This window comes from Deltaproteobacteria bacterium, assembly GCA_020845895.1.
Classification (GTDB): Bacteria; Lernaellota; Lernaellaia; order JACKCT01; family JACKCT01; genus JADLEX01.
In genome coordinates this window covers 1-57671 of sequence record JADLEX010000098.1, presented here as the reverse complement: position 1 = coordinate 57671, position 57671 = coordinate 1, and the positions used below count along the sequence as shown (strand labels likewise).

Sequence of the window (57671 nt, the reverse complement as noted above, 5' to 3'; positions counted from 1 at the left end):
GCGCTACAGCGAGCCGCAGGCCCGGGAGATGCCGACGACGAGCGTGCCCGTGTTGATGTTGCAGGGCGATCTGGACGGGGCGACGCCCAACGAGGTCGCGTTGCCGCTCGCCGACTCGCTAAATGCCGAAGACCACTATTGGTATCAGTTCCCCTACTCGGCGCACGGCGTGATGAGCGATTCGTGGATCGGCGAATACGGCGTCGAGCCCACGTGCGGCATGAATATCTTCGTCGATTTCGTCCGCGATCCGCTCACCGCGCCCGATGGGTTGTGCGTCGCGGATACAGCGCCCACGGATTTCGCGGGCGTGTCGGGGCTCGCTGAGTACATGTTCGACACCGCCGACCTGTGGGAGAACGACGCGAACAAATCACGCCGGGAGACGGTCCGCCCCGTTCGCCTGGAACCGATGTGGCGGCCTTGGCCGTGAACGGGGCTTTAATTGAACGAGAATAACTCTCGAAGATGACGATGAGCGGAGGCCAAGACCGTGTCTGAGACGCGCCCCAACACGCCGGCGAAGATCGATTCGTTAAGCGTTGCGAGGCGACCCAGGCGGACCAACGAGGCGACCTTTAATCCCGTTTCGGCAAATCCAGCGTCCTCGGGTCGAACAACGAGGTCGAATTTGTCGATCGCCTGATGGATTCGCGAAGAGATCATACAGGCGACGTAGTCGTGAAACGGGCTTGGGACGCACGCGAGAATCAGGACCGGGCGATGTTTCCCCTCTTTGGCTTCCGCCGTCGGAAAGGGCACCAGAACGATATCCCCCGCATTCATTTGGGGAAAATTTCCTTCGCGTCCGACAGGGCGTAGTCGATTTCGTCAGGGTGGTCGGTATCGCGAAGGAGTGCTTGAAGCGCGGTTAGATTCCAAAGGTCGTCTTCGTGTCCGTCGGGGCTGCCGGTCGAAGAATGACGCTCCGCGAGCAGTCGAGCGATCTGCCCGAGAAGTCGCTTGTCGTCCTCTGTCAGGCCGTCCGCGAGCGATTCGATCTGGAAATCCGTGCCCATCCGGGATGCCCTCAGCGACCTCGCAAAAAAGTGTAAGTGCGGCCGTCGGCGTTTGCAAGCCGATCGGAAGCGCCGTCGCCGCACCCGTGTCGATCGCTCACTTCGCCAGCGCGGCCAGCAGCGCCGAGCGATCGAAATAGACCTCGTTGCGCGTGATGCGTCCGTTGGCGATCTCGACGATGTCGAGTCCCTGCTCGACCACCTCGCCGGCCGGAGTGGGAATGCGCGCCTCCCACTTGAGCGTGAACCCTCCGGTGGTCGGCATGATCTTCACGGATCGCCAGACCCAGGCGGGGTTCGCCTCGAGCAGCTTGCGAAAATAAGGTTCGAGTGCGGACCAGCCCCGCAGGCCGCGCGGCCGGGAGGGATCGCGATACACCGCGTCATCCGCATAAAACGCGAGCAGGGCCTCGGGCCGGTTTCCGGACCACGCCGGCAGCCATTCGTCACAGAATTTTTTCGCTTCTTCGATGGTCAATCTCGGCTCCATCCAACGGGGCGGTGAACATCCAGACGATCGAGTACGCCCCCGTACACGATGCCCCGCACTTCGTTCGTTTCCAGAAAATCGTAGGGAAAGCCCGACCCAATCGCCGACGCTTCGCATAGGCGCGCGTCGACGTCGTCGGGAATCATCACATCCAAAGCGTCGATCGCCTCGGCGGTCTGCTCGGCGTTACGCACCCCGACGATCGGGACGATGCGCGGGTCGCGGCGTCGCACCCACGCGAGCGCAAGCTGCGTCGGCGTGCAGCCGATCTCTTTCGCGGCGTCCACCGCGGCGCGGGCAATGGCGCGATTGCTCTCGTCCTTGATGCGCGGATGATCGACGCGCGATGCGTATCGACCCGCGACCGGGCCGTCCAGATATTTGCCCGAGAGCACGCCTCCGCCGATCGCGCCCCACACGGTGACGGCCATGTCGGTCGCACGGGCCAGCGGCAGGTGCTCGCGCTCGATGCCGCGCTCGATCAGGCTGTATTGCAGCTGCATGCCGCAAAATGCGCTCCATCCCCGCAGTTCGGCGATGGCGTTCGACCGCGCGATCGCCCAGGCGGGTGCGTCGGACACGCCGACGTAGAGCACCTTGCCCGCGCGCACCAGATCGTCGAGGGCGCGCAGGATCTCTTCCGCCGGCGTGATGTAGTCCCACGCGTGGACCCAGTACAAATCGATGAAGTCCGTGCCCAACCGGCGCAGGCTGGCTTCGACCGCGCGCACCACGCTCTTGCGATGGTTGCCCGAGGCGTTGGGGTCGCCGGCCGGCGTCGCGAGCGTGTATTTGGTGGAGATCACGTAGCGGTGGCGATCCTCGCGGGCGAATTCCCCCACCCACGTCTCGCTCGTCCCCGCCGTGTAGTGGTTCGCCGTGTCGATGAAGTTGCCACCGGCCTCGACGTACGTGTCCCAAATCCGCCGGCACTCGTCCTTGTCCGAGCCGAATCCCCACTCCGTGCCGAAGGTCATGGCCCCGAGCGCCATCTCGGACACGCGCAGACCGGAATTTCCCAGCAACTTGAACCGCATGGTCCCCTCTTGGATCGGAAACGCCAACCGTAGACCTTTCACGCGTTGAAGGAAATGGGCCCCGTCAGGATCGCGCGTCTTCGACGGCGAGATGCCGAACGTTTCGTCGAAATGAAGAAATTTCTGGCTAATTCACGCCATTTTCGCTAATAGAAACCGTAACGGGCACAACATGATGAATTTCTGCCCGAGGGTCGTGAGTCTCAAGTCGGTCTTTTCAGGAGGATGTCGATGAAATGCGCGGCGGGGCCGTATGCGTGGACGTGTCTTCTTTTCGGAATTCTTTGGGCCGCTTCGATCTGCGGGTGCTCGTGCGGCGATGACGACGACGATTCGGGCGGAGGCGACGACGATGCGTCGGACGACGACGACGATGACGACGCCGCCGACGACGACGCCGTGGACGACGACAGCGACGACGATGCCACCGGAGGACCCACGGTCGTCGACATTTCGCCGCCCGACGGCGCGAAGGACCAGCGCCTCCTGACGGTCGTCACGGTCACGTTCAGCGAGGCCATGGACGCGGCGTCGGTCGAGGACCTGTTCGACACGGGCAGCGTGGCGGGCTCGTTCTCGTGGGACGCGTCCGGCGAAATCCTGACCTTCACCCCGGATGAGGCGCTGGACGAGGAAACCACATACAACTTCGCGCTGGGCGCCGGGGCGCTCGCGCAGGACGGCGACGCGATGGCGGCGGACGAAACCTTCGCCTTCACCACGGTCGATCTTTGGACGCGCACCTGGAACAGCGATGCCGGCGACATCGATCGCGGTCTGGGCTTGGCGGTTGATGCGGCCAACGGCGCCCTCGTCGCCGGGATTACGATGAGCGACACCGAGTCCCAGAACATGTTGTACCAGCTCTGGAATGCGTCGGGGAACAACGTCTGGTCGTACGGCCATGACGGCGGCTACGAGGGCTATGACGCAGGGTGGGCGATCGCGCCGACGGATGACGGCGGTTTTGTCGTTGCGGGGGATATCACGGATTCGTCGGGCGATAATTTCGCGTCGCTCAGGCGATACGACGCGCTCGAGGACTTCGTCTGGGAAATCTCCTTCGACGGCGGGAACGGCGGCGACAATGCCGCAAAGGACGTAACGGTCGACGCCGACGGCTACATCTACGCAACCGGATTCATCGACGTTGAATTCGAGAGCAGCAATATCTGGGTCGGGAAATACGATTCCGATGGGGACGAGGAGTGGTTCGAGACCGTCAACGGGTCCGCGGACTCGTACGACAATGGCCTGAGCATCGCGGTGGATGGGGACGGCAACGTCTACGCCGCCGGGCTGATCACCGAGACCGGCGAGGAAGCCAACGCCTGGGTTCGCAAGTACGACCCGGACGGGACCAAAGTCTGGACCCACATCTACAACAACGATGATCAAAATCTGGAGGATGAGGCGCACGGCATCGCGGTGGACGCGGAAAACAACGTCTACGTGACCGGAATGACCATGAACGGCGTCTCGAACGCGGACATCTGGACGCGGAAACTCGATGTGGATGGTGACGAACAATGGACGGTCACCGAAGCCGGTTCGGCGGACTCGGCGGATCGTGGAAAAGCCATCGCCGTTGGACTGGACGGCGCTCTGTACGGCGTGGGCTGGCTGGTCACCACCGCCGGCGGTTATGACATTTTGGTCAGGCGCTATGACGCCCAGACCGGCGACGAGATTTGGACGGATCTCGAGGACATCGACAGCGAGGAACTCGCCTACGACGTGGCTCTGGACAGTGCCGGGAATATTTACGTGGTCGGCGAGGTTGACGCGAGCGGAGAAGGAACGAACGTTTGGCTGCGGAAATACGATCCGGATGGATACTGGGCCGAGTGACGGTGCGCGCGGTTCGCCGTGCGCCCAGTGGGTGTGCGTTTATTCGAATTGCGGAGGTCATGACCATGCGAGGATTTTCCTGGGTATGGATCCTGTTTGCGATTACGGTCATGTCGTTCACAGTCGCCTGCGACTGCGGCGACGACGATGATGACGACGACACGGCGGACGACGACGCTACGGACGACGATGCCGACGATGACACGGATGATGATACCGACGACGACACGGCGGACGACGATGTCGATGACGACGCGACCGACGACGACACGGCGGACGACGACACGGGCGACGACGACACCGCCGCGCTGTTCGACCTGGACTTCGAGGACTATTCGACCGGCGCGTTGCCGAGCCCGTGGGACGTCAGCGTCATCGGGGCGACCACTTTCGCGGTGTCCACGATCAGCAAGGACGGCTCGGGCAACGTGATCTCCGCCGACGGAAGCGGCGTGAACGGCGACAGCGGCCGCGCCTACTACCCGTTCGGGACGCAGACCGAGGACATTGAGATCACATTCGAGGTCTGGCGCGAAGTGGGAGCGGTGTTCAAGGTCGAACTCTGGGGCGGGACCGTGGCGTCGACGATCGCCCAGATCGACAACGCGCGCGGCGACGACACGTACCTGGTCGCGTGGAACATGGACACCGACGCGTACGTGGAGTGCCTGACGACCTACGATCACGACCAGTGGTACGAGGTGACGTTCCTGCTCAATCAGTCGGCGTGGACGTACTCCATCGAGATCGACGGCGACACGAACGACTGCTCCGATCTGCCGATGGACGACCTCGCCACGCATGACGTGGGATACATCGTGTTCAGCGACTGGCAATTCGCCGATCTCGGCGGGCTCGTCCAGTACGACAATCTGACGGGACCGCTGGTGCCGGTGAAATTCTGATCGACGCGGCACGCCGCGTCCGGTGCGTGATGCGATGGAGATGAACCGTTCCAAATTTCCAGATGGGGGTTGTGCGAATGCGTAACGTTTCCTGGCTATTGGTGATGATCTGGGTGGTCGCGAGCGCTTGGACGCTTGCGTGCGGCGATGACGACGACGATACCGCCGATGACGATGTGGCCGGCGACGACGACACCGAGGATGACGACGCGGCCGATGACGACGCGACCGATGACGATGCCGCGGATGACGACACGGGCGACGAATGGTCGTTCGGCGACATCACGGGTTGGGTCGACGTCGACTACGGCGAGGACCTCGTCTGCGACGGCAGCTATTGCTTCGTGGCGTGCAAGGACAGCGGCATGGGGGTGGTGGATGTGTCCGACGTAGCGTCGCCGACGGTGGTCGCCGAGTTCGAGCCGCCCGCGGGGCAGGTCTACAACCTCGCTCTCGACGGCACGGCGCTCTATCTCGCGAACCGCGACGATCTCATCAAACTCGACGTCTCCGATCCATTGAATCCGACCGAGGAGTGGACCTTCGTGCCGACCACCATCGGCATTCTCAACGCGGTGACGTTGGGCGAAGGCGTGGTCTATATCGGCGGCAGCGCGGGCAGCAACGGCTACATCGAGGTCGTCGGCGAAGCCAAGGGCACGCCGGAATCGCTCGGCGAGGCGCAGGTTGCCACCGGCGAGACCTGCTACAACCTGGGCTATGCGAACGACGTGGCGTATTGCGGCGGCGGCGAGGGCACGCTGATCTCGGTCGACGTGGCCGACCCCGAGGCAATCGCCGTGCTCGACACGTACTTCAATCCCGGCACCGCGGGTTTCGAGCCCTGGGGCCAGGACGTGAAGATCGACGGCAACGTGCTGTACTACAGCGACTGGGGCGCGGGCCTCATCACCGTGGACATCGCCGATCCGGCGAACATGGTCGAGTCGTCGGTGCTCCAGACGAGCGACGGATTCTACGGCAGCTTCCTCGCGGGGCCGCTGACGATCGACGGCACGGCGTACGCACAGGTCGTGGCGACAGCGAACTCGTGGGGCGGTCTCGCACTCGTCGATGCGACCGACCCGGCGGCGCTCGCGCTCATCGGCGACGCGATCGACACGACAGTCGACATGGGTTCCGCGCCGCACGGCGTCTGGGTCATGGGCGAATTCGCCTACCTCGCCGACAACGGCGAGCAGATGCTCATCATCGTGAAGATCGCCGACTGATCTCGAAATCTCCGCCGGGCGGTTCGCCGCCCGGCGGGGTGGAACACGGCCGATCGCGTCTTGACGGCGAATCGGCAACCCGCATGATGGCCCGAGCCGACGTTTCAGCGGCTTTGTGACTTCCTTTCAGAGACAAACGACCAGGAGCCCGCCGTGCCCGCCATTCGAGACGAAGTCGTCATCACCTGTGCCATGAGCGGCGTGATCGCCAACCGCGCCCAGTGCCCGGCCATTCCGTACACCGTGTCCGAATACGCGGCCGAGGCCCGGCGCGCCTTTGACGCCGGCGCGGCCGTGCTGCACATCCACGCCCGCGAGGACGACGGCAGCCCGAGCTATCGCCCCGAGCGCTATCAGGAGATCGCGACCGCGATCCGCGCCGAGGTCCCCGAGATCATTCTGAACTTCTCGACCGGCGCGATCACGATCACGAAGGAAGAGAAAATCGCCCCGGTCACGCTGTGCAAGCCCGACATCGCCGCGCTCAACATGGGCACGATGAACTACGCCAAGTACAGTGAAAAACGCCGCGAATTCGTATTCGAATTCCAGTTCATCAATCCGATCGCCGAGATCACATACCTGCTCACGAGCATGCTCGAAAACGGCGTGCAGCCCGAGATGGAGTGCTTCGACACGGGGCACGTCAACACCGTGTGGCCGCTCATCGACCAGGGCGTGCTGCGTCCGCCGTATCAGTTCTCGTTCATCATGGGCGTCGTCGGCGGCATCGACACGTCGATCGAGTCGCTGTCGAACATGGCGCGCATCGCCCCGCCGGGATCGGTGTGGGAGGTCATCGGCATCAGCCACGAGCAGTGGCGGCTCATCGCTGGCGCGTTATCGATCGGCGGCAACATCCGCTGCGGGCTCGAAGACCACTTGTACACGGAGCCGGGCGTGATGGCGACGTCGAACGGCGATCTCGTCGGCAAGGCCGCGCGCATGGTGCGCGACGTGGGCCGAAAAGTCGTGCAGGGCGCCGAGGCGCGCAAGGTTCTGGGCTTGACGAAGTGACGGCTTGTTTCCAGTGTGAACGCGCCCGCCGCACCAACACGCCGGGCGACATCACGATCAGACGACGAAGGGGCGGGGCATGGCGGAAGTGAAGAGCGAGGTCACCGGCAGTGTGTGGAAGATCGTCGTCACCGAAGGGCAGACGGTGAGCGAGGAAGACGAGCTGATGATCCTCGAGTCGATGAAGATGGAGATCCCCGTCGAAGCACCGTGCGACGGCGTGGTGAAGAAGATCCACGTCGCCGAGGGCCGGCAGATCGGCACCGACGAGCTGCTCGTCACGATCGAGGAATGCTGAGACCGGGCGCGCGACGCCCGAACGACAAAAGGCCCGGAAACGGGCCTTTTGATTTGGACTTCCGATGCGGGGGCGAGGCTAGTAGCGTTTCTTCTCGCGGATGCGGGCGGCCTTGCCGGTGAGTTCGCGCAGGTAGTACAGCTTGGCGCGACGCACGCGGCCCTCGCGAACGACCTCGACCTTTTCCACCGCGGGAGAATTGAAGGGGAACACGCGCTCGACGCCGGTGCCGTAACTGATCTTGCGCACGACGAAGGAGCCGCGGACGCCGTTGTTGCGGATGCCGATGCACACGCCCTCGTAGACCTGAACGCGCGTCTTGTCGCCTTCGGTGATCTTCACGTGAACGCGGACGGTGTCGCCCGGGCCGAATTTGGGATGCGCGGTGCGGGGCTGCGACCGCTCGAAATGCTCGATGACGTTCATGGCGAATTCCTCCCCCTCCCGAAGGGCAGGTGTCTATATCCGAAAGGTTTTCGGGTGTCAATCGCGGGTTGCCGAATCGCATCGGCGCGTGGAGGCCGTTTGCGCCGACCCCGGATCGCGAGCGATTTGAACGGCCCTTCATTTTTTCTTGACCGCCGGTCAGTCGGGGCGTACAATCGATTTTGCTTGGCAGGCGATTTGAGCCAGACGCGGGATTTGTGGATTTGCGCGGTTTGTCGGGTGACGGCTTGACGACCATGACGCCGCGCGTTAAAATCCCTGCGCTTTTTCGCAGCGACGTGTCGGTCGCCGGCGATTCAAAAAACGTGGCGAATCCAACGACGGAGTCCGGTATTCGGCCGAGAGGCCGATTTTCATATCTCCTCCGATTGAGGGCAAATCCATGGACAAGAAGCTGCACAAGGAACTCAAGAAGCTGCTCGATCTCAACGAAAGCGAGCGCGTCAGCCGCAATCGTTGCTTCGACCGCTTCGACACGCCCTTCGGACGCAAGCTCTTTGCGTACTACCGCACCTGCATGTCGCTCAAGAAGGAGATCACCGACGAGCGCCGGCAGCACAAGGTGATCCTCGCCGAGGGACCGAACCCGAGCGAGTTCGAACTGCGCATCCTGAACGAGCCGATTCGCTACCAGCGCACCACGATCCTGCCGATCACGGTGAAATCCTATTTCGAGGGGCTGCTGAAGCAGCAGGCCAAGGCCGTCTGACCCCTCGCAAGAGCGAAGCCGACCAAACACGAGGGCCCCGCGTTCGCGCGGGGCTTTGCTATTTTGCGCGGATTACGAATCCACCGACCGTGTTACCTCTCGACATCGAACGTCCGTTTTTCCGTGGGCGGATGAACGCGACAACCTATTGATTTCATGGGATAAATTCACCGTTCGCAACGGCGGCACGCGCGTTGCTCTACACCGCTTGGACGCATTTTCGTCCACTGCGGTTCACGGAGGAACGCGCTGTGAAATACTCCCATCTCGCCGTTTCCCTGGCCCTCGCCGCCCTGATCGCCTCACCGACGTTCGCATCCGCGCAGGACGACGATCGCATGGCGATTGCGACGGCGACAGGGCAGACCATCGTGCGTCCGGTGGGCGATTACCTGTGGAAGCCCGCTCGCAACGGCCTCGTGCTCGGCGCCGGCGACCGGGTGCGGGTGCGTTCGGGCGATGCGCAGATCGAAATGCCGCAGGCCGACCTGGCCGTGATGGGCGACGGCGAATTCGAGATCCTGTGCACGCTCGTCGGCGGCGTTTTGCAGCCGTGGACCAACGACATTCAGCTCTACATCGGGCGGTACGAGCTGACGTTTCACGAAAACAGTTCGCGACCGGGGCTGACCGCCTATACGCTGTTCGCGGAAATGGCCTCCACGGAAGCGCGCGTGGAGATCGAGGAATTTGCCCAGGGCACACGCGTGACCGTGCGCGAAGGCGCGGTTCGCATTCGGCATCGAAACGAGTCCGGAACGAGCCCGAAGGTTCTGCGTGCCGGTGAAACCGCCTGGTTCGGCTCGCGGAATCTTCGGGTCGCTCCGACAGCGGAGGTTGTCTCGATCACGGAGATCGCCAACCGCTGAAACGGCGACTGACGGGACCGGGAACGCAGCGTACGGTCACCCTCCAGCCGGGTCGAGGCCAGACGGCCCTCCACTTTTTTTGTATTGAAATCGCAACGGGAATGAAAAACGGCCATGGAAAAGCGGAGAGCGCTCGCGCGGGCGCAATCGCATGTCGCATTCGCGTTGACAGGACGCGCGGGCGATTGCTACGGTGACGCGCGCCGCCGGGCGAAGGAGCCGCGACGGGCCGGGGAGACGGGTTATTTTGCATAAGGTCCTGATCGTCGATCACCACAAGGTCAAGCGATCGTGGCTGGCCCAGATTCTGGGCGAAGCGGGTTACGAAACGATCGCCGTCGAGGACGCCGAAACGGGCCGCCGGGCGGTCGAACGCGGGCGTCCCGACGCGATCGTGGTGACGATGACGCTCCCGCGCGTGGCGGGATCGGAATTCGCGCTTCAGATCAAGGACACGCCCGTCGGGCGGCGCGTTCCCATCATCTTGACCAGTTCGCTTTTCAAGAACATGAGTCTCGACCGCATCGCGATGAAGCGGTGGAAGGTCGACGCGTTTCTCGAAGAGCCGTTTACGCCGGAGCAACTCACCGAGGCCCTCGCGGAACAGATCGAGGCGTATTCGCGCCTCGAGGCGGAGCCGGAGGAATCGGATCGGCCCGCCGGGAAGACCAGGCCGGCGGTCAACCCCTTCGCGGCGTCCGCCGCCGAGGACGACTTCGACCCGATCGACGCCGCGCTCGCCGCGGCCGACCTCGCCGCCGAGGAGATCGAGGTTTTCGAGACGGAGCGCATCGAGCGCGAGCGCGGGTCGTTGCACGCCGCGACACCTGCGCGCGCCGCGACTCCCACCCTGCGGACTCCGACACCGGTCGGCCCACGCCGGATCGACGATCTGATGATCGAGCCGCGCGGCTCGCTCGACGACGCCAGCGTGCCGGAAATTCTCGCGGCGTGCTTTTTTGCCAAGATCACCGGCTTGCTAATCGTCTCCAACCGCCGCGTGGCGAAGACCGTGTACCTGCGCGACGGCTGCCCGATCTCGGTGACCGGCGAGGTACGCTCCGAGACGCTCGGACAACTCCTGCTCGCGCGCGGCGTCATCGACGAGTCCATGCTCGTGCGTACCCTGCGCGCCATGGACGAGAGCGGGGTGCGTCAGGGCGATGCGCTCGTCGCGGCGGGGGCGCTCACGCCGACGCAGCTCTATCAATCGCTGCGCATGCAGGCGTGGGAGAAGATGCTGGGCCTGTTCGGCTGGCATTCGGGCCAGTACCTCGTCGTCGAGCGTCCGATCAACGACGCCCGGATCACGACGTTCGATATGTGGCCGCCGCTGCTCATCCTTCAGGGCGTGCTTCGTCATTATGACCCCGCCGACATCCGCGAAATCTTCAACGAACTCAAGGATTTCGTGTTGCGCCGACGCGCCGCGCCGCCCGTGGATTACGATGACCTTCGTTTTCCGGCGGAGGTGCGCGCCCTGTACGATCTGGTGGACGGCACGCGCACCGTTTCCGAAGCGGTCCGCGAGAGCCGATTCGGGCCCGACAAGACCTTTCAGGTCTTCTACGTGCTGCTCATCCTCGAACTTTTCGACAAATTCGACCCCGCGCAGACGGGCGACGAGGCCGCACCGCAACTTCCCGAGACCGAGGTCAGCTTCGAACGGCTGGTCGAACAGGCGATCGCCGCGGATCTCGGACCCGTTTTCGCGGGGCCCGACACGGCCGAGGCGACGCTGGATCTGGCCGACATGCTGGAACCGCCCCCCGCGCCGAGCTTCGAGTTCGAGCCCGAGGGCGAAATCTCGAAATTGCTCTCCGAAGAAACGCCGTTCGCGGATGACGAAGAGCTCGACCTCGACATTCTGGACGACGAGGACGAGGAACCGGCAGCGAAACCCGCGCCCGCGACGGTCGGCGCGAAAGGCGACGTCTTTTCGCTCGACGAGGACGAGGACGAGCTGGACATCGAGATCGAGGAGCGCAAGCCGGCGCGCCCGATTTCGATCGACGAGTTGTCGAGGAGGACGCCGAGGCCGGGTACGGACGACGCGCACGCGGCCGCGGACGAAGAGCCGCTGCCGATCTCGGACGCGCTGTCGAAGGCGCTCGACGGATTTCTGGACGACACGCCGTCTCGGTCCGAACTGTCGCTCGGGGACGAGACCGAGTTCATTCGCCGCGAGGACGAATCCGGCGAGGAGCCGATCGAGATCGAATCGGCGGCCATTGACGAGGCGTCAGCCGAAGCCGCGATGCCGGAGGCCGACCGGGCGCTCCTCGACGAGATCCTCAGACTCTACGTGTCGGTCGACAAGGCGACGCACTACGAGATCCTGGGGATCGAAAACAACGCGGCCGACCCGCAGATCCGCGAGGCGTATACGCGGATGGTGAAGTCGTTTCATCCCGACAAGCTGCAGGACCGTTTCAACGCCGAGGTGCTCGAAAAGGCGAACGCCGTCATCAAGCGCGCGACCGACGCCTATCGCACCGTGTACGACGCGAAGCGACGACGCGAATACGACAAGCAGCTCTCCGAAGGGACGTCGCCGAAGAAGGAACGCAGCGTGGCGATGATTCTCGCCGCGGAGAACGAATTTTCGATGGGCCTCGCCGCGATGAAGCAGGCTGCCTGGGATGCGGCGAAGAGGCACTTCACGAAGGCCGTCGAGCTTTTCCCCGAAGAGGCCGAGTACCACGCGTGTCTGGGTTGGTCGATCTACAACTTCGGCGATCTGGGCCGCGCGGACCGAATTGCGCAGGCCAAAACGCTGCTTGAAAAAGCCATCGCGCTGAACGCCCGGTCGGACAAGGCATATTTTTTCATGGGCATGCTGCTCAAGGACAACGACCAGTTCGACAAGGCCGCGATCATGTTCGCGCAGGCGTATCGCTACAACAAGAACAACAACGACGCCAAGATCCAGCTCAAGGCGTTGCAGGCCCTGCGCGCGCGGCGTCCCGGCGGCGCCATGCCCCCGAAATCCTCCACGAGCACCAAGGACATCCTCTCGACCGACATCAAACTCGACACGGTCAAGAAGGCGATTCTCAAGATCTTTTGGTAGCGCGCGTCATTTCTCGCGGTGCGCCGCGAGCGGCGCGAAGGCCTGGCACACGGGCATCAGCTCGATGCGGTTGACGTTGACGTGCGCGGGCTGCGTCGCCGCCCACCACGCGGCCTCGGCGATGTCGTCCGCCGTGAGCGGCGCCGTGCCCTCGTACACGCGCTTCGCCATCGCCGCATCACCGTGGAAACGCACCAGCGAAAACTCCGTCTCGGCGAGCCCGGGCTCGATATCCGTCACGCGCACCGGTGTGCCCAGCAGGTCGGCTTTGAGGTTCAGCGAAAACTGTTTCACGAACGCCTTGGTTGCGCCGTAGGCGTTGCCGCCGGGATACGGGTATGAGCCGGCGATCGAGCCGATGTTGATGACATGCCCGCGCCCGCGCGCCACCATGCCCGGCAACACCGCGCGCGTCACGTACATCAGGCCCTTGATGTTCGTGTCGACCATTTGGTCCCAGTCGTCGAGGTCGGCTTCGTGCGCGGGAGAGATCCCCAGCGCGAGCCCCGCGTTATTCACGAGCACGTCGATCGCGGCGAAATCCGGCGGAAGATCCGCGAGGGCCGCGCTCACCGCGTCGCGGTCGCGCACGTCGAGCACAAACGCGTACGCGCGCGGGCCGAGGTCCTCCTGAAGACGGATCAGGCGGTCGACGCGCCGCCCGCAGGCGACGACCCGTGCCCCGGCCCGCGCGAACCGCCGCGCGCACGCCTCGCCGAATCCCGAGGTCGCCCCCGTGACGAAGACCGTTCCCGAAAACGCCGAATCCGCCGTCATGATCCCTCTCCCGCGTTGCCCTTCGTTTCGCGCGATGCCGCGCAAATGGCAACCGGGCGCGATTGACACGCCACGATCAAGGCCCCAAAACGGTGGTCCATTTGCCGGGTGCGCCCATGACCGCGAGCTACAGCGAGATGAAACGCAAGGTCGAGCACATCGCGCCGCTCGGCTTCGCCTTCACGCTCACGATCTTCCCCAAATGGCTGGTCTTCACGCTCTCCATCACCGCCATCGTGTACGGCATTTTCGTCAGCAAGCGCGTCGTGAAAGGCACGCTGCGCGAGGCGGAACTGGCGCGCGGGTTTTCGATCGGCAAGGCCGCCTACGGCATCATGATCCTCATCCTGCTCCTGCTTTTCCACGAGCGCATGCACGTGGTGGCGGGGGCGTGGGCGATCCTGGCGCTGGGCGACGGATCGGCGTCGATCTTCGGCACGCGCTTCGGTGGTGAGAAGTTGCCATGGAACCGCGATAAAAGCTGGGCAGGTCTCGCCGGATTCCTTTGCGTCGGCACGCTCGCGTGCTTTGGTCTTCTCGCCTACACGCAGGCCACCGGAGACGTGGGCGCGACCATCGACGGCGCGTTCGCCGCGTACTCGGTCGGGCAGCTTTTCATGATCGCCGCCATCGCCAACGGCGTGTGCGCGGTCTTCGAGACCCTGCGCCTGCCGATCGACGACAACATCCTCGTGCCGGGTCTCGCCGGCGCGCTGCTGCACCTGCTCACGCGCGTCGTTTAGGAGCGTCCGTTGGTTCACTTTCAGGACTTGCCGGGAAATATCTGGATCGCCCTGATCCTCAACACGATCATCGCGGCGGCCTCGCAACGAGGCAAACTCGTCGACATGTCGGGTGTGATCGCGGGCTGGATCGTCGGCGTGCTCATTTACGTCGGCCTCGGCCACGAAGGATTTATCATCCTCTTCACGTTCTTCATCGCCGGCTCGTTCGCCAGCAAATTCAAGATCGCGACGAAAGAGAAGATGGGCGTCGCGCAAAAAAAAGGCGGGCAGCGCGGGGCGAAGCACGTGTTCGCCAACTGCTTCGTCGGCGCGGCGTGCGCCACGGTCGCCATCGTCACCGATCCCGGCGAACGCATGGTGTGGTTCGTCGCGTTCGTCGCGTCGCTCGCCACCGCGCTCGGCGACACCATCAGCACCGAGCTCGGCCAGCTTTACGGCAAGCGCGCGTACTTGCTCATCACGCTCGAACGCGTCAAACCCGGCACCGAGGGCGCGATCAGCATGGAGGGCACGCTGCTGGGCTTCGGCGCATCGATCCTGCTCGCGCTGGTCGCGTGGCCGCTGCATCCCTTCGATTATCAATATGGGTTGAAAGCCGTGGTGGTAGTTTCGCTCGCGGCAATGATGGCGAACTTCATCGAGTCGATTCTGGGCGGGCTCTATCATCAGTTCGGCAAGGAGAGCCCCGAGACGCTCATGAATTTCGGAAATACCGTGATCGGGGCGGTGCTCGCGGCGGTCTGGTTCGCGTAGGATGGCTGGCACCCCATGTCACCCTGAGCGAAGCGAAGGGCCTGGTTGGAACGATTGTCACTCTGAGCGAAGCGAAGGACCTGGTTGACGTGGGAGAAAATCCTTCGCTGGGCTCAGGATGACAGCGACAAGAGCGCTCGGGACGAAATTGACAGAGGACGCGCAAGATGAATGACAACCCTTACTGCCGCGTGCGCGAAACGATGGACGTGACCGAGGAATCGCTCACGCAGATCATCAACGAGATGGCGGCCGAGGGGTTCGATTTCGACACGATGCACTTCGCCATGCGCGAGGCATCCAAACGCCCGAGCATGGCGTTCCTGATTTTCTACCGCCGAGCGGCGGGCGCCCCGATCGACGCCGCCGAGCGGTTCCGGAGGGAATGATGCGCGCTTTGTGGATGCTGACGATCATCGCGTTGCTGGGAGCGTTCGCGATCGCCGTTGCGTGCGGCGGCGGGGACGATGATGACGATGAAGCGATGGATGACGACGCGGGCGACGACGATGATGATGACGACGACGATGACGATGCGCCGCCGCCGACCTGCGCCGCGGAACAGGACTGCGTCGACTCGCTGATCGCGTGTTTCGGTGCGGCGACCACACCATCCGAAATCATCGACTGCGAAACCGCGCTCGCGGCCTGCACCGGAGCGGCGGGCGGTTGCTTCGGCGACTACTTCGCGTGCGAATCGGGCTGCGCGGGCGATGCGGCGTGCGTCGAAGGCTGCGCGGCGACGGCGGACCCGTGCTTCGACGAATGTCACGTGAGTTTTTCGTGCTGGCAGAGCTGCCGGTCAGACCTCGAAGGGTGCGTCGTCGGGTGCGGTCCGGGCAACCACCCCTGCACGCAGGCCTGCTACATCGAAGCGTGGGACACGTGTTACGGCGGCTGCGGGACGGTGTAGGGCGCGCACCTGATTCAGTGGGAGGCCGACTCCCAGTCGGCGAGCCACACGATGTCACGGAATCGGGGTGCAACCGCCCTGATCAGTTTCGCATCGGCGCTGATCAGCGGCAGACGAAGTGATCGGGCGAGGCTGACGTACAAGGCATCATACACACTGATTCCTGTTTCGATGGCAAGCCTCAACGCCTCGATCCTGTTGTCGATGGACGTCACAACGGAAAAACTCAGCTCAGACAGCCCTTCCAGTTTCTGAATGGCGAGCTCCGGCGACAGGCGGTAACGGACGGTCGATTTCCAGAAGACATTGGCGCATTCTGCAAAAAAATGTTCTGGAATAAAAACCGTCCTAATCAAACCGCTTTCGAACGCGTCGAGAAACTCAGACGCTTCGTCGGCCAGTTCTTCATCCGGCAGAAACGCCTTGACCGCGACGCTGGCATCGAGAACCCACGAACGGGCGATCATCGATCGCGGTCTTCCCGAAGCAGGTCGACCGCGTTCGGCATGCCCACCGGTCGGATCTCTTTCAAGACGTTGGCGCGAATTCTCGCAAGAGCCTTACGGATTCGTTCGCGTTCGGCGGACTGCTCGCGGGCCTCTTGAACGATTCGTACGACCTCCGCGGCGATCGAACGATCATTCGATTTCGCGGACTTCTTCAGCCAGTCATAGAGATGGTCCGGAACATTTCGCGCGTGAATGGTCGCCATGGGCTTTCTCCGTCTGCAACCATTATCCGCGAAAGTGGTTGCAGAACGCAACCGCCGAAGGAAGGCGAAACCGCTGGAATCCCGCTTCAGTTCGCCTCGTCCGGCGGCAACTGGCCGTAGTAGCGGCGCAGCCATTTCTCCAGGCGCAGGTTGATCAGCTCGGGCGCCTCGATCGGCGCGGTGTGCGTTCCGTGCTGGATGATGAACAGCTCGGAGCCCGCGATGCGCTCGTGCATTTTCTCGGACAGCCAGCCCGGCGTGAACGTGTCGTGTTCGCCGCCGATGATGAGCGTGGGCACCTTGATATCGCCGAGCATGTCCTCGGCGGTGTGGCGCGATGCGTGATCGAGCATCTTGGCGAAGATCTTGATCGGCACCGAGGAGAGGTCGTGGAAATACGACATCATGTCCTCGTATTTGAGCAGGTGGCCGTTGACCTCGCCGCGGATCGCGACCTCCCACGAGAAGCGCGTCGGCAGCAGCACCTTCCAGATCGGCGTGAACAGCCACGGCGCGAGCACGGCGGGCGTGTAGATGAACGGAAACACCATGTCGAGCAGGCGATTGTCGTGGAAGGTGCGCAGCGGGTAGCCGTAGCTGCCGCACACGGGCACGAGGCCCTTCACGCGCTCGGGGTACATGCGCGCGAATTCGAGAATCACCTGCACGCCCATCGAGTGACCGACGAGGATACCGCCATCCACGCCGTCGTCATCGAGCACGGCGGCGATGTCGCGGCAAATGTCCTGGATCGACAGGTTGTTTTCGTCGGCGGGGATGCGGCTCTTGCCGTGGCCGCGATAATGCAGATGCACGAAGCGGTTGGTCGAGGCGAAGTGCGTCGTCAGGTATTTCCACGCGTAGCCGAAGCAACCGATGCCGTCGAGCAGGATGAAGGGCAGGCCCTCGCCGACGCTCTCGTACCAGATCTCGGTGCCGTCAAACGAATTGACGTACGCCTGCTTGACGCGCTTCATGAAAATCCCCCGAACCCCGCGTGCCCCACAAGACCGACGCCGCGAACGCGTCGCGACGCACGGGGCAAGACCGGCGCACCATAGCGGCGCACACCTTCGGTGTCAACGAAAACACGACAAAAAGGTCCATGAAATCGGCTTGTTATCGCGCGAACGCGGCGGTGCCGACGAGGCTCTACTCTTCGTCGGTGGGAGCGGGCGGCTTGCCCGGGACAGGGCCTCCCGCGGCGGGCTTGGCGTCGGGCGCGCCCTTCATCTTGCGGTAGGTGCTCACCAACACGCGAGCGTTGAAGAGATCCTTGCTGTCGAAACGCGTTTCGAGGTGCATCTCGCGCACGCGCAGGACCTTGTTTGCGTACTCGAGTTCGTAGAGGAAGGTGATGAGCTGAATGATGTTGATCTTCTGCATCTTCACCTCGACCGCTTCCTCCTCGTAGTACGGATTTTTTGCCTGGCTCTTTTTGTCCATCGACTCGATGTGGTCCTTCACGCTCGCCTTGACCGCGAGGTTTTCGAGCTCGGTCAGCAGTTCGAAATCCCCCGCCTTCTGGATCTCGCGCTCGGCGGTCTGGAAGTCGGCCTGCGTCTTCTGGAACGTGCGATAGACCTGGATGATGTCGCGCAGTTCCTGTTCCTTGTTCGATACCGATCCGCCGACCGTGCCGCCGCCCATCGCCCAGTCGGCGAGCAGATAGACCGCCACCACGGCGAAAAACGCGCCGAGGATGACGAGCAGTTTTTTGTCGCGGTCGGAGAGCGTCATCGACTGTGTCCCGCTCCGGTCATGGCTCGGACCCCGGAATGACCGGCGTCGAGGCCGGCTGTCCGCTGCCGAACAGCGTGGTCACGCCCGAGGCCGACTTGGACTTTTGCACGAGCTGCATCGTCAACTTGAACTTGATCTTGTCGCCGGCGGTCTTCTTGGCCTCGTCGCGGTTCACCGCTTTGAACACGTCCGTCTTCTTGCCCAGTTCCGTCTCGATCTTGTTGACCGTTTCGAACTTGTCCGTGACCGCCTCGATCTTCACGAACTCGGGCTTGAGATCGAGCTTCACCACCTCGATCTCGACCTCTTTCGGGAGTGCCTCGGACATCGCGCGGATCACGTCGAGCGCCCGCAGGTTTCCCTCGCCGAGCAGCCCGATGATCTTGTATTTCTGGATTACCTGATCGGCCTGCGTGCGGAACGCCTGCACGATGCTGCCCGGCGGCGGTTGCTGCGTGAAGGTGTCGAGGTAGATCTTGCGCGCCTGCTGATCGAGCGCGTCGATGCGTTTCGCCTGCACCGAACGCGACTGGAGAACCAGCACGATGAACAGGGCGATGACGATGCCCGCCATCACCGCCGCGCCCCGGAGGCTGCCCTGCACGGCCTGCGCGACCTTGCGATACGCAAACGCACCCTGACGGAAGTTGATCGCGCGCGCGCGGTTCGACGGCGCGGTCCACACCGCGGCGCCGATCGCGACGCCGAAGGCGCGGTTCTTTTCGTCGTCGGCCTCGACAAGGCTCGGCAGCTTGGGCGACAGGCTCGGGAAAGGCTCGACCGGCACGCCGAGCTCGCGCGACAGGTGCTCGGCGAAACCCGGCAACCGGCTCGCGCCGCCCGTCAGGTAGAGCGTTCGGATCTTGAACTGCCCCGCCATTTCGCTGGAGCGAATCGTTTGACGCAGACGACCGAGGAGAAGCTGATGCGCGTCGACGAGTGCGTGCGAGAGTTTCACCACGCGCGCATCCCCGGATTCGTCGTCGGTCGCGAGAACGCGACCCGCCTCGACCTTGAGCCGTTCGGCCGCCGCGGCCTCGATGCCAAGCGTCCTGGCGAGGTTGGCCGTGACCTCCTCGCCGCCTTCGGGGATCGAACGCACCAGCGCGATGCGCCCTTCGTTCATGATGACGGCGTCGGTGCTCTGTTCGCCGATGTCCACCACCGCCGAGGCTCCCTCGACGCCGGCGAGCACGTGGGCCGCCGTCACCGAGAGCGCCGATCCGGTCATCGTGAGCGCCTTGGGCTCGATGCCGGCCATCTCCAGCCATTCCAGCAGACGGGCGACGTCGTCGCGCTTCGCCATGGCGGCAAGCACCGTCGCGCCGTCCTTGGCCGTGTGCAGGATTTCGTGGCTGAGCACCATCTCGTCCATGTCGAAGGGGACCTCGTCCTCGATCGTCATGGGAAGGACCTGATTGATCTTCGAGCGGCCCGAGAACGGCAGCTTCAGGATTCGTGTCGCGACGAATCCGCCGGCGACGGCGCAGACGATTTCGTCGTACGCGAGGCCGGGGCGGCGCAGCAAATCGATGAGCGCCCAAACGATGGGCGGGATCGGCTCTTCAACGGCGGACGACGGCTCCGCACCCTCGACCGTGGGCGGTGGGGGATTTTCCGCAGCTCGCTTGGCGCGAAACGTCGCCACGGATTCGGGCACGGGTCGTCCCGCGACCTCTTCCGGCGTCGGCACGCGCTGCGTCACGCATTGCTGGATCTCGAACTTGCGAAAATGCGCCTCGACCAGCGCGGCTTTGACGCCGGCCGCTCCGATGTCGAGTCCGAGAATTCTGGTCGGCATTTCGGCGCGATCCCTCGATCAACAAAAAAAGGAGGCGTTCTGTCGGTTTTCGGGGACCGACCGAACCGCCTCGGAAAGGAGGGATGAAGTCTGAGCTGTGTTCAAGCAATCCTCGTGCCGCCACGCCGAAGGCGCGAAAGCCCGGTTTTTTCGCGGTGATTCACGCAAGGCACGCCCGCGCGATCGAAAAACGTCGCCCGATCGCGAACGAGCGTCCTCGCGATCGGGTAAGCCCGTTCGCACCTTCCTTTAACAGATGGACCGTGCAGGGGCAAGGCGGCGAAGGGGACACCAAGGACGGCTCCGGCAACGGCGCTCAAGGTTTCACGAGGTCGAATTCACCTTCGAAGTACTCCATCGAGCCCCCTTCGGATCCTTCCGCAATCCACCACCCCGACATCCAGAAAGAAACGAGAGCATCACTGATGAACGTCGAATCGCCAGCGCCGATCCCGGCAAACGGGTACCCGCCGACGACGCCAAATGAAAAAATTTCGGCACGAAGTTCCGGGTGCGGGAGACGCCGAATGGCCCCGTTCAGTTGCCAGTAACGAAATTGGTGGAACGGATCGTCCGAGATGAGGCAGCGGAAGTTGAATGCGCCGACTGTTTCCGTGGCCGGATCTCCGTCCACAGGATGCCAATAAGCCCCCGAGTCGAAGATATCCAAGTGTTGCTCGGTCCAGCCGTTGTTCGACAGACACGATACAAATTCGCAGAACGTTCCTTCCCCCGGTTCGGGAGCGGCACGCGTCGCGCAGTCGATGATGGCCTGCCAACGGGGATCCCGCGCGAGGCGGCATTGCCTCACCGCTTCCCCCTGCGAGAACAGGACGTCGTCCAGGATAACCGGGTACTCGAACTCGCAATACAGCTCGTACATCCATTCGGCGCAGTCGTCCGAACCGTAGATGTCTCCCTCGCAGCCTGCGTACGCATCGTCGTCACCGTCGTCATCCGAGCTGTCATCGTCACCCGTATCGTCGTCGGTGTCGTCGTCCGTCGCGTCGTCATCGCTGCTATCGTCGTCACTGGCATCGTCGTCGACATCGTCGTCCACCTCATCATCGTCCGTGGCGTCGTCGTCGATCGTGTCGTCGTCGATCGTGTCGTCGTCCGTCGCACTGGCGTCGTCATCCGGGGTCGATGAACTCCCCGCGGGCTCGGCGGAGTCGTCATCGCCACCGTCGGTCCAGCACGCGGCGTTTGCGGGTGCTGCGTACAGAACAACCATCGACGCGATCAACACGATGGTAAGTCGGCGGGTCATGATGATTTTCTCCCTCTGGCCGATCCGACACGATTACACGCCGATCGTTTTCTTGAGTCAACACAAATTTGCGTTCGAAGCGCGGTGGCATCCGCCGCACATCGTCGCGCTCCGGCGATGTCCGGCACGGTAACCGCCGGTCTTGTGCGATACCCGCCGTTGCGGTTGAGTCGACATCGGAACGCGCGGCCGCCGCGTTCGTCTGATTGGGCGTCATTTGGCCATCAGCGCATCGGCGACGGCGTTTAGCGGGCGGTTGAGCAGGATTCGCCGGTAGGCCCACAGCGGCGAGTGCACCCCCGCGTCCATTCCGCGATCGATGAAGTCTCCCGCGGCATCGGCGGTGAGGGCGACGAGGTGTTCGAAAATCCGCCGCCCTTCCTCCTCGCTCGCGAAGGCGGGGTAGCCGTAATACGAGTTTGCGCGGAAGAACTTCACCGCGCGCACCAGCAGCGTCGCCGTACCGCGAACGCGACGCAGCCGCGCCGCGATTCCCCCGCCCACCTCGCCCGAAAACAGAAACGAGTCGTTTTCGCCCTCGCCGGGTTCCTCGCGCGGCGTCGCGCCGGGGAGCGTCTGCCATCCGTTTTCGACGAGCGATCCGTACAGGTGCAGCGCCATCGAGGTCTCGACGTAGCCCGCGTGTTGGTCGCGCACCATGTGGCGCAGCTCGGCCTGTCTGCCGGGGACGTCCGCGACGGCGTCGAGAAACACCTGCCCCTCTTTCACGCGCGCGAGCAGCATCGAAAACATCGAGACGACCGCGACGCCGTATTTGCGCGCGAGCCGCTCGCCCGCGAGCTCGAGCGCGAGAAAATGCCGGGGCCCGCCGTGAAACGAGCTGTAGCCCATCCGCGCGAAACCCGCCTTGGCGAAGGGTTCGAGCAACGCGAACGCGACGCGCTCGACCAGATGCGGCGAAAACTCGACCGAGCCGAGCATGGGCAGCGTGTCGGCGGCGACATGAAGCGGCGGCACGAGCAGCACGGTCCAGTCGGGCCGCTTTTCGAGCACGGCGAGCGCGGCGTGCTCGGCCATGGCCCGCGCCTCGAACACGTCCTGCCCCAGCGGCAGGTGCGGGCCGTGGACCTCGAGCGGGCTCATCGTCGCCAGCACGAACGTGCGTTTCGGATCGAGCGCCTTCATCCGCGTGTGCGTGATGCGCTCCAGACGCAGCAGGCGTTCGTGCGTGGGTTCGGGGTTCATCTCGGTCATGTCGCCCTTTCGTCAGGCCACGTCGAAGGTGGAATGGGTCGGCCGCGCGTCGGATGCAATCCAATCGACCATTTCGCGTAGTTGCCGGTCGATGTCCTTCCACGGGCGGCTGAGATTCAAGCTCATGATGAATATCTCGTGCTGAAGCCAAGTCATGCGGGTTTTTGGAACGAAATCGTTCTCGTCATCGACGGCGTAAAGAAGCATGCCCGACACGCGTTCGCCGCTTGCCGGGAAATTGGCCAAGTACGCGGCCAGTTGGTAGAGGTGATCGGATTGAAAAACGGGCTTGGAATCTCGCCGGCTGTTTGCCAGAGGATCGCCCACACACTTCGTCTCAATGACGACGCTCTGGCCGGGCCGTCGCATCGTGATGTCCGTCCGCATCTCCGGGAGCATTCCGCTCGTGTCGCCCGTGGCGATCCAGACGAGATTGCGGCTTCGAACGTCGTCGAAGACTGTTTGTTCCAGTCTCAGAAACTCGCGCACGAACTCTTCGAAGAGCCTTCCCATCTCCCGCTCGTCGCCCGTGAAAGTCCGGAATCGCCACTCGCCTTCGCGCTCGTGGGGGAGCAGGCAGCGGTGCAGAAGTTCGCAGACGTTCAGGGCAAAGCGATATCGCCGGATGTTCGCGTGAAGCTGCACCTGACGAAAGTCGCGAGCGCTGATCGGTACATCCGCGACGGCGCGCATTTCCCGCCAGATTTCTCGAAGATCGTGCCGAATTGTGGGAGTCAATCCTTCGACCGTGGCGAGCCGTTTGACCGTCGCGCGGATAATGCGGTTGTGGAGTAGGTCTTCGGTGTGTTCGTCGAAATCGCATTCCAGCGCGCCGCGCATCGCGATCCCGCTCGCCTCGCTTCTCGCGACGTGAATCTTCCCGCGCGGGCGTCGCAGATCGTCCGTTGTCTCTACGTATCCGCGATCGAGACGTTGCCGCAGCAGTCGGTGTGCTGCTCGGCAAAGCACCCGCGCAAACAGCTCCTCGGCGTTCCGGACCTCTTCGGCGCAAACGCGGGCGCGATCGGACTCGTCCAGTCGCTGCCAAGCGTAGCTGAGGAGGAAATAGATGTTTTCGGGGCGAACCTGCATGCGCTAATCGCCGAGCAGCTGGTCGCGTTCCGACTCCCAACCGCTCGTATTGTCGAACCAGTACTCGCGCAGCAGCGGCACGATTTCGTAACGGACGATTTGGCGAAACCAGTCGAGATCGAATGGACCTTCGGCTTGGCAGAAGTAGCTGTGCCCGACGCAAAATCCATCGCCAAGCGTTTTGTCCTCGCGGATCCGGTTGTTCAAGGCGCTCATTCGGTCAACGATCGTCTTTCGCAATTCGTCGCCGACGCCACGCCTTCGGAGATCCTCCTCGAAGCGGTCGCTTGAAAACGCGGGGGCGATATCGAAGAAAGCGAATCGGCGTCGCAGGGCGTAGTCGACAAAGGCTAGGGCGCGATCGGCGGTGTTCATGGTTCCGATCAGGAATAGGTTCGGCGGGAGGTGGAAGCGTAACTCGCCGTCGCGCGAATACGCGAGCGTCACGCCGTACATGGCTTCGCGTTTGTCGGCCTCAATCAGCGAGAGCAGTTCTCCCAGAATCTTGCTGATATTGCCGCGATTGATCTCGTCGATCACGAGAACGTAGGCGTGGTCCGGGTCCTCGACCGCGCGCCGCGCGAAGCGCAGGAATGGTCCGTCCGTCCGTTCGAATCCGCCGCCCTCGGCAGGGCGAAGCCCTTGGACGAAGTCCTCGTAGGAATACGACGGGTGAAACTGCACACGCTCGACGCGAGTGTCGTCCTTCACGCCGATCAGCAGGTAAGCGAGCCGCGAGGCGACGAAGGTCTTGCCGACGCCGGGTGGGCCTTGCAAGATCAGATTCTTCTTTCGCCGACAAAGGTCGAGCAACTCGCGGACTCGATCCGCCGAAAGGAAGAGGTCGCTGATCGCGGAGTCGAGGTCATACGGCGGCCACATGACTTCGTACGCGCTCGTTTCGATCGCGACGTCTTCAGTGCTGATCCCGACAATCGCGCGGAGCCCTTGCAACCATTCTTCGTATGGGGTGACCTCCGTCAGCGCCTTGGCCCTGAACCTATCTTTTAGCGTCCAATCGCCGCGCTTGATCCAACGGACGCTGCGGACGTTGGGATATGGGCGGTACTCCTCGTATCGATAATCGGAAGTGACGACTCCATACCCTAGAATTCCATATTGCCCCTTGATGACGAAAACACCGTCGCCTTCCCGCATATCGTGGACAAACTGCCAGCACGCCAAGCCGTCGTTGATCGGGTTCTCGTCGGTTTCGCGCTCCTCGCGGATCTTGTCCCGAATCGTGCCGATGTCTGCGTACTGACGGAGATCTCCGAGGTAATCCCAACCGATCGCGATGATGCCTTCGCGATGAAATTCGTCCCAGTACATCGATCTGGGGCCGAGCGAAATCAGCCACGTACGTTTGGTGCTAAGAGTTCGCGCCTCATGGGCGAGCACAACGCCTACGCCAAATTGCCGATCACTCGTCTTGCCAACAAGATTCACATCTTTGTCAGCGGCTGCCACATCGAGTTCTTCGTCGATCGGAAGGGTTTTCGAATTCCGTTCGCCGATCTCGACAACGTGCTTGATTTCAGCTTGGGTAAGGGGATTCGGATGATTGGCTAAGAACAGGCTCCCATCAGCAGAAATCTTCCAAAAGCCTCGAGACGGACTGTCCACGTAGCCAGCCCACCGGAGGTACTGGCTTGCCCAGCGGGTCCGGTGCCGATACGCGAATTGCGGGTTCTTTGGGAGTGTTATTTTCTTGTCGGCTTCATTCAACCCGAGTCGAATTGCCACGTGCTCGTAGGCCTCGGACGCTCGCAATCCCTCCGGCGCAGCAGCCAGTGCGCGCAGGAGCGGTTCCAAAAAGGCATCAAAGGAAGGAACAGCCATTTCGAAATCCAGTTAGGGGAATCGATCCTCTTTCGTCAAGAGAAAGTTGACAATTCACGCCCCCGGAATCATGCGCACGTCGAGGATCGCCGCGCCCTTTCCGCGTTCGAACAGGCGCACGGGGTTGAGGTCGAGTTCGGCGAGGTCGTCGTGGTTCGCGATCATGAGGCCGACGCGCACGATGATGTCGGCGAGGGCGGCGATGTCGAAGGGCGGCCGGCCGCGCATGGCGTCGAGCACCTTGCGCGCGGGGAGCTTGTCGATCATGCGCAGCGCCTCGTCGCGCGAGATGGGCGCGAGGCGCGTGACGGGTTTGCCCAGTACCTCGGCAGCGATGCCGCCCCAGCCGAGCGCGACCAGCGGGCCGAAGTCGCGGTCGCGCGCCGCGCCGACGATGAGCTCGAGCCCGCCCGTCACCATCGGCTGCACCACGACGCCGTCGAAGCGCGCGCCGCGCACGTGTTTGCCGAGCGACGCACGCACGCGTTCGAACGCTTCGCGCACGGCCTTGGCGTTCGCGAGCTTGAGCGCCACGCCGCCCACGTCGGTCTTGTGGCTCGCGTCGGGGCTTTCGACCTTGAGCGCGACGGGGAAGCCGAGTTCGCGCGCGGCGGATGCGGCCTTCGCGCCGGTCGGGGCGAAGCGCGTGTCGATGACCGGCAGGCCGTAGGCGCGGCACACGTCGTACGCTTCGACGCCGAGGTGCGATTTGCCGCGCGACGCGTCGAGGATTTCGCCCGCCCGGGCGCGGTCGACGCGCAGGCGCGGCGGCGGTTCGCGGCGGCGATCGACGCGCCGGTGATGCACGAGGCTGACGGCGAGCGCGTCCACGGCCTCGTCCGCGGTGCCGAAGATGGGGAAGATCGCGAGCGATTTGACGCGCACGATCTCCTCGGGCCACGCGTGCAGCACCATCGCCACGGGCTTTTTGTGGCGCTCGCACTGCTCGGCGAGGTGGCGGAGAAGATCGAGAGGCGCCTGCGTGTTCGCCGCGGAAAAATACGCGAGCAAAAAGACGACGCCGTCGATCTGCGGCTGCGCGAGAATGTCGGAGAGAACGGCCTTGTACGCCTCGATCTCGAACAGGTCGCCGAGGTCGAGCGGATTTTGCAGGCGGATGACGCCGGCGCGCACGTGCTCGCTCACGACGTTCAGCACGTGGTCGTCGAAGGGCGGCAGCGTGAAGCCGTGGCGCGCGCAGGTGTCGGCCGCGATGACCGCGTGACCGCCCGAGCGCGAGATCACGCCGATTCGCGTGCCGCGCAGCGGCGGCAGCGAGAAGATCTTCGCCCCGCTGACCGCGCCGTGCAGCGTGCGCGTGCGCAGTACGCCCATCTGACGCAGCGCCTCCTCGGCGACGTGGTCGTCGGAGAGCATCGCCGTGGTGTGGCTCGCGGCGATGGCGCTCGAAAGCTCGCCGGTGTTGCTCTTGTGCACGACGACGGGTTTGTCGGTCGAACCGACGAGCCGGCAGAACTCGCGCGCGCGGGCGAAGCTCTCCAGGTAAAAGACGATCTGCTGGGTGTCGGGATCGTCGATGAGGTATTCGAGCAGGTCGACCTCGTCCACGCTCATCTTGTTGCCGATCGACGCGAACTTGGCGACGCCCAGGTGTTCGTTGGCGAATTCGCTCAGATACGAAATCCCGACGCCGCCGGACTGCGTGACGATGGAAATGCCGCCCGGGCGGACTTGAGGCATGTACGAAAAGCTCACGCACAGGCCCGTGTGCGTGTTGAAGGTGCCGATGCCGTTGGGGCCGACGAAGCGGATGTCGTTTTCGGTGGCGATCGTGCGGATGCGCTCGGCGAGCTGCGCGCCGCCTTTGTCTTTTTCCGCGAATCCGCCGGACTCGATGACGATGCGTTTGATGCCCGCGCGGGCGCACTCTTCCATCATGCCCGGCACGATGCGCGCGGGGGTGAAGATCACGGCGAGGTCGATGGGCCGCGCGATCTCGGCGACGCTTTGATGAATGTAATGACCGTGGAACGTGCCGCCGCGCTGCCCGACGAGCTCGATGACGCCGTTGTACGAAAACGCGTGGAGGTTTTCGACGATCTTCTGGCCGAGGTTGCCCGGGCGCGGGCTCACGCCGATCACGGCGATACTGCCCGCGTTGAAAAATGTGTGCATGCGCCCCTCAAATCGGCATGTGCGGCGAAGTGCGCGACATCGGCCGCGTCAACCGCGACGCCGACGCTAGCCACGCGCCCCGGCCCGGTCAAGCGCGGATTTGTTTGTCGTGTGCGCATCCCGTGTCATGTTGCTAGGCTCATGTTATGTTGCCGGACCCATGAGACGACGCATCGATCCGATTCGCCGCCCGCGTTGCCCGCGATGTTTCATCGTCGCGATGCTCGTCTTCGCCGCTTCGTGCGCGCCACCCGGTCTGACGAAACCCGCGAATCCCCCGGTGACCGACCTGTTCGCCGCGCTCGAAGCGCAGGGCGAAACCGGGCTCGTGCAAAGCTACCGGCAGGGCTTGCAGGCGCGCGAGGGCGTGTCGGCCATCTCCATCCCCACCTTCGCGTTTGGGGTGGACGTGCCCCCGGACGGCGAGCTGCGCGCGGGCTACACCGTGGCCGATCGCGACTGGCCGAACGCCACGACGAAGTCGACCTTCAGCATTCTCGTTCGCGACGGCGACCGTCCGGTGACGTCGCTGCATCGCGGCACGATCGGCGAGACCGGTGAGTCGCCGCCGGACGACTGGATCGACGTGGTTGCCGATCTCGCGCCGTGGGCGGGGCGGCGCGTGGATATCGTGATGCAGGTCGAGCGCGCGCCAAAGACACCCGGCGCCGCACCGCTGGCCTACCGCGAGGGCGTGCCGGTTTGGTCGCGCGCCGTGGTGCAAAGCCTCACCGCGCCCAAGGTCATGAACGTTTTGTGGATCACGATCGACACGCTGCGTCCCACGCAGGTCGGCGCATATGGCTACGCGAAACCGACGACGCCCGAGATCGACGCATGGGCGCAAAAGGGCCTCGTGTTCACGCAGGCCATCGCGCAGTCGCCGTGGACGCGCACGTCGGTGTCGTCGATGCTGTATTCCGCGTACCCGCACCAGATCTGCGCGAAGCCCACGTGCGCCGGCGGCGGATTTGTCATCGAGCGGCCCATGCCGAATCTGCCCGGCGCGTTTCGCGAGGCGGGGTTCTCCACCGTCGCGTATGTCGCCAACGACATTTTGGACCACAGCTACGGCACCGCGCGGGGATTCGACCGTTTCGTACAGGCGCGAAGCGACGACGACGCGGCGGCGGGAATGACGACGTGGATGCGCGGCCACGGCGGCGAGCGACCGTTTTTCGCGTACCTGCACTTTCTCGGGCCGCACGGCCCGTACGGATTCATCCCTGGAGCGAGCGAGACGTTCATCGACGAGGCGTCGGGGCGGGCGCTGGAGGAAAAATACAAAGCCGCGGGCGCACTCTTCGCGGGCGTCGATCCTGCCGATCGCGAGGCGCTCATCGCCATGTACGACGGCAAGCTGCTCGCCACCGACCGGCTGATGGGCCGCGTGCGCCGCGCGCTCTCCGACGCGGGCCTTTCGGACAACACCGTCGTCGTCATCGTCTCGGATCACGGCGAGGAGTTTCTGGAGCATCAGGCGTGGGGGCACGGCCAGTCGCTTTTCGACGAGCAGCTTCGCGTGCCGCTGATCCTGCTGCCGCCGGGGCTCGATACGCAAAAGCGCATCGACGAGCAGGTCGCGCTGATCGACGTCGCTCCCACGGTGCTGGGGCTGCTCGGCTTGCCGATTCCCGAGAGCTTCGTGGGTCGCGCGATGCTGGGCGATCTGGGCGCGCCGCGCGACGCGGTGCTCGCCGAATACCTGAACTCCGGACCCGAGAGCGCGGCGATCCGCACACCGAACCTGAAATACATCTACGAGTACGAGTCGGGCCGCGAGCAGGTGTTCGACCTCACCGCCGACCCGGGCGAGCAAACCAACCTCGCGACGCAGGCCGGACGGCTCGAGCAGGGCCGCTTCGCGTTCCAGTCGTTCAACCGGCAGCTGTCCATCGATCGCGGCCGCTACCTCGTCGAACTGCGTCTCGTGTCGAGCGCGCCCGTGGAGTGGACCATCGAAGCCAGCGGCGATCAGGCGATCATCCCGATGCTGCACGCCGCGCCGGACGATCAGCGGGGGTGGAGCGCGTCGGACGACTATCGCCGCGTGCGCGTGACGGGTCGAACGGATAGCGGCGGAGAACTCTCCGTGACTTTGCCCGCGCGCGGCGACATGAAAGCGCTTTCGCTCAAGATCTTGGCGGATGGACGCGAGCTGCCGCCGGGAGCGCTCGTCTTGCCGACGCCGGGCGAGGCGAATCCGTCGGCGCTTCTCGCCAACGTGATGGATGGCGCGGCGCGCGAGCACCTGTACTCGATCTCGTCGCCGCCGGTCCCCGCGGGCGACGGCGCGCACGCGCTGGTGTGGATCGGCGCGCCGGGGGTGGGGTGGAAGTCGCGCAATCAAAAGGAACTGCGCGAAAAGCTTCAGGCCCTCGGCTACCTCAATTGACGCCTCGTCAGAACGTCGGTACCGCCACCTCGCCCGACGACCAGTTCCGCAGCCACGCGAGCAGCTTGGGATAAACCGGGTTGCGGTCTTCCTCGACCGCGATCGCGTCGAGGTGGCTCCACTGGGGATAGTCGATCAGAACGAAGCCGGTTTCGCTCCTGGGCAAGGCCGATCCGCGCACGGGCGGCAGGGCGTCGCGGTAGGCTTCCATGATGCCCTCGCCGTGATAGTTGAGCGAGATGAGGGCGAAGACGGGCGCATCCACGAGCGATGTGTAAAGCTGAAAATGATCGTGAACCCAAGTGCCTTCGCTTTCGAACGGCGTCGCCGCGAGCAGGTCGAGATCGAGCCGCGCGGAGTAGTGCAGATCCGTGAAGTTCGACGGGCCTTCCCAGAGCATGCGGATGAGTTGCTGGATATCAACGAGCTCCGGCGGGTCGCATTCGTCGTAGCGCTGCCATCGGTACACGGCGTCGACGTCGGTCGGCACGTCGCCGAGCAACCCCTCTCGAATCGGCCCACCGGTGAGTCGGCCGAGGTGCCCCATGAACTTCGGGTAGGGGAGATAATCGGAATCGAGGACCACGCCGAAAAACGCCTCGTTGGTGAGCGTAATCGGCTGTCCGCGCATGAGCATCCAATAGATCGATTCGAAGGCGGCGTAGTCGGGGAAAAACCCTTCGGGGCCGAGGGTGGGATCGTCCGGATCGCCGAAGTTTTCGGCCGCCGCCATGCCGAAGACCTCCATGAACCACGTCGAGGCCGCGTCCATGGGCTCGGTGCGCCGCGTCGCGCCCGAGCGGATCATCGCGATTTCCTGCGGATACGTCGTTTCATTGACGTCGGGATCGGGCCGCACCGCGCCATCCCAGAGGATGAGCCCGGCGATCTCGTCGCCGCCCTGCACGCCGTCCTCGAACTCATATGCCGCGAACGCCTGCGCGAACGCCACGCCGCGCGAATCGCCCGCGATGAAGACGTTGGCGCGTCGCGATTCCTCGGGCACGAGATGCACGAGACGGCGCATGTCCTTCATCCACAGGTCGAGCCCCCACTCGCTCATCATGTCGGTCTCGGGGCCCCACGCATCCACGTCCTGATACGAATGTCCCTCGACCTCTTCGCCGAGGATGTAGTAGCGATATGCGAGCCACGGATCACGCCGCGCCTCGGCGCGGTCCATGCCGAAGTGGTCCTCGAGCAGCGTGTGTCGTTTGTCGGGCACCCAGACCTCGACATCGCCGCCCGACATCTCCACGAGTGTGCGTGCGATGTGAAACATCTGGTTCGCGCCCGCCACGTAGCCCGCCTGGGTGATGACGATCGCGCGCGCCGGCATCACCGCGCCGCCCGGTGCGGTCAGGCGGAAACGAAACAGGGGAATGACGTTGAATTCGTCGGGCGTGACCGCGCCGGTGAGGGGATTGGGCGGGGCGGGCTCACCGGGAACGAGCGTGTATTCACGAACGACGCGCGAATCCTCTTCGAGTTCGACCGTCGGCGGCGATGGGGTCGGCGCGAGCGAATGCGCCGAATCGACGGCGCGCAGGTCAACCGATCGGTCGCCGTCCGCGCACGCGGCCAACGCGCAGGCGATCGCCGCGGCCGCGATCTTTCTCGCGCGCATCCGGCGCACCGTGTCCGCGATGGGGATTCGAGTCGTCTTCATTTCGTCTCGCATCGTGTGTAACATGATTTGCCATGGGAGAGACAGATGACCGTTCCGGCCCGTTCCTTCGGGCGCGAAAATAACCGTCATTGATCTCACTGGATGTGTTAACACGCGATTCGCCCCATTCGTTCGGGAGGTATGCGATGAAGGGAATCCCCTGTTTGGCGATCTGGTTGATGCTGCTTGTTACGCTTGTTGCCGGCTGCTCTTGCGGCGACGACGACGATGACGACGACTCCGGCGGCGGAGATGACGACTCGGACGACGACTCGGACGACGACTCGGACGACGACTCGGACGACGACTCGGACGACGACTCGGACGATGACGACGACGACGACGCGGCGGAGTGCGTCGATACGGACGGCGATACATTTGGAGAGAACTGCGCGGCCGGCCCCGACTGCAACGACGGCGACGCGAACGCGTGGCAGATTCTGACGGGATACGTGGATGCGGACGGCGATGGCTATGCCGGAACCGCCGTGGACGTGTGCGCGGGCGAGAGCCTTCCGCCGGGAGAATACTTTTCGACCTCGGACGACTGCGACGATACCGACGCGCTCGTGCATCCGGGCGCGACCGATCTGCCTGATGACGGGGTCGATCAGGACTGCGCGGGCGGCGACGCCGCCGCGAGTGACGACAACGGCTACTTCGTGGACGGCGACAACGGCAACGACGCGAATCCCGGGACGATGGCCGAACCCTTCGAGACGATCCAGAAGGGCGCGGACGAGGCCGAGACCGACACCGATCGCCCAAACGTCTACATCACGGGCGGATCGTACGAAGAAAACCTGATGGTCGCCGCGTCGCTCTTCGGTGGATATAACGAGGACTGGACGCGCGACATCGGCGGAAACGCGACCGAACTCGAAGCGGTGGGCGCGTCGCCGAACCTGCTGGTCGAGGCGAATGCGAGCGTCGTTTTCGACGGGCTCACGATCAACGGCAACACGACGGGCGGCCCGATCGGTATCCAGACGATGGGCGCGGCGACGATCGTCGCGCGGCATTTGGACATTGACATTCCGGACAACGTCGGTGACCGCTACGGCATTTACGCGACCGGCGCGACGCTGCTCGATATCGCGGACTCCCTCATCGTGGTCGGCGAAGGCACGGCGGGCGATGACGGATATGGTATTTACGCCTCGACCGGGGCCCTCGTCGCACGTCGTCTGTCCATCTCGGTCGGCGACACCACGTCCACGGCATCAGGCGTGTTCGGGGGAACGTGTCAATTGGATCTGTCAGACGTCGACATCGACGTCGAGGCCGATGGAACGGTTTACGGAATTTACGCGACGGGCTTGCCCGTGCGTGCCGCCGACTTGGCGATGACGATCTCGGAGGGAACGGGATCCCGATTCGGTATCTTCGTCTCGATGTCCCCGGTCTGGATGACGGACAGCCTCGTGGATGTGGGCGGCTCGACGGCCGCCTCGGCCGCGGCGATCTTCTCGTCCGACGGAGATCTGACGCTCATCGGCGTTCAGGCGTTCTCCGGCGACACGCCGGCCGGCACCACGTGGGGGGTGTATGCTCCGGGATCTCCGTTCAAGGCGGTCCGCGTGGTCAACTCGATCATCCAGGCGGGAAGCGCGAGCAGCGAATCCTTTGGGTTCTACGCTCCGGCGCGCCCGATCACGGTCGTGGGCAATACGATTCTGGCTTACGACGGCAACGTCACCGCGGCGATCTTCGCGCCCTGGGCGGGCCTGGAGAGCACCCCGCGGAACATCGTCAACAACATCCTCGGAATCGGAAGCGGAGCGGCGATCGAGTCCGTGGTCTATCAACCGGGTGTGCCGATGCTCGACATGTCCGTTTTCCACAACAACGCGTTCTACGCCGACGGCGGCGGGTGCTACGTCGAGGACGCGGTCGATTGCTGGGACGACATCGACGACATCAACGACTGCGAGATCGACCATTGCCTCTCGGCTGGGGGCAACATCGACGACGCGCCCGACTTCGCCGACCCGGGCGACCTGGACTTCCATCTCGCGGACGGTGCGGCGATGATCGACGCGGGCACCAATCCCCTGCCGTTCCTTCCCACCGATCTGGCCGAATTCGCGCTGTGGGATGTGGACGGCGACGCGCGCCCCGGCGGCGCGGCGTGGGATATCGGCGCGGACGAGTTCGTCGCGCCCTGAATTCAACGGAATACAGCTCGAAGAACGGCGGGGTTCGCCCCGCCGTTTCTCTATTCGCGGCGAGCGATGAGCGCGGCGTAGCTGACCATCCCCGCGCCGTTCGGATCGACCCAGGTGTCGTGGCCGAGCATTCGGAATGGCCGGGCGCAGGCCGACGCGACCACGTAGATCGGTGTGAGGCCGCAGACCTTGCGCACGTCGCGCTCCTCGGCGACGAAACGCACGAAGCCCTCGGGCTCGCCCTCGGTCAGCGGCGCGAGCATTTCGAGATCGCGTTCGCGGTTGATGCGCGCCTTTTCGTCGTCCACCCGAAAGGTGTCGTCGAACATCTCGCCGATGTGGGCGAGGTCGGCGCTCGCCACCAGCGCAACCTCGCCGTCGCCGTCCTCGACCGCCTCCCGGCACGCGGTCGCGAGATCCGCCAGGGCCTCGTCGGTCTCCTCGTCTTCCTCGCCGTCGATCAGATGGCGCGCGTCGCCCACGAGAATCGGCACGATACGCAAGTCGGGACGCAGGTACGCGATCATCACCGCCGCGAGCTCGATCGAATGCTCCACGCGGTGCGTGAGCTCATCCTCGAAGGGATCGATCGCGAGCGCCGACGCGATGTCGTCCTGCACCACGTCGTCGACCTTCAGGATGCCGAAGGGCGTGGCGAACGCCTTGCGCGTCATGCTCACGGGCAGTTTGGACGGCTGGTGGTTCGTCCCCACGATGACCACGGTGCGCCCGCGAAAGTGGCGGATGAATTCGCCGTAGGCCCGTGCCCAGATCCGCCCGCCGCGCAGGAAGTCAATGTGCGGCGCAATCAGCGCAAGAGCCGAATTGTCTTCGCTCGCGATCTCGGGTCCCGGCGCGAAGCCTTCCTCACGAAAAAACCCGTCGAGCATGGCGCGCAGCTCGGCCCACGCGGCGGCCTCTGCGCCGGGTTCGGCGTAATCGAAGTGCGCGGCGGGACGCACCGGCGCGGCGAGCCACGCCTCGTCCACCTGCTTGCGATGTTCGCCGAAGCGCGGATTGTCGAAGAAGTAATGCTGGTCGAAGACGTCGAGGATTCGCTCGACGGCGGCCATGGGCATCGGGTGGCCGGTCCTGCTCTCATACGACTCGGCGAGCTGGCGCATGGTGGTCTTGCCGTCGCAGGCGGCGACGGCGAAGAGCGCGCCGCTCTCGAGTGTCAGCATGGCGGTGGCGTAGCGGCGAGGGTCCTTGATCGCGATCATGCCGCGGCCCTCGACCTCGACGTTGAAGGTCTCGACGTAGCGAAGCGAGGGCAGCGGATGGTCCATCGGATACGGCATCGAAACCTCTGGGGAAACGGGAACGGGATCGAGACTCAGGGGAGTGTTTCAGCGAGCCAGGGACCGGCGCAATCGTCGTTGATGCACTCGAACAGGACGACGCATCCCCCATCCAGCGGCACGCAATTGCCGACGCAGGACCAGAACTCGTCGCCGTCTTCGCAGACGGCCAGCGCCTCGGTCTTGTCCAGGCGCTCGCCGCCGATTTTTTCGGCGAAAGCGCCGTCGCATACCTCATACACGGCTTCCATGATGTCCGGGCACGACACCTCCGGCGGACCGGTGTCGTCATCGGCATCGTCGTCCGAGTCGTCATCCGCATCGTCATCCGTGTCATCATCGTCGTCCGAATCGTCATCGTCATCGTCATCGTCATCGGCGTCGTCGTTGCCGGACGCATCGTCATCGCCACCCGTGTCGTCGTCCGCGGGGATGTCTTCCTCCGGCGGCTCCTTGTCGGCGTCGAAACACGCCGTCGTCGCCGCGAAAAACACCACGATCATTCCCACGATCAGCACCGCGTGATGGCGGCAGGACATTTCGGCTCCGTGTTCCGGTGGACGACGCTACCGTATCAACCGTGCGCGAGGCGGGTCAAGGACGTCGGTAGATTCGGGAGCGGATCGAGACCCGTCGTCCGACTTCGGCTTTTCAATCCGGGGCGACTCTGTTATGCGGGTGCCATCACGATGACAGGTGCGTTGATGGGCGACATCGCGGCGCGAAGAAAAGAGGCATATCGGAAGCTCGAGGCGCTCCTCGCGGAGTTCAATGCGATCGCCGCGACGCACGGCCTTCAGAATCAGTCCGAAGCACAGGTCCGAACGTGGATCGAGCGGATGCTTTCGGTCTTCGGCTGGAATCCCGCCGATCCGGGTGAAGTTATCCAGGAATTCCAGATCGCCGGGCGCGAGGCCCGGCGCAGTCGGGGAACCGGCGACCGGCATCACACGCGCCCGGACTATGCGCTGGTGGTCAACGGCCGGCGCATGTTCTATCTCGACGCGAAGAAGTTCGCGGTGAATCTCGAAACGGACATGAACGCGTCGTTTCAGATTCGCACCTATGGCTGGTCCGCGGGCATGCGCCTTGGATACGTGTGCGATTTCGAAGAACTCGGCATCTACGACACGCGTATCAAACCGAAGCAGAACGACGACGCCCGCGTTGCCCGAGTGCTCTACCTGCGACACGACCAGTACCTCGAATATTTCGACACGCTCTGGGAATACTTCTCGCGCGATGCCGTGATGGACGGCTCCCTCGCGCGCATGCATCCGGATGACCGGCTCCCGAAGGGGACAACGTCGCTCGATCAGGAGTTCGAGGCGCTTCTCGGGGAGTGGCGGCTGGAGATCGCGCGGCTGATCGTCCGTCAGGAAGAGATCCGCGACATGCGCATCGTCTCGGCGGCGGCGCAGCGGATTCTCGACCGTATTCTCTTCATCCGCTTCTGCGAGGAAATCGGGTTGGAGGAAACGGGTACCGTCAACTCGCTCGGCAGCCAGGGCGACTTCTGGCCGGATTTCGCCGAGGAGAACGAACGACGCTGGCGCCGTGTTTACGACGGCATCCTATTTCCGCACTCGGAAGAGGACGATCCGACCGGTGTCGAGCACCACCTGCTCCGGTTTTCGATCAAGGGCCGCGTCTTCCGGAAGCTGATCGAGAGCCTCTACTTCCCGAATCCCTACCGGTTCGACGTCATCCCGCTCGAAACCCTGGGCGGCGTTTACGAACGCTACCTCGGAAAGCGGCTGCGTCTTGTCGGCGGCAAGGTCGTAGACGAGTTCAAACCGGAGTATCAGCGCTCCAAAGGAGCGGTGTACACGCCTACCTGGGTCGTGGCACGCGTGGTCGATCGCGCGCTCGCCCCGTTCGTGGACGACGCCGACCCCGAGCGCATCCTTTCCCTGCGCATTCTCGATCCCGCTTGCGGCAGCGGGAGCTTTCTGCTGGGGACCTTCAGCCATCTCGAAGACCGGATTCTGAAGTGGTGCCGCGTTCGCGGCGAGCACAAGGGTCCTTACGCCACTTACGACTCCCGCGGTTGGCGGCTCACGCCCGCCGCCGCCCGCCGAATCATCGACCATTGCCTCTTCGGCGTGGACATCGACCCCGAAGCGGTCGAAATCGCGCGCATGTCGCTCGCGCTGCGTTACGTGGAGCGAACGGCGATCGACGGGCCGGACGAACCGGCCGATCTGCTGCGAGGGATCGGCCGCAATATCCGCCACGGAAACGCACTGGTCGAGCCGGACATTCTTGGCCTCGGCATCGACGCCGAACATCTGATGGATCTCGTCCCATTCGACTGGCGTCACGAACGGCACGGATTCGCCGAAGTGATGAACGAGGGTGGATTCGACGCGGTCGTTGGAAATCCGCCCTACATCGAAGTGAAACGTTACCGCGAGTGGCTGCCCGACATGTACCGATATCTCAAATCCTCGGGCCGCTACGAGACCGCCGCGCAGGGGAAGACCGACATCGCCATGCCGTTTGTCGAACTGGGCGTGCGCGTGCTCAAACCCGGGGGGCGGCTGGGGTTCATCGTACAGAACCGGTTCTTCAAAACCGATTACGGCGAACACACACGCCGGTGGCTGCGTCGCGAGAAGCTGCTGGGCGAAATCGAGGATTTCCGCGATCTGCAGATCTTTCCGAAGCGAACGACCTATACCGCCATTCTCGCGCTGCAACGCGGGTCGGAGTCGTTTCGATACCGGACCTTCGACACCACGCACGACGCCGAAACGGAACAGCCGTGCCTGGACGTGCGGATCGGCATCGACGAGATCGACGACACGGTGTGGGCGTTCGACCAGCCCGACCTGATGCGACTGCACCGCGATCTGCGCACGAAATTCGGCGCGCTCGGCGATCACGCGGGCGTGGAGATCATTGTCGGTCTGCAGGTGCTGTGGGGGCAGGCATATCAGTTCCGGCTCGTGAACATGGACGAAAAACTCTTTTTCGGAGAGGGCGCCGACGGCCGGCGGCACTACCTGAACACGGCGTCGATGCGTCCCATGTGCCGCAACCGGGCGTTCTACCCCTTTCGCCCCGACAACGCCGACGTGTGGGTCATCTTCCCCTACGAGATCGAAAACGGCGCGGCCCGCGAGATCCGCTGGAAGGAGTTCGAGGAACGGTTCCGCAAGACCGCGGACTACTTGAAGGAACGCAAACGCGACATCAAGAAGGCCGTGGAATGCTTCCCCGAACCCGACCGGTGGCATCTCTATCGTTATCCGAAAAATCTGGTGGAACAGGCGCGTCGAAAGGTGCTGTTTCCCATGACGATCGAGGACACGGTCGCGTCGTTGGACCTCGAAGGAAACATCTACCAGGACAACGTCAACGTGAACGCGCTCGTCTGGAACGGAGCGGCGGACGATGAGTTGAAGGCGATCACCGCCGTATTCAATTCATCGCTCTTCAGCGCGCTCGCCCGACTCAAGTGCGGTCTAAACGATTCGGGGTGGCGGAAATTCAACCGTCAATACGCGCGACTTGTCCCTTTTCCGGGCAAGGCGAAATCGGTCGATCGACACGCGAAGCCGCTCGCGGAACTCGCCGACAAGATTTCGCGGCTACAGGCGCAGGCGCTATTGCCGTCGAGCGAAGGGGCGATGGCGGCGGTCGAAGCCGCGCTCGATCACTGCTGGCGGCAGCTCGACGAGCGCGTGTGCGATCTCTATGAACTCGACACGGAGCAGCGCACGGTAGCCGCGCGTTATCCCCGGCGTGTGGATCGCGTCGAATTGCTTCGTCGTCAGGCCGCGCTCGCAAAATCGTCGGAGGCGCTCGCCGAAGACGCCGACGAGGACGACTGAACGCACCCCGCGCGCACCTTGATCGCCCCGGTCCTTCTCCCTATCATCCCGCCGCTTCGCGACGCGATGTTCGCGGTTCACCGAACCGGACGAAGACGACACCTTCGCGGACGACCCGCCGGGCGAGCCCGGCGCCGCGCCGTCACCGGATGAAAGAGAGCGGTCCATGGAATTTCCCAAGCATTACGAACACGCCAACGTCGAACCCCGCATCCGCAAGCTGTGGGACGAGCACGGCGTTTACAAATTCGACCCGTCGGACACGCGGCCGATCTTTTCGGTCGATACGCCGCCGCCCTACGTGTCGTCGGCGCATCTGCACGTCGGCCACGCGATGAGCTATTCGCAGGCGGAGTTCATCGTGCGTTACAAGCGCATGAAGGGCTTCAACGTCTTTTATCCCATGGGCTTCGACGACAACGGCCTGCCCACCGAGCGCTACGTCGAGCAGAAGTACAAGATCGACAAGTCGAAGATCACCCGCGAGGAGTTCGTCAAGCTCTGCCTCGAGGAAACGCGCGCGGGGGCTCAGGTCTATCGCGACCTGTGGGAGTCGCTCGCGATCTCGGTCGATTGGGACATGACCTATTCGACAATCCAGCCGCGCTCGGTGCACACGGCGCAAAAGAGCTTTCTCGATCTCGCGCAAAAGGGCCTCGTGACGCGCCGCGATGAGCCGATCACCTGGTGCTACACGTGCCAGACCTCGCTCGCGCAGGCCGACATCGACACCGAGGAGCGAGACACCACGCTGAACGACATCGTGTTCACGGGCCCGAGCGGCGAGCAGCTTGTCATCTCGACGACGCGCCCCGAGCTGATCCCCGCGTGCGTGGCGCTGTACGTGAATCCCGACGACGACCGTTACCGCGCGCTCGTCGGCAAAAAGGCGCGCGTGCCGCTGTGCGACTACGAGGTCGAGATCCGAACGCACGAAGACGTGGCGATGGATTTCGGCACCGGCCTCATGATGGTGTGCACCTGGGGCGACAGCGACGACGTGAAGAAGTGGAAGGAACACCAACTCGACACGCGCGCCCTGTTCACGGCGTGGGGTAAGCTCAACGACCTGGGCGGCCCCTACGCGGGCATGAAGCCCGACGCCACGCGCGCCGCGATCCTCAAGGATCTCGAAGCCGAGGGGCGGCTCCTCAAACGCTCGCCGCTGCGCCAGCTCGTCGGCATCCACGACCGCTGCAACACGCCGGTCGAGTTCCACCATTCGCCGCAGTGGTTCATCAACGTGCTGGGCGGGCGCGAGGAATACCTGAAACGCGGCGCCGAGCTGCGCTGGTATCCGTCGCACTTTCAGGTGCGTTTCGACGACTGGGTCAACGGTCTCAAGTGGGACTGGTGCATCAGCCGCCAGCGGTTTTACGGCGTGCCGTTTCCGGTCTGGTACTGCGCGGCCTGCAATGCGCCGCGTATTGCGACGCTGGCTGAACTGCCGGTCGATCCCATGGCCGCGACGCCGCCCGACGGCACGCGCTGCGCGTGCGGTCACAACGCCTTCACGCCCGAAAAAGATGTGATGGACACGTGGATGACGAGCAGCCTCACGCCGCTCATCAACGCGCGCTGGGCCGAGGACTCGCCGCTGATGGACCGGATCTACCCGATGTCGATCCGCGTGCAAGCCTTCGAGATCATCCGCACATGGCTCTTCTACACGGTGGTCAAGAGCCACCACCACACCGACACGCTGCCATGGTCGGACGTGATGATCTCGGGCTGGGGCCTCGACGACAAGGGCAAGAAGATGAGCAAGCGCGCCGGAAACTTCGTCGATCCCAAGATCGTGGTCGACAAGTACGGCGCCGACGCGCTGCGCTACTGGTCCGCGGGCGCGACGCTGGGCAACGACCTGCGTTACAACGAGCGCGACGTGGCGAACGGCCGCAAGCTGATGACCAAGCTTTGGAACGCCACAAAATTCGCGGCGACGCAGTTCCTGAACGAAGACGGCACGCTGCGCACGCTGGTCCCCGGCGATCCGACGCTGGTGGACCGGTGGATTCGGTCGCGCCTGCAGCGGGTGATCGAGGACGCGACGCGCTACCTGGACCGCTACGAATACAGCCACGCGCTAGGGACCGTGGAGCGATTCTTCTTCTCCGAGTTCTGCGACAACTACATCGAGATCGTGAAGGAGCGCTTTTGGAACCCGGACCGGTTCCCCGCCGGTGCGGCCGAGGCGGCGCGGTTCACGCTGCACGAGGTCGGGTTCACGGTGCTCAAGCTGTTCGCTCCGTTCATCCCGTACATCACCGACGAGCTGTATCAGGTCGTCTATCGGCAGGGTGCCGAACCGGTGTCGATTCACCGGGCGGAGTGGCCGGTGCCCGACTCGGCGCAGGTGGACGAGGACGCGCTGGAGGCGGGGCGGCTGCTGATCGCGGTGCTGACCGGCGCGCGTCGGTGGAAGACCGAGCGGCAGGTCAATCAGAATTTTCCGCTGCGCCGGCTGACGATTTCCGCGCCTGCGGAATTGGCCGCGAAGCTCTCGCCGCTATCCGACGACCTACGTGCCGCGGCGCACGCCGAGGTGCTGGAGTTTGCCTCCGGCGGCGACGTCGCCACCGAGGAAGCGGCAATCACGCTGGCTTTGGAACTGGGAGAAAAGCCTCCGAAGCCGAAAGCGGAATGAAACCGCGGGCTTCGGGCTTTTGATCCGAACCGGTCTTCGCCGAGATGGTCGCCAGCAGCGGCCGGCGGGGCCGGGTCCGCAGAGCGGCGAGATCCGCGCGTTTCCAGCGGAGCTGCTCGAAGACGCCGTCGAGTTCGTTGCCTTGCGGGACGAATGAAAACCGGTCGTCGAGCGACTTGGCGCGGGCGCGTAGCGAAAACTCGGCGATGCCGAGACGGTAAACGGAGCGGGCTTCGGTCAGGTCGAGGACGAACTCGCGCACGCCCTGCGCCGCCAATTCTTCAACCTTTCCGGTCAGATAGGCTGCGCAGTAGCGGTCGAAAGCGGAGCGGACGCGGACAATCGCGATGTCCTTCGCGGTATCCAAGCGTTCGATTGCGATATCCCGACCCTTTTCATCGGAATCGACAAAAACGTCATTTGTTTGTACAATCGTCATGAACCTTCTCTCCATTTTCGTCAACTCCCGTGGCCGATTTCGGTCTCGGGCAGGTATTTAGCAAGCCGCGTGCCGCAATCATTCTCGAATCGAAATGCCTGACGGGCGAAAAAGACGCCGCGTCCTTCGAATCTGCCGCACTCATCTCGTCATGTCGGATTGGGACATCAGGGGTCGATCATGGTTCCCCCTAACGCGCACATTCATTGTGGCACGTTTTGAATCGAAAGCAATCCCCGAAGTGAACTAATAGTAACGAAGATCACGAAATCAACGTTGACGCATCGCGCCAAAGCTCGCGAATTGTCGAACTTTTTCGATTATATTCGGAATTTGTTCGCTTAAGCGCATCGAATGGAACTGAATTGTAACCGAACGATCACCGGAGCGCCGAATTTCAAGGATTTACGAACACGATCCGAACATCAGGGGCCGCATCGGGCGTCGTTCAGCACCCGCAGGCGCCCTCGTTGTCGCGCGACGCACCGTCGGAATCCCCGCCGGCGGCGTCGTCCGACTGCGTATCGTCGTCGGCCGCGTCGTCGTCCGGCTGCGTATCGTCGTCGCCGCTGGTGTCGTCATCCCCGGTGGTATCGTCGTCGCCCGGTTCGGTGAGCGGCTCGATGAAGCCCTCGAAGGGGACACGGTTTCGCGCGGTGACCACAATCTCCCACGGCTCGGCGGGCATCGTCTCATACGGGAAAACGACGGTTCCCTCCGCGTCGGTGCGCGCGACGAAGTCCGCGCCCTCGCCGAACACGTGCACCAGCGCGCCCTCGAAGCCGCCGCGCCCCTGCGTGATGGTGACCGTGAGGATTTTCGCGGCGTCGTCCCACGCGGCGACCGGCTCATCGAACGCGCTCGGAACGGCGCTCCACACCGGCAAGTCGGGATCGCCGAAGATGTGGAAGTGCTGCATGACCTCTTCGGTCTGTCCGCCCGCGGCCTCCGGGTACTCTTCGTACATGCCCATTTTTCCGTAAAACGCCGCCGCGCCGAAGCTGTCCATGCCCTCGGAGAAGTAACCGCGCGCCATCGCCTTGCCCAGGCTGTCCGTGTAGAAGAACGGCGTCAGCCGCGCCGCCGCGAAGACCGCGGCCGCGCCCTTGTCCTCGCCGGCCTTCATGAGCGCCTCGGCGAAGCAGTCGCCTCCCCAGTCGAACGCGCCGTTGGAGCACGCGATCGAAGAAATCGCGGGCGGCATCCCCGTGTTCTCCAACCCCGTCGCGTCGCTGTTCGAAAACTGCGGACTCACGCTCGACCACGCCTCTTCCCATCCGTGGCCGAAGTAGCTGATCCAGCTCCGTCCCGCCTCGAGCGAGGCCGTCACGTTGTCGTTCGTATTCTGGCCGTTGGACTGAAAGTAGCGGTCGGCCACCGGGAAACCGTAGCTCTCGGCCTGGTCGGCGCAGTAACCCGCGTTTTCGTCGTCAAAGTAGTCCGATCCCGAGATCGTCAGCGCCGAGGTGAACCAGACGTCGTTGGTCACGACCGGCGCTCGCTCGTAGCTAAGCGTCTTCGTCACCTGCACCGCGATCTCTTCCGGCGTTTGCCCGGAAAGCCGTCCAATGATGAAGTCGGCGAAATAGTCGTCCCCGTCCACCGTTGTGTAATCGTGGTCGGCGAGAGTGCCCCAGATTCCGAGAAAAGTCGGAATCTGATCAACGTCGCCCACGAGCAGCACGTAATCCAGCCCGGGTTCGTCGTTCGCGTAGCGATCGGCGAGAAATGCCTTGATCTGCGCCGCGGTCGGCGATTCGTCGATATCGGAGACCGGCACGACCTCGACCGCGAATCCCTTGCGCGCCTTCCATTCGGCCAGCGGCGCGGCCGCCTCGCACAGGCTGTCCTCGCAGACGATCAGGTACGTCCCGTCCGCGGGCAACCATGCGTCCTCGCCCTCCGAGATCGGACTCGGAACGATCGCGACGCGGCGCAAAATGCCGTCGATCGCCCGAGAAACGCGCGATGGGGGCGCGCCCGAATGCGAGTGCGTCCATGCGATGTCGAGGACGAGGCGAGAGGCGATTTCGATCTCATTGGCGGAGCCTCGCCAACGAACGGGATGGATCGTCACGGGAAGTACCCGCGCACCGCCGATCGAGGCAACCGCGCCGACGCGGATCGGCGATGCCGGCCACGAGGCGTCGGTTTCGTACATGTCGGAGTCGAACGCGAAGGCCGAGGCGCTTCCGCCGTTGCGGTCGAGGGGTCGTTGCCACGGCCCGACCTTGAGGTTTCCACGAATGCCGGAGTCGATTTCGACCACGCGAACGTCGGCGCCTGCGACCCCGGGCGGCAGCGCGATCAGACGGTGAATGAGAGGCAACGCCGGCCGGCCGAGCTCGGTCATCCGTCCCGCGCCGTCCATCGCGAGCGTGTCCCACGTCTCGCCGTCGATGACCGTCGTTCCCACGATCACTTCGGGGATGTCGACGACGAGTCGAAGCCCGTTCGCCGTGGGAGCGGCGTGAATCGCGAGCGGCTCAGCCGAAGCCGAAAAGGACACCAGCGCCATCAAAAGCGTCGTGATGATGCCGAACGTCGAACGCATGGGTCGATACTCCCCGGACAGAAGACCCTTCATGATAAGTCAGGCGGCGAAAAATCGCCATGTCCGATGTCGCTAAAATTGCCATGTCTGTCGCGACTCCCCGTGCGCCCGACGCGCGAACGGGGGTCGGGAGACCCCAAACCGCCCGATCGTGACGAGGGCAACAAAAACTGGATTTCCCTGCCCGGCCCGCGCGGAAAAAGATCGACACGCGCGGCTTATTTGGATACATACATCTAAAATATTCTTGACCTGAACATCCACCGGTCGTACTTTTCGCGGGAACAACCCGCGGTTCGAGGGGGACACATGCTGACGATGAACCAGACCACCGGCTACGCGATCGTCGCCCTGTCGTACATCGCCGAGCACGACGACGAATTGATCCTGGCCAAGGACATCGCCGAGACGGCGGACATCCCGAAGTCGTACCTGTCCAAGATTCTGCGCGAACTGACCGTCTCCGGGCTGATCTTCTCGAAGCGAGGCTACCACGGCGGCGTCAGCCTCGCGCGCCCGGCGAATGACATCACCCTTTGGGAAGTCCTGCAGGCCACGCACGGCGGCAACTGGGAGCACAAGTGCCTGCTCGGGCTCTCGGAGTGCTCCGACGAATACCCGTGCCCGGTCCACCAATTCTGGGCGAAGGAGCAGGGCAAGATCGAGCTCAATCTGCGGCGCATCACGCTCGCCCAGGTCGTCAAGCATCCACGCGAGTGGCGCAAGCGCATCTGGCCGAAAAAGCTGTCGGCCATCGTGAACCGCCGCGGTCCCGAATAACCGTATCGGCGGCGTTCATTCGGCAGCCGCGGACGGTCCCGGCTCGGGTTCGTCCTCCGGTGGCGGGATCGGTTCATCTACCGGCGCAGACTTCGGCGTCGCGTCGCCGGTCGTCCCGCCGGTCGCCTCGCCTTCTTCGTCTTCCGGGGGTTTCACGCACCCGCCCGCCGCGGCTTTGCCGTCCTTGGAGAAGCTCGGCCGGTAGGGATCGCACCACTCCACCATTTCGGCGGGGATCGTGCCGCGCTCGGCCATCTTGCGCAGAATGAACGCCAGCGTCGCGCCGTTGCCCGCGTATCCGCGTTCGTAAAAGCGATAGTAGCCAACGGGGTTGCTGATGATCGAACCGAGGTATGCGGCCTGCAGCGGAGACAGGTCTTTGGGCTTGCGTCCGAAGTAATGGCGCGAGGCGGGGCCCACGCCGTAGAGTTTCGGCCCCCACTCGATGATGTTCATGTAGATTTCCAGAATCCGCTCCTTGGGCAGCTCTTCCTCCAGCCACCATGTGACGAGCATCTCCTGGAACTTGCGCGACGCGGTTTTTTCGCCGCCGAGAAACAGGTTCTTGGCGGTCTGCATCGTTACGGTGCTCGCCCCGCGCGCGAAGCGCTCCTGACGGATATTCGTACGGATGCTGTCCATGATGTGACGCATCGCGAATCCGTTGTGGCGGAAGAAGCTGCCGTCCTCGCAGGTCAGCACCGCGCCGACGAGCACGCGGCCCAGATCGTTGTACGCCACGAAGTCGGAATTCGCCGGCCCCACCGTGATCGTTTTCACGTACTGGCCGTTCTTGTAGATCTTGTGCTCGAAGGGAGCATTGAGCGCCAGTACGTTCGCGTCGGGCGGCGGCGTGATGACGTGGAAGTCGGTGACCTCGACCGACGGCTCGAAGACGGTCGCGTTGGGATCGTTCAGATCGACGTTCAGATCAACGCGCAGCGACATGCGTCCCTCGACCTGGGCCCCTTGCAGCTTCGGCGCGAAGTCCTTGGGAATCGCGTCGAGGGCGGCCTGGATCGGCAACTCCTTCGACTGAAGCGACAGATCGACGACGGGCTTTCGCCCATCGGGAAACTCGACGCGGGAGACGACATCCATGTGCGCGCGACCCATGAGCACACGCGCCTCGGGTACCTCGACGAACCGCTGAACCGGATCGACCACCACGCGGCCCACCGCGCGGACGGAGACGTCGCGAAGCGGCGCGCTCGCAAGACGCGGATCCTCGAGATAAAGGTTGCGCAGTTCGCCGTCGAACTCGACCGGCAGCACCTTGGCGTCGGACTCGAGCGTGATGGAAACGCGCCCGTCGAGCCGCGTTTCCTCGCCCACGTGCACGCGGCGCGACAGATAGGGCGCGACGGGATTCAGCGACAGATCCTTGCCGCGCAGCTCGAAAAACCGCGCATCGTCCTTGACCATCGCGCGCAGTTCGAACGCCCCGCCGCCGCCCACGACGAGCCCCTGGATATCGGTGTCGAGCCGCCGGCGAAGCAGGTCGATGAAGACGCGGCCCGACACGTCGCGGGTCTCCAGCACCCCCGGTCCGGCCTTGGCGTAGTGGCGGTCGATGAACTTGAGCGCGCCGCCGCGCAGGTTGATCTCGAATCCGAGCAGCGACGACATGGCCGCGCGCATGAGCGCCTCGGGGTCGACGCCGCCGATCCCGCCGCCGTTGCCGTTGCCGTTTTCGCTGGGCGCGGGGAGTTCCAGGTCTGTATGCGAAAGCCGCCTGATGCGCTCCAGTAGCGGTGCGGGTAGCCTTGGGTTTCCGCTCTCGTCCAGCTCGATCGTACCCTTGGGCGCCGCGAGCGTGATCTGCCGCAGCCGCGCCGGTGCGGCCGCGCTCTGACCGAGTTCAAACTCCAGATCGACGCGCCCGACCTCGGCGAGTGTCGTTTCCGCGCCGACGGGTCCGTCCTTCATCGCCACGCGCACGCCGGTAAACGACGCGCTGCTGGTCATGTTGGTCGTGAATGTCTCGTATCCGATGCGAAGGCCCGTCTTGCGTTCCACGACCGCGAGAGCGGCGTCGATTTTCGCCGAGATGAGTCGGTCCTTGCCGCGCAGAAGCCACGAGACCCCGGCGAGAGCGGACGCACCGACGAGCAGCACGATCAGCAGCACCGTGCGGGCGCGCTTTTTTCGGCGCAGAACCCGGGTCTTGTCGAGCGACACGTGGACCCCTGCCTTCATGAACGGATGGCCGCGACGCAAACGGGGAATGTCTAAACGGCGGCGCGGAGCCGGTCAAGGCGCGGGGAGTCAGGTCGTGGGATCGAGTCGCCGGATTCCGGACGACGCGCAATGTCAGGCCGTGTCGTCGTCCGCCGCATCGTCATCCGCGTCGTCGTCGCCGATTTCCGCGGGCGTGATGAATCCGTGTTCGGGCAGGCACTCGGCGAAATCGTCGCAGGCGGGCTTTTCCTTGTAGCACTTGTATGCGGCAAGCCACATGTTGCCCTTGGCGAACTGGCAGGATTCGTATGCCTCTTCCGGGTCGGCCTCGGTGAGGTCGTCGAACGCGATCACGACGCCGCATTCGTCGAGCTTGGCGAGCATCGGCTCGCAGTCGAACCACGGCGGGCCGTCGTCCGCCTTGTCGTCGTCGGAACAGGCGGAAAACGCGAACACCGCCGCGGCCACGACGAATGCGGCTGCGAGCGGGTGAAGCGAATGTTTGAGCGGGGAGCGAAACACGCGGCTATTTGTCACGCGCGCGTTTGCACTGTCAAGCAAGATCGTCGGGAAATTCGGCTCGGTGAGCCGTCGGGCCGGGAACCGAATGCGCTCGGCGCATGTCGTCCCATGGAAAGGGCCGTCCGGTCATTTCGCGCATCGGGCAAGGCGTCGCGGTTTGTCGCGCCGCCTGTCCCGGGTGGCGAGGCGCATCATGCCCCGATTCAGGGCCGTAGTGTTCTCGTGGGCGATCATCCTCCTGACGCCGGTCTTCGGGTGCGCGCCCGCGACGCCACAGCCGACCGAACCCGAAATCGAAACCGATCTTTTGCCGCTCACCGAAAAGGCCGATCGCATCCTCGTGGAAAAGGGACGGCGTGAACTCGCGCTGTTCCGCGGTGATCGTGAGCTTCGCCGCTACCGCGTCGCGCTCGGCACGAACCCCGAGGGCGACAAGCGCTGCGAAGGCGACCGACGCACGCCCGAGGGCCGCTACCGCATCGCGGGACGCAATCCCAGCAGCGCCTATCACCGCTCCCTGCGCATCTCGTATCCCGACGAGGCCGACCGCGCCGAGGCGAAGCGCGAGGGCTGCCCGCCCGGCGGCGACATCATGATCCACGGCCTCCCGCCGTCGTGGTCGTGGGTCGGCAAGAATCACGCACGGACCGACTGGACCCTCGGGTGCATCGCGATGACCGATGACGAGATCGACGAGCTTTGGGACGCGGTGGCCGATGGAACGCCGATTGAGATCCGACCGTGACGAATCCCCGTAACGCCGGCCACGAAGTGGATAGGGGCGGCGGATTTTTCGACCGCGCCGTGGTATAAATCCCGATCCTGTCCCGGCATTTCGGGCGGAGCGGAAGGCGACGCGTCGACCATGCGGCTCAAAATCGCGCTCATCTCGCTGTACGTGTTCGAGAACAACGGCGTGCGTCTGCTCGCCGCGTGTCTGCGCCGGGCCGGGTTTGAGGTCCACGAGATCTATTTCAAGGACTACCTGCATCATCACTACGTCGGCCCGACCGAAACCGAAATCGAACGGATGCTCGGCCTTCTTCGCGACCAGGGCATTGGGTTCGTGGGCATCTCAGTGCGCGCGGGCGCGTATCTGAAGGTCGGCATCCAGTTTTCGAATCTGATTCGCGAGCGGCTCGGCGTGCCGGTCGCATTCGGCGGCGCGCACATCTCGTTTGACCGCGAGGTGGGCATCCACCACTGCGACTACCTCGCCGTGGGCGAAGCAGAGGACTCGATTGTCGAGCTCGCCCGGGCCATCGAAACCGGAGGCGACGCGACCGCGATCCCCGGCATCTGGGCCAATGTGGGCGGGACGATCCGGCGAAACGAGGTGCGCGATCTCGTGCAGGATCTCGATCGCCTGCCGTTCCGCGACTACCACAGCCACGACTTCAAGTGGGTGATCGACGGCGACCGCTTCGATCGGGGCGATCCGGTGATCGGCGAGCGAATCTATCTGATGCTCTCGTCGCGCGGCTGCGCGTTTTCGTGCAAGTTCTGCGACGTCAACATCCTGCGCAAGATCTACAAGGGCAAGGGCATGTACTTCCGCGTGCGCTCGCCGCAAAACGTGATCGAGGAACTGCGTTACGCGCGCAAGTGTTTCCCGGGTCTCACGCGGATACGGTTCGACGACGAACTGTTTCCCTTCGACCGTGAGTGGACGCGCGAGTTCGCCCGACTCTACAAAGCCGAGTTCGACTGGCCCTTCGAGATTCTCACCGACCCGCGCGTCGTCGCGGACGAGAACATCGCCGAATTGAAGAGCGCGGGCCTCGATCACGTGCTGATGGGCGTGCAGGCGTCGGAAGACGTGAATCGCCGGCTCTTCGGGCGACACCACTCGGACGACCGGGTGGTCGAGGTCAGCCGCATCCTGCGCCGCCATCGCGTGAAGGCGAGTTATCAGATCATCCTCGATATCCCGACGACCACAACGCAGGACCGCGAGGCGACGCTGGATCTGCTGCTTCGCATGGCGCGGCCTTTCGACCTCTATTCGTTTTCGTTGTCGCTGTGGCCGGGGACCGATCTGACCGAGTCGCTGCTCGAGCAGAATATCGTCTCACCGAGCGAGGTGGCCGGCGTCTGCGACAAGGTGCTCACGCAGTTTCGCGCCGACGACACGATGACGCGCCCGGCGGAGGAGCGTTTATTCATGGCGCTCTACCATCTGACGAGCAAGAGTTTCGTGCCCCGCGCGCTGATCGCGTGGATGGGCCGCTCGCCCGCGCTTCGGCGAAACCCGGGCGTCGTCATGTGGCTGTCGGGATTCACGAATTTCGTGAAACTCGGCCTGACCGCGCTGGAGATGTTGTGGAGGCGCGAGCTCACCTGGAACATGGTGCGTCGGTTCTTCAATCTGCGGGCCCCGGTGTCGATCTGAGCAGCCGGCCGACCCTGGTGGCCACGCATTGATCTTGGCGCGCGCCGCTTCTAGACTTGCGGCATGAATCCCCGGCACTCTCGCGGACTTGGGCGATGCGCGATCGGATATCTCACGCTGGCACTGATGGCGGCGTGCGTTCTTGGGGCGCCCGCGATCGCCGCGGACCGACCGGTCACCCGGTCGGTCTTCGTGTACATGGTCGATGTCACGAACACGATGACCGGGTGCGTGAAATGCTACATGGGCCGGCGCACCGACGACATGCTGCCGGCGACATTCGAGCACATCATCGATGAGCTGCGTCTCGCGAATAAACCCGTCGTTGCGTACGTCGTGCCGTTTTCGCGCGGCGTGGTCGATTTCGACGGCGACGGCCCTTTCGAGCCCTGGCGAAAATTCGAGATCACGAACGACTTGGATGTCGACGCCTTGGCCGAGTATCTCGATCCCAAAAAAGGCAAGGCAACGCCCCCGGGCGCCGAGCCGCCCATGTCGAAACTGCTGCCCACCTACGGCCCGTCGCGCGGCGCGCAGGAGCCGTGGCCGGGATTCCATGAGGCGTCGCTCGCCCACGATTACCTGACGCCGGCGCTGTATGACGCGACGGTCGAGGGGCTCAATCACTTGCGTTCCCTGGTGCCCCGCGACCGCGACCTGCGGATTCAGTACGCGCGCACGCACCAGCACAAGCTGGTCGTCTTTTCCGACGGGAAGAATGCCGTGAAGTCGGCCAGCTACCCGCACATCGTCCAGGGTGCCGAGCTGCATCGCGACGAGATGGATGGGCGCTTCTGGCTGACGCGCGTTTACATGGAAGGCAAGATTCCCGACGAGACCGTGGATGCCGAGCTGTTCGAGGAACGCCGCATCGCGCAATCGGCGCGCGGCGTCTATCGGATCAAGGACAAGGCGCTTCCGCCTCCGACCGAGATGGTGCGCCTCGCGGCCGAAGACCTGGTGTACGCCGAGGGGCTGCGCGACCCTAGCCGTTACGTCGGCGGAACGCTCGTCTTCAACTCGGGCATCGTCATCAAGGCGGGCTCGCCGCCGTCGCTCTCGGCGGCCGTCGAGGATTCTCCCGTCACGCAGTCCCCGGCGGGAGCGGGAGTCTCCATCGAAACCCCGGCGACGCAGACGCCCGCATCGGCGGCGACCGACATCACGTTTCGGTTGAGCGGGGCGAATGAACTGCTGCAATCGGGTCTCGAGACGGTGACCTCCAAGGTGCGCCTGACGTTGCCGACGGAAACGACCGGCCGGATGCCGCTGTTTCTGGAGAGCGGCGCACCCGAACTCTACGTCTATCTGGACGCCGATCTCTCGCCTCCGACGAGTCGCGTGAAGGTCGAGGTGACGCCGCCCGGCCACGTGGTTGCGCAATCCGACGGCCCGACATGGGATCTGGGCGGCTACTCGCAGGGCGACATCACCGCCGGCCGCGTCGATGCGGGACGCATCGCGTTCAAGTCCGACTCGTTCATCCCCACGGGACCGGTATTCACGATCGAATACGACGAGTCCTTTTTCGAGATCCTGCGAAACGACATCGCGATCGCGTCCGGGTCCGAGCTCGGCCTCGACGAACTCGAGATCCGTTTGCGACCGGGTTTCGGTAAAGGGCCGCAGCGGGCGATCATCGAACTGCGTTCGTCGAAGGCGCATGTCGTCTTCGAGGGCGATCAGGCGAGCTGGAAGGGGACGTTCAGTTACACGGTGAAGAGCGATTGGCCTTACGTTGCCGGCATTGCCGTCGTGGTCGCCATCATTCTGGGCGGCGTGGTCGTGGTGCTGCGACGCACCGTGCTGCGTTCGCCGCGCATCGCCGATGTCGGCGGCAAGTTGAACGTCGCCAACGCGCCCGAAGGTGCGAGCCGCGATGAGATCAACCTGGCGGCGATGACGGGGTCGTCGTGGGTGGCGGGGAAAAACCCCCAATGCGCGTACGTACTCGATGGTGAGTTCGTGCCCGACGCGGCGTTCGAAATCCGCGTGCTGCGCAATGAAGGACGGCTGCGCGTGCGCAAGGCCGATCCCGAGGTCGAGAACGTGCTGCTCAACGGCGTCGAGATGGCGGAATCGTTTCTCAAGGACGGCGACGTGATCGCGGTACAGGGCTACGAGTTCGTGTATCGGCGCTCGTAGTCGATTACGGTCGCCAGATCACCGAGGCGCCGTCCTCCCGGACCCTCCCTCGCGGTACGCGAAGCAGTTGGCGGAAGAGTTCGCGCGACTGCCCGATTGTCGCGGGGGCCGGAATGAACTTCACTTTGCGATTGTTGCACTCGTAAGGCGTCAATCGAATTCCGCGGATTCCAAACTTGTCCATGGTGACGTTGGTCGCCAGTCCATAACCCAAATCCTCGACGCCTTCCTGTTTGAACTGGCCCTTGCTGTGCCAGATGAAGTTGCCGATGGAGTAGAGGACCGGAACGCCATCGACGAGATCGATCGGCCAAGGCATGTGCGGCCCGTGGCAGACGATCAACGAGGGTTTCGCGGCAGCAATTTCGCGGATGAGCGTTTCATTTTTTTCCTCGATTCGGCGGTAATTCCCGAGCCAGTGCACCACGACGACGACGTACTCCGCGCGCGAGCGGGCGCGTTCGACGTCGGCGCGCACCATGTTCGGATCGAGCCGGGCAACCCCGGGTCCGTCCGGTCCCGCGTACGCGGCTTCCTTTTGAAGGCGCCGATTGTTCTGGCAATACCCGAGCAGGGCCACGCGCAGGCCGTCCTTTTCAAGGATCGCCGGTTCGCGCGCCGCCGCTTCGTTCGGACCTGCTCCGAAATATCGAATTCCAGCGCCCTCGAGCGCCGCGAGGGTATCGGCCAGCCCGTTCGGTCCGAAGTCCATCATGTGGTTGTTGGCGAGACCGAAGACGTCGAACCCTTCGGCGGCGTACGCGTTCACGGCCTCCGGAGGTTGCGTCGGTCTCGTTTCGCGCCCCGGGAACGGAGGTTCATCCGTCAGCGTGCTTTCGAGGTTTCCGATCAGGAAGTCGTGTTCGCGGATGAGCGGACGGATTTTTTCGAAGGACTTGCGGTAGCCGTGCTTGGCGACGAAGTCCTTGGCCTGATCGCCTTGCCCCGTGTCGCCCACGAAAACGAGCGACATCGAGGGACCGGCGTGTTTCCGGAACCCCTCGAACGGCCACATTCGCGGAGCGATACCCCAAACGACCGCTGCGATCAGCGTGGCCATGACGACAGCCCCGAATGCGAGCGCGACCTTTTTTCCCATCGAACTCTCCGATTCGCCGCCGGACCGGAACCCGGGCGCGGCATGGACGTCCCGGCATGCGAGACGGTATATTCGCCGCCGTTTCGACCCTGAACGGATTCACCGCCCCGTGACGAGAACTTCCGAATCAGCGCGCATCTTCATCGCCGCATTCGCGGTGCTCGTCGTCGCGTGGATCGCGTTGCCGATCACGGGCCCGGTCGACGACGCGTACATCACCATGACGTACAGCCGCAACCTCGCGGCGGGCGCAGGCATCGTCTTCAATCCCGGCGAGGTTGTCGAGGGTTGCACCGCCTTCGGCCAGATGGTCCTGCTCTCCGTCTTCGCGCTCCTCGGCGTGCGCCGTCTCGATCTCGTCGCCGTGCCGCTCGGCCTCGCGGCGTGGGCGGGGGTGTTCGCCATTCTTCTCCATATCTATCGACGCGAGCGGGACACATCGTTCGGCGGACGCGCCGCGTCGGTCGATGTCGCCGGCGCGCTGTTCGTGCTTCTCACGCCCGCCAGCCTCGTCTGGTCGTCGTCGGCGATGGAGACGCCGATCGTCGCGCTGCTCTACGCCGCGGGGCTGGCGCTGCACCTGCGGGAGATCGAGCGGGGAAATTTGCCGATCGCCAGCGCGCTCATCACCGTGGGCGCGGGGCTCATGCGGCCCGACGCGATTTTGCTCGCGGTGCCGCTCTTTTTGTCATGGATTCTGCCGTGGCCGGCGCGCCGCGACCGTCTCGCCCGCGCGGCCCTCTTCGCGGCGATCGTGATAGGAGTGTTCGGCGCGTATTGGCTATGGCGCTGGCGATACTTCGGTTACTTCATGCCCAACACTTTTGCGGCCAAGGTGGGATCGACGAGCTTCGAACTCGCGAAGAAGGGCGTGCAATACTGGCTCTCGGCCGTGATCTCGCTCGTCTTCCCCGCCGCGTGCGCGTGGCGCTGGCTGAAAATGCCGCACGCCGATCGCCTCGCCCTGCCGCGCTGGTGGTGGGCGGCGATGGGCATGACCCTCGTGCAGACGGCCTACGTCATCGCCGTCGGCGGCGACTTCTTCCCATTCCACCGCTTCTTTGTGCCGGTCATCGCTCCGGCGGCGCTGGCGGCGTGGCGCGTCGTGCGTCCATGGTGGGACGCGCGCGCGATCGCCAAGGGCCGCGAGCCCGAACGCGCGCCCAACCTGCGCGTCGCCGCGGGGCTGTTTCTCGCATGGTGGATGTGGTCCGGCGTGTCGCTGTTTCTGGACGTGTACAAAGCCGACCGGCTCGTGAAATGGACGCGTGACTGGGGCATGGTCGGGCGGACACTCGCGCAAACGACGCCCGAGGGTTCGACCATCGCCACGCTGCCCATCGGCGCGCTCGGCTACTACGCCCACCGGCGCGTCCTCGACATGGTGGGTCTCGTCGATCTGCACATCGGGCGCAAGGAAATCGCGACCGGCCAGCGGCGGCAGGGCCACGAAAAATTCGACACGCGATACGTGCTCGACCGCGCGCCCGACGTGATCCTGACGTGGCCCGAGCGCTACGAGGGCGACGGCCCCAAGCCGCGTGAGTGGCAGTTCGCGCACACCGTCGCATGGGCGCAGCGCGACCTCTACATCGCCGACGACACGCTGCGGCTTTATGTTCCGGTGCGTTTCGACGCGGCCGGGCAGACCGTGTTTGGGCTGCTGCGCCGCGATCTCGTCGGGCTCGATGCGTGGCGCGCGTTCGCGCCGCTGCCCGATGACATCGTCGCGACGCACTTTGCGCCGCCGGTGTTCAAGTACATAGACCGCCCCAGCCGCAAAGAGCTGATGGGCGAGGACGATCCCGCAAAAAATCCCAAACCGAAGAATCCGTCGCCCAAATGACCGGCGGCCCGGCGCGAACCGGGCCGCCGTGTTGTCCAGGGATTTCCAATCAGACCGGTCCGCCCGCCTTGACCAGAATCGTCAGGACGAGCGTGTTCGAGACCGGCAGATCGCTCGCGTCGACGATCACGAGGTCGCAACTCGCATTGACGTCGGCCTGACCGGTGAAGCCCGGCGGGATCTGGTGATAGGCGAGCGCGAGACTCCACGGAATGATGCCGATATCGTCTCCGGCCAGCGAGTCCAGGGGCAGCGAATTCGGCCACTGCTCCTGCGGGCGGCAGTCGAGCCACAGGTCGGTGTCCGCCGGGATCTCGCCCTCGTAATTCACGTTCACCGAAACGGGCCAACCGTTGACGGCCTGCAGAAATTCCGTCTCCTCGGTGTAGACCGGGTCGCAGATGGTCACCGCTTCGTCGCCGACCGGATCGCAGCCTTCGGACGTGTCGTCGTCCGCCGCGTCGTCGTCGAGGTCGTCGTCGGCGTCGTCATCCGCGAGATCGTCGTCCGCCAGATCGTCGTCATCGTCGTCGGACGCGTCGTCGTCGTCCCCGCCGTCGTCGTCGCCGGTCTCTTCCTCGTCGTCGTCGTCATCGCCGCCGCAGGCCACGAAACCCGCGACCGTCAGGGAAGCAATCGCCAAAATCAGCACGGCATACAGCCACGCACGCATCGAAATACCCTCCTTGCCCGTCCGATCACGCGGCGGGCGACCGATCATAGCACAAACCCTGCGCCGTCGAATCCGGAAAATGTGTGGCAACCCGCCATCACCTCGATCCCGGCCAGGACCCGAATAAACCTTCTCCAACACCGGGGAGACGCAGCGTGCCCCCGGGTGCGTGTCCCCGGTCTCTACGACGCGACCTCGGCCGACCTCTCGGAGTCTGTGGCTGCGACCTGCACGCACACGGGAGCGCCGGTGCAGTCCATCACATCCCACTCGCACGAATCGGCCACTGGCACAGCCCGTCGAAGCCGTAGTGTGGACCTCTATGCGCCCAAGATCGGTATTGTGTCCTGAATGGCTGTATTGTGTCCGGAATGGCCCTGAATTGCCCTGAATGGTCCCGAATGGCGCCAAGATAAGCCCCTATCTACGCGGAATCTCCGCGTTTTCTTTTTGGGACGCCCTTGGTGGAAGCATCGAGGATCTGGCGTGACAGGGCTTGCATTTCGTCGACCGTGTTTTCGCGGGCGCGTCGCCTCGGCGAGCACGTCCGCTTACTGCCAGGCCCGCGCGCGTCTCGATCCGGCGTGGCTCGGGGAGATTCACGGGTCGCTGCTGCGAAGCATGGAGACCCGGTTCGCCGGTCGAGGTCTGTGGTGCGGGCGCAACGTCGTCGTCGTGGACGGCTCGGCCGTGTCGATGCCGGACAGCGCGTCCAATCAGACGGCGTTCCCTCAGCCGCGCACGCAGAAGCCCGGATGCGGCTTTCCCGTGGCGCGGATCGCGGTGATCTTTTCCCTGGCCGCGGGGGCGATGCTCGACCTGGCCTGGGACTCGCTGCACGCGGCGGAGACCACACTGTTTCGACGGATGTGGCCGGGGTTGCGGGCCGGGGATGTGGTGCTGGGGGATCGCGGATTCTCCGCGCTCGCGGACCTGTGGTGTCTTCAGCTACGCGGGGTGGACTGCGTCGTGCGGAAAAACGCGCGGCGGTCGGTCGGCGTGCGCGAGGTGAAACGGCTGGGGGAGAATGACCGGTGGGTGGACTGGGTGAAGTCGAAGGAGATTCCGGTGTGG

General features: G+C 64.1%; 48 protein-coding genes (1 of these 48 running past the window's edge). 23 read left to right on the top strand and 25 right to left on the bottom strand.

Going from position 1 to position 57671, the window contains the following annotated elements:
• On the top strand, positions 1-433 hold the 3' portion of the coding sequence (locus IT350_13355) for an alpha/beta fold hydrolase (GenBank protein MCC6159030.1). It extends 1247 nt beyond the left edge of the window; 433 of the gene's 1680 nt are visible here — the last part of the coding sequence; its start codon lies beyond the left edge, outside the window; the stop codon is at positions 431-433.
• An 8-nt stretch (positions 434-441) separates the two neighbouring features.
• Here the strand turns inward: IT350_13355 and IT350_13350 are convergent, their stop codons facing one another.
• From IT350_13350 to IT350_13335, 4 genes are all read right to left on the bottom strand, one after another.
• Positions 442-786: a type II toxin-antitoxin system PemK/MazF family toxin gene (locus IT350_13350; GenBank protein ID MCC6159029.1), complete on the bottom strand. Its 345-nt coding sequence runs from the start codon at positions 784-786 to the stop codon at positions 442-444.
• A complete protein-coding gene (locus IT350_13345; protein ID MCC6159028.1) occupies positions 783-1019 on the bottom strand; it encodes a hypothetical protein in 237 nt (78 codons plus the stop codon). Before IT350_13345 ends, IT350_13350 begins: the two co-directional genes overlap by 4 nt.
• 97 nt (positions 1020-1116) lie before the next feature.
• The gene (locus IT350_13340; GenBank protein MCC6159027.1) at positions 1117-1509 is read right to left on the bottom strand and encodes a nuclear transport factor 2 family protein; all 393 of its coding nucleotides are present in this window, start codon (positions 1507-1509) and stop codon (positions 1117-1119) included.
• Positions 1494-2546 carry an aldo/keto reductase gene (locus IT350_13335; protein MCC6159026.1) on the bottom strand — a complete coding sequence of 351 codons (1053 nt, stop codon included), beginning with the start codon at positions 2544-2546 and terminating at the stop codon, positions 1494-1496. The genes IT350_13340 and IT350_13335 overlap by 16 nt, the downstream gene beginning before the upstream one ends.
• 231 nt (positions 2547-2777) lie before the next feature.
• Between IT350_13335 and IT350_13330 the strand changes: the two genes are divergently transcribed.
• The 5 genes from IT350_13330 (at position 2778) to IT350_13310 (ending at position 7849) form a co-directional block, all read left to right on the top strand.
• On the top strand, positions 2778-4397 hold the full coding sequence (locus IT350_13330) for an Ig-like domain-containing protein (GenBank protein ID MCC6159025.1): 1620 nt from the start codon (positions 2778-2780) through the stop codon (positions 4395-4397).
• 65 nt (positions 4398-4462) lie between these two features.
• Positions 4463-5302, top strand: coding sequence for a hypothetical protein (locus tag IT350_13325; GenBank protein MCC6159024.1), 840 nt, complete (start codon positions 4463-4465; stop codon positions 5300-5302).
• A gap of 77 nt (positions 5303-5379) precedes the next feature.
• On the top strand, positions 5380-6534 hold the full coding sequence (locus IT350_13320) for a hypothetical protein (protein MCC6159023.1): 1155 nt from the start codon (positions 5380-5382) through the stop codon (positions 6532-6534).
• Positions 6535-6726: 192 nt separating this feature from the next.
• Complete coding sequence (locus tag IT350_13315; GenBank protein ID MCC6159022.1) at positions 6727-7551, top strand: 3-keto-5-aminohexanoate cleavage protein; 825 nt, start codon at positions 6727-6729, stop codon at positions 7549-7551.
• 79 nt (positions 7552-7630) lie between these two features.
• Positions 7631-7849 carry an acetyl-CoA carboxylase biotin carboxyl carrier protein subunit gene (locus tag IT350_13310; GenBank protein ID MCC6159021.1) on the top strand — a complete coding sequence of 73 codons (219 nt, stop codon included), beginning with the start codon at positions 7631-7633 and terminating at the stop codon, positions 7847-7849.
• A 78-nt stretch (positions 7850-7927) separates the two neighbouring features.
• Here the strand turns inward: IT350_13310 and rplS are convergent, their stop codons facing one another.
• Positions 7928-8275, bottom strand: a complete 348-nt coding sequence (gene rplS, locus IT350_13305; GenBank protein ID MCC6159020.1) for a 50S ribosomal protein L19 — start codon at positions 8273-8275, stop codon at positions 7928-7930.
• 403 nt (positions 8276-8678) lie between these two features.
• On the opposite strand from rplS, the gene IT350_13300 reads away from it, so the two are divergent.
• The 3 genes from IT350_13300 (at position 8679) to IT350_13290 (ending at position 12947) form a co-directional block, all read left to right on the top strand.
• Positions 8679-9005: a hypothetical protein gene (locus IT350_13300; GenBank protein MCC6159019.1), complete on the top strand. Its 327-nt coding sequence runs from the start codon at positions 8679-8681 to the stop codon at positions 9003-9005.
• 251 nt (positions 9006-9256) lie between these two features.
• Positions 9257-9874: a hypothetical protein gene (locus IT350_13295; protein MCC6159018.1), complete on the top strand. Its 618-nt coding sequence runs from the start codon at positions 9257-9259 to the stop codon at positions 9872-9874.
• Positions 9875-10121: 247 nt separating this feature from the next.
• Positions 10122-12947 (top strand): response regulator, encoded by a 2826-nt coding sequence (locus IT350_13290; GenBank protein ID MCC6159017.1) that lies wholly within the window; start codon positions 10122-10124, stop codon positions 12945-12947.
• Between the two features lie 6 nt (positions 12948-12953).
• On the opposite strand, the gene IT350_13285 is transcribed toward IT350_13290, so the two are convergent.
• A complete protein-coding gene (locus IT350_13285) occupies positions 12954-13724 on the bottom strand; it encodes an SDR family oxidoreductase (GenBank protein MCC6159016.1) in 771 nt (256 codons plus the stop codon).
• 116 nt (positions 13725-13840) lie between these two features.
• On the opposite strand from IT350_13285, the gene IT350_13280 reads away from it, so the two are divergent.
• From IT350_13280 to IT350_13265, 4 genes are all read left to right on the top strand, one after another.
• Complete coding sequence (locus IT350_13280; GenBank protein MCC6159015.1) at positions 13841-14467, top strand: hypothetical protein; 627 nt, start codon at positions 13841-13843, stop codon at positions 14465-14467.
• Positions 14468-14476: 9 nt separating this feature from the next.
• Positions 14477-15223, top strand: coding sequence for a DUF92 domain-containing protein (locus IT350_13275; GenBank protein MCC6159014.1), 747 nt, complete (start codon positions 14477-14479; stop codon positions 15221-15223).
• A gap of 167 nt (positions 15224-15390) precedes the next feature.
• On the top strand, positions 15391-15612 hold the full coding sequence (locus tag IT350_13270; GenBank protein MCC6159013.1) for a DUF4177 domain-containing protein: 222 nt from the start codon (positions 15391-15393) through the stop codon (positions 15610-15612).
• Positions 15612-16136, top strand: a complete 525-nt coding sequence (locus IT350_13265) for a hypothetical protein (GenBank protein MCC6159012.1) — start codon at positions 15612-15614, stop codon at positions 16134-16136. The genes IT350_13270 and IT350_13265 overlap by 1 nt, the downstream gene beginning before the upstream one ends.
• A 14-nt stretch (positions 16137-16150) precedes the next feature.
• Here the strand turns inward: IT350_13265 and IT350_13260 are convergent, their stop codons facing one another.
• The 10 genes from IT350_13260 to IT350_13215 form a co-directional block, all read right to left on the bottom strand.
• A complete protein-coding gene (locus IT350_13260; GenBank protein ID MCC6159011.1) occupies positions 16151-16603 on the bottom strand; it encodes a type II toxin-antitoxin system VapC family toxin in 453 nt (150 codons plus the stop codon).
• Positions 16600-16848, bottom strand: a complete 249-nt coding sequence (locus IT350_13255; protein ID MCC6159010.1) for an Arc family DNA-binding protein — start codon at positions 16846-16848, stop codon at positions 16600-16602. The genes IT350_13260 and IT350_13255 overlap by 4 nt, the downstream gene beginning before the upstream one ends.
• 86 nt (positions 16849-16934) lie before the next feature.
• On the bottom strand, positions 16935-17825 hold the full coding sequence (locus IT350_13250) for an alpha/beta hydrolase (GenBank protein MCC6159009.1): 891 nt from the start codon (positions 17823-17825) through the stop codon (positions 16935-16937).
• A 175-nt stretch (positions 17826-18000) separates the two neighbouring features.
• Positions 18001-18588: a hypothetical protein gene (locus tag IT350_13245; protein ID MCC6159008.1), complete on the bottom strand. Its 588-nt coding sequence runs from the start codon at positions 18586-18588 to the stop codon at positions 18001-18003.
• Positions 18589-18607: 19 nt separating this feature from the next.
• Positions 18608-20392: a pilus assembly protein PilM gene (gene pilM / locus IT350_13240; protein ID MCC6159007.1), complete on the bottom strand. Its 1785-nt coding sequence runs from the start codon at positions 20390-20392 to the stop codon at positions 18608-18610.
• 316 nt (positions 20393-20708) lie between these two features.
• The gene (locus IT350_13235) at positions 20709-21662 is read right to left on the bottom strand and encodes a hypothetical protein (GenBank protein MCC6159006.1); all 954 of its coding nucleotides are present in this window, start codon (positions 21660-21662) and stop codon (positions 20709-20711) included.
• Positions 21663-21875: 213 nt separating this feature from the next.
• Positions 21876-22877, bottom strand: a complete 1002-nt coding sequence (locus IT350_13230; protein MCC6159005.1) for a creatininase family protein — start codon at positions 22875-22877, stop codon at positions 21876-21878.
• Between the two features lie 12 nt (positions 22878-22889).
• Positions 22890-23969, bottom strand: a complete 1080-nt coding sequence (locus IT350_13225) for a hypothetical protein (protein ID MCC6159004.1) — start codon at positions 23967-23969, stop codon at positions 22890-22892.
• Positions 23970-23972: 3 nt separating this feature from the next.
• On the bottom strand, positions 23973-25811 hold the full coding sequence (locus tag IT350_13220) for an AAA family ATPase (protein ID MCC6159003.1): 1839 nt from the start codon (positions 25809-25811) through the stop codon (positions 23973-23975).
• A 54-nt stretch (positions 25812-25865) separates the two neighbouring features.
• On the bottom strand, positions 25866-27947 hold the full coding sequence (locus IT350_13215; GenBank protein MCC6159002.1) for an acetate--CoA ligase family protein: 2082 nt from the start codon (positions 27945-27947) through the stop codon (positions 25866-25868).
• Between the two features lie 160 nt (positions 27948-28107).
• Here IT350_13215 and IT350_13210 point away from each other — a divergent pair, with 160 nt between their 5' ends.
• Positions 28108-30342 carry a sulfatase gene (locus IT350_13210; protein ID MCC6159001.1) on the top strand — a complete coding sequence of 745 codons (2235 nt, stop codon included), beginning with the start codon at positions 28108-28110 and terminating at the stop codon, positions 30340-30342.
• Positions 30343-30349: 7 nt separating this feature from the next.
• On the opposite strand, the gene IT350_13205 is transcribed toward IT350_13210, so the two are convergent.
• Positions 30350-32011: a hypothetical protein gene (locus tag IT350_13205; protein ID MCC6159000.1), complete on the bottom strand. Its 1662-nt coding sequence runs from the start codon at positions 32009-32011 to the stop codon at positions 30350-30352.
• 146 nt (positions 32012-32157) lie between these two features.
• Between IT350_13205 and IT350_13200 the strand changes: the two genes are divergently transcribed.
• Positions 32158-34179: a hypothetical protein gene (locus IT350_13200; protein ID MCC6158999.1), complete on the top strand. Its 2022-nt coding sequence runs from the start codon at positions 32158-32160 to the stop codon at positions 34177-34179.
• Between the two features lie 50 nt (positions 34180-34229).
• On the opposite strand, the gene amrB is transcribed toward IT350_13200, so the two are convergent.
• Positions 34230-35480 (bottom strand): AmmeMemoRadiSam system protein B, encoded by a 1251-nt coding sequence (amrB, locus tag IT350_13195; protein MCC6158998.1) that lies wholly within the window; start codon positions 35478-35480, stop codon positions 34230-34232.
• Between the two features lie 35 nt (positions 35481-35515).
• On the bottom strand, positions 35516-36019 hold the full coding sequence (locus IT350_13190) for a hypothetical protein (GenBank protein MCC6158997.1): 504 nt from the start codon (positions 36017-36019) through the stop codon (positions 35516-35518).
• A 150-nt stretch (positions 36020-36169) separates the two neighbouring features.
• Here IT350_13190 and IT350_13185 point away from each other — a divergent pair, with 150 nt between their 5' ends.
• Both IT350_13185 and IT350_13180 read left to right on the top strand, forming a co-directional pair.
• Positions 36170-39319, top strand: a complete 3150-nt coding sequence (locus IT350_13185; protein ID MCC6158996.1) for an N-6 DNA methylase — start codon at positions 36170-36172, stop codon at positions 39317-39319.
• A gap of 166 nt (positions 39320-39485) precedes the next feature.
• Complete coding sequence (locus IT350_13180) at positions 39486-41966, top strand: valine--tRNA ligase (protein MCC6158995.1); 2481 nt, start codon at positions 39486-39488, stop codon at positions 41964-41966.
• Here IT350_13180 and IT350_13175 read toward each other — a convergent pair.
• Both IT350_13175 and IT350_13170 read right to left on the bottom strand, forming a co-directional pair.
• Positions 41914-42405 (bottom strand): hypothetical protein, encoded by a 492-nt coding sequence (locus IT350_13175; protein MCC6158994.1) that lies wholly within the window; start codon positions 42403-42405, stop codon positions 41914-41916. The two genes, IT350_13180 and IT350_13175, sit on opposite strands and share 53 nt — an antisense overlap.
• Positions 42406-42853: 448 nt before the next feature.
• On the bottom strand, positions 42854-44959 hold the full coding sequence (locus tag IT350_13170; protein MCC6158993.1) for a hypothetical protein: 2106 nt from the start codon (positions 44957-44959) through the stop codon (positions 42854-42856).
• Positions 44960-45268: 309 nt separating this feature from the next.
• Here IT350_13170 and IT350_13165 point away from each other — a divergent pair, with 309 nt between their 5' ends.
• Positions 45269-45739, top strand: coding sequence for an Rrf2 family transcriptional regulator (locus IT350_13165; GenBank protein ID MCC6158992.1), 471 nt, complete (start codon positions 45269-45271; stop codon positions 45737-45739).
• Positions 45740-45754: 15 nt separating this feature from the next.
• On the opposite strand, the gene IT350_13160 is transcribed toward IT350_13165, so the two are convergent.
• Together IT350_13160 and IT350_13155 are read right to left on the bottom strand one after the other, a co-directional pair.
• Positions 45755-47938: a transglycosylase domain-containing protein gene (locus IT350_13160; protein ID MCC6158991.1), complete on the bottom strand. Its 2184-nt coding sequence runs from the start codon at positions 47936-47938 to the stop codon at positions 45755-45757.
• Between the two features lie 114 nt (positions 47939-48052).
• Positions 48053-48442: a hypothetical protein gene (locus tag IT350_13155; protein MCC6158990.1), complete on the bottom strand. Its 390-nt coding sequence runs from the start codon at positions 48440-48442 to the stop codon at positions 48053-48055.
• Between the two features lie 193 nt (positions 48443-48635).
• Here IT350_13155 and IT350_13150 point away from each other — a divergent pair, with 193 nt between their 5' ends.
• From IT350_13150 to IT350_13140, 3 genes are all read left to right on the top strand, one after another.
• Positions 48636-49187 carry a L,D-transpeptidase family protein gene (locus tag IT350_13150; GenBank protein MCC6158989.1) on the top strand — a complete coding sequence of 184 codons (552 nt, stop codon included), beginning with the start codon at positions 48636-48638 and terminating at the stop codon, positions 49185-49187.
• A gap of 120 nt (positions 49188-49307) precedes the next feature.
• Positions 49308-50834: a radical SAM protein gene (locus tag IT350_13145; GenBank protein ID MCC6158988.1), complete on the top strand. Its 1527-nt coding sequence runs from the start codon at positions 49308-49310 to the stop codon at positions 50832-50834.
• A 63-nt stretch (positions 50835-50897) separates the two neighbouring features.
• Positions 50898-52979, top strand: a complete 2082-nt coding sequence (locus IT350_13140) for a hypothetical protein (protein MCC6158987.1) — start codon at positions 50898-50900, stop codon at positions 52977-52979.
• Positions 52980-52983: 4 nt separating this feature from the next.
• Here the strand turns inward: IT350_13140 and IT350_13135 are convergent, their stop codons facing one another.
• The gene (locus IT350_13135) at positions 52984-54078 is read right to left on the bottom strand and encodes a CapA family protein (protein MCC6158986.1); all 1095 of its coding nucleotides are present in this window, start codon (positions 54076-54078) and stop codon (positions 52984-52986) included.
• Positions 54079-54187: 109 nt separating this feature from the next.
• Between IT350_13135 and IT350_13130 the strand changes: the two genes are divergently transcribed.
• Positions 54188-55924: a hypothetical protein gene (locus IT350_13130; protein ID MCC6158985.1), complete on the top strand. Its 1737-nt coding sequence runs from the start codon at positions 54188-54190 to the stop codon at positions 55922-55924.
• Between the two features lie 49 nt (positions 55925-55973).
• On the opposite strand, the gene IT350_13125 is transcribed toward IT350_13130, so the two are convergent.
• Positions 55974-56597 carry a hypothetical protein gene (locus tag IT350_13125; GenBank protein ID MCC6158984.1) on the bottom strand — a complete coding sequence of 208 codons (624 nt, stop codon included), beginning with the start codon at positions 56595-56597 and terminating at the stop codon, positions 55974-55976.
• Positions 56598-57083: 486 nt separating this feature from the next.
• Here IT350_13125 and IT350_13120 point away from each other — a divergent pair.
• A partial coding sequence (locus IT350_13120) for an IS4 family transposase (protein MCC6158983.1) occupies positions 57084-57671 on the top strand: 588 nt, incomplete at its 3' end.

Coding starts and splice junctions, on each gene's coding strand:
- IT350_13350 (MCC6159029.1), bottom strand. CDS start 786: ATGAATGCGGGGGATATCGTTCTGGTGCCCTTTCCGACGGCGGAAGCC.
- IT350_13345 (MCC6159028.1), bottom strand. CDS start 1,019: ATGGGCACGGATTTCCAGATCGAATCGCTCGCGGACGGCCTGACAGAG.
- IT350_13340 (MCC6159027.1), bottom strand. CDS start 1,509: ATGGAGCCGAGATTGACCATCGAAGAAGCGAAAAAATTCTGTGACGAA.
- IT350_13335 (MCC6159026.1), bottom strand. CDS start 2,546: ATGCGGTTCAAGTTGCTGGGAAATTCCGGTCTGCGCGTGTCCGAGATG.
- IT350_13330 (MCC6159025.1), top strand. CDS start 2,778: ATGAAATGCGCGGCGGGGCCGTATGCGTGGACGTGTCTTCTTTTCGGA.
- IT350_13325 (MCC6159024.1), top strand. CDS start 4,463: ATGCGAGGATTTTCCTGGGTATGGATCCTGTTTGCGATTACGGTCATG.
- IT350_13320 (MCC6159023.1), top strand. CDS start 5,380: ATGCGTAACGTTTCCTGGCTATTGGTGATGATCTGGGTGGTCGCGAGC.
- IT350_13315 (MCC6159022.1), top strand. CDS start 6,727: ATGAGCGGCGTGATCGCCAACCGCGCCCAGTGCCCGGCCATTCCGTAC.
- IT350_13310 (MCC6159021.1), top strand. CDS start 7,631: ATGGCGGAAGTGAAGAGCGAGGTCACCGGCAGTGTGTGGAAGATCGTC.
- rplS (MCC6159020.1), bottom strand. CDS start 8,275: ATGAACGTCATCGAGCATTTCGAGCGGTCGCAGCCCCGCACCGCGCAT.
- IT350_13300 (MCC6159019.1), top strand. CDS start 8,679: ATGGACAAGAAGCTGCACAAGGAACTCAAGAAGCTGCTCGATCTCAAC.
- IT350_13285 (MCC6159016.1), bottom strand. CDS start 13,724: ATGACGGCGGATTCGGCGTTTTCGGGAACGGTCTTCGTCACGGGGGCG.
- IT350_13280 (MCC6159015.1), top strand. CDS start 13,841: ATGACCGCGAGCTACAGCGAGATGAAACGCAAGGTCGAGCACATCGCG.
- IT350_13270 (MCC6159013.1), top strand. CDS start 15,391: ATGAATGACAACCCTTACTGCCGCGTGCGCGAAACGATGGACGTGACC.
- IT350_13265 (MCC6159012.1), top strand. CDS start 15,612: ATGCGCGCTTTGTGGATGCTGACGATCATCGCGTTGCTGGGAGCGTTC.
- IT350_13260 (MCC6159011.1), bottom strand. CDS start 16,603: ATGATCGCCCGTTCGTGGGTTCTCGATGCCAGCGTCGCGGTCAAGGCG.
- IT350_13255 (MCC6159010.1), bottom strand. CDS start 16,848: ATGGCGACCATTCACGCGCGAAATGTTCCGGACCATCTCTATGACTGG.
- IT350_13250 (MCC6159009.1), bottom strand. CDS start 17,825: ATGAAGCGCGTCAAGCAGGCGTACGTCAATTCGTTTGACGGCACCGAG.
- IT350_13245 (MCC6159008.1), bottom strand. CDS start 18,588: ATGACGCTCTCCGACCGCGACAAAAAACTGCTCGTCATCCTCGGCGCG.
- pilM (MCC6159007.1), bottom strand. CDS start 20,392: ATGCCGACCAGAATTCTCGGACTCGACATCGGAGCGGCCGGCGTCAAA.
- IT350_13235 (MCC6159006.1), bottom strand. CDS start 21,662: ATGACCCGCCGACTTACCATCGTGTTGATCGCGTCGATGGTTGTTCTG.
- IT350_13230 (MCC6159005.1), bottom strand. CDS start 22,877: ATGACCGAGATGAACCCCGAACCCACGCACGAACGCCTGCTGCGTCTG.
- IT350_13225 (MCC6159004.1), bottom strand. CDS start 23,969: ATGCAGGTTCGCCCCGAAAACATCTATTTCCTCCTCAGCTACGCTTGG.
- IT350_13220 (MCC6159003.1), bottom strand. CDS start 25,811: ATGGCTGTTCCTTCCTTTGATGCCTTTTTGGAACCGCTCCTGCGCGCA.
- IT350_13215 (MCC6159002.1), bottom strand. CDS start 27,947: ATGCACACATTTTTCAACGCGGGCAGTATCGCCGTGATCGGCGTGAGC.
- IT350_13210 (MCC6159001.1), top strand. CDS start 28,108: ATGAGACGACGCATCGATCCGATTCGCCGCCCGCGTTGCCCGCGATGT.
- IT350_13205 (MCC6159000.1), bottom strand. CDS start 32,011: ATGAAGACGACTCGAATCCCCATCGCGGACACGGTGCGCCGGATGCGC.
- IT350_13200 (MCC6158999.1), top strand. CDS start 32,158: ATGAAGGGAATCCCCTGTTTGGCGATCTGGTTGATGCTGCTTGTTACG.
- amrB (MCC6158998.1), bottom strand. CDS start 35,480: ATGCCGTATCCGATGGACCATCCGCTGCCCTCGCTTCGCTACGTCGAG.
- IT350_13190 (MCC6158997.1), bottom strand. CDS start 36,019: ATGTCCTGCCGCCATCACGCGGTGCTGATCGTGGGAATGATCGTGGTG.
- IT350_13185 (MCC6158996.1), top strand. CDS start 36,170: ATGACAGGTGCGTTGATGGGCGACATCGCGGCGCGAAGAAAAGAGGCA.
- IT350_13180 (MCC6158995.1), top strand. CDS start 39,486: ATGGAATTTCCCAAGCATTACGAACACGCCAACGTCGAACCCCGCATC.
- IT350_13175 (MCC6158994.1), bottom strand. CDS start 42,405: ATGACGATTGTACAAACAAATGACGTTTTTGTCGATTCCGATGAAAAG.
- IT350_13170 (MCC6158993.1), bottom strand. CDS start 44,959: ATGCGTTCGACGTTCGGCATCATCACGACGCTTTTGATGGCGCTGGTG.
- IT350_13165 (MCC6158992.1), top strand. CDS start 45,269: ATGCTGACGATGAACCAGACCACCGGCTACGCGATCGTCGCCCTGTCG.
- IT350_13160 (MCC6158991.1), bottom strand. CDS start 47,938: ATGAAGGCAGGGGTCCACGTGTCGCTCGACAAGACCCGGGTTCTGCGC.
- IT350_13150 (MCC6158989.1), top strand. CDS start 48,636: ATGCCCCGATTCAGGGCCGTAGTGTTCTCGTGGGCGATCATCCTCCTG.
- IT350_13145 (MCC6158988.1), top strand. CDS start 49,308: ATGCGGCTCAAAATCGCGCTCATCTCGCTGTACGTGTTCGAGAACAAC.
- IT350_13140 (MCC6158987.1), top strand. CDS start 50,898: ATGAATCCCCGGCACTCTCGCGGACTTGGGCGATGCGCGATCGGATAT.
- IT350_13135 (MCC6158986.1), bottom strand. CDS start 54,078: ATGGGAAAAAAGGTCGCGCTCGCATTCGGGGCTGTCGTCATGGCCACG.
- IT350_13125 (MCC6158984.1), bottom strand. CDS start 56,597: ATGCGTGCGTGGCTGTATGCCGTGCTGATTTTGGCGATTGCTTCCCTG.